General features: G+C 75.3%; 55 protein-coding genes (2 of these 55 running past the window's edge). 22 read left to right on the top strand and 33 right to left on the bottom strand.

The genetic code is table 11. From position 1 onward, the window contains the following. From ACI8AG_RS11320 to ACI8AG_RS11310, 3 genes are all read left to right on the top strand, one after another. Positions 1 to 247, top strand: the 3' portion of a protein-coding gene (locus ACI8AG_RS11320; protein WP_456589881.1) for a mycoredoxin. The gene continues 20 nt to the left of window position 1, outside the view; 247 of the gene's 267 nt are visible here — the last part of the coding sequence; its start codon lies off the left edge, out of view; it ends in the stop codon at positions 245 to 247. 144 nt (positions 248 to 391) lie between these two features. Further along, positions 392 to 907 (top strand): ANTAR domain-containing protein, encoded by a 516-nt coding sequence (locus ACI8AG_RS11315; protein ID WP_456597121.1) that lies wholly within the window; start codon positions 392 to 394, stop codon positions 905 to 907. Between the two features lie 95 nt (positions 908 to 1002). Further along, a complete protein-coding gene (locus ACI8AG_RS11310) occupies positions 1003 to 1557 on the top strand; it encodes a uridine kinase (RefSeq protein WP_456589883.1) in 555 nt (184 codons plus the stop codon). Here the strand turns inward: ACI8AG_RS11310 and nudC are convergent. From nudC to ACI8AG_RS11290, 4 genes are all read right to left on the bottom strand, one after another. Next, positions 1554 to 2441 (bottom strand): NAD(+) diphosphatase, encoded by an 888-nt coding sequence (nudC, locus tag ACI8AG_RS11305; protein WP_456589884.1) that lies wholly within the window; start codon positions 2439 to 2441, stop codon positions 1554 to 1556. The two genes, ACI8AG_RS11310 and nudC, sit on opposite strands and share 4 nt — an antisense overlap. Continuing rightward, a complete protein-coding gene (locus tag ACI8AG_RS11300) occupies positions 2438 to 3802 on the bottom strand; it encodes a M16 family metallopeptidase (RefSeq protein ID WP_456589885.1) in 1365 nt (454 codons plus the stop codon). The genes nudC and ACI8AG_RS11300 overlap by 4 nt, the downstream gene beginning before the upstream one ends. Next, positions 3799 to 5109 carry a M16 family metallopeptidase gene (locus ACI8AG_RS11295; RefSeq protein WP_456589886.1) on the bottom strand — a complete coding sequence of 437 codons (1311 nt, stop codon included), beginning with the start codon at positions 5107 to 5109 and terminating at the stop codon, positions 3799 to 3801. Before ACI8AG_RS11295 ends, ACI8AG_RS11300 begins: the two co-directional genes overlap by 4 nt. Positions 5110 to 5246: 137 nt before the next feature. Then, complete coding sequence (locus tag ACI8AG_RS11290) at positions 5247 to 6149, bottom strand: DUF2510 domain-containing protein (protein ID WP_456597120.1); 903 nt, start codon at positions 6147 to 6149, stop codon at positions 5247 to 5249. Positions 6150 to 6212: 63 nt separating this feature from the next. Between ACI8AG_RS11290 and ACI8AG_RS11285 the strand changes: the two genes are divergently transcribed. After that, positions 6213 to 7013, top strand: a complete 801-nt coding sequence (locus ACI8AG_RS11285) for a putative protein N(5)-glutamine methyltransferase (RefSeq protein WP_456597119.1) — start codon at positions 6213 to 6215, stop codon at positions 7011 to 7013. A gap of 30 nt (positions 7014 to 7043) precedes the next feature. Here ACI8AG_RS11285 and ACI8AG_RS11280 read toward each other — a convergent pair whose 3' ends face one another. Then, entirely contained in the window at positions 7044 to 8456 is a 1413-nt protein-coding gene (locus ACI8AG_RS11280; RefSeq protein ID WP_456597118.1) for a M20/M25/M40 family metallo-hydrolase, read from the bottom strand. Positions 8457 to 8511: 55 nt separating this feature from the next. On the opposite strand from ACI8AG_RS11280, the gene ACI8AG_RS11275 reads away from it, so the two are divergent. Both ACI8AG_RS11275 and ACI8AG_RS11270 read left to right on the top strand, forming a co-directional pair. Beyond that, positions 8512 to 9363 (top strand): alpha/beta fold hydrolase, encoded by an 852-nt coding sequence (locus ACI8AG_RS11275; protein WP_456597117.1) that lies wholly within the window; start codon positions 8512 to 8514, stop codon positions 9361 to 9363. A gap of 382 nt (positions 9364 to 9745) precedes the next feature. Next, entirely contained in the window at positions 9746 to 10756 is a 1011-nt protein-coding gene (locus tag ACI8AG_RS11270; protein ID WP_456597116.1) for a DUF4349 domain-containing protein, read from the top strand. Positions 10757 to 10785: 29 nt separating this feature from the next. Here ACI8AG_RS11270 and ACI8AG_RS11265 read toward each other — a convergent pair whose 3' ends face one another. The 9 genes from ACI8AG_RS11265 to ACI8AG_RS11225 all read right to left on the bottom strand — a co-directional run bounded on the left by ACI8AG_RS11265 (position 10786) and on the right by ACI8AG_RS11225 (position 22769). Then, on the bottom strand, positions 10786 to 14169 hold the full coding sequence (locus ACI8AG_RS11265; protein WP_456597115.1) for an ATP-dependent helicase: 3384 nt from the start codon (positions 14167 to 14169) through the stop codon (positions 10786 to 10788). Further along, positions 14166 to 17348 carry an ATP-dependent helicase gene (locus tag ACI8AG_RS11260; RefSeq protein ID WP_456597114.1) on the bottom strand — a complete coding sequence of 1061 codons (3183 nt, stop codon included), beginning with the start codon at positions 17346 to 17348 and terminating at the stop codon, positions 14166 to 14168. Before ACI8AG_RS11260 ends, ACI8AG_RS11265 begins: the two co-directional genes overlap by 4 nt. Before the next feature lie 63 nt (positions 17349 to 17411). Then, on the bottom strand, positions 17412 to 17573 hold the full coding sequence (locus ACI8AG_RS11255) for a hypothetical protein (protein ID WP_456589894.1): 162 nt from the start codon (positions 17571 to 17573) through the stop codon (positions 17412 to 17414). A gap of 36 nt (positions 17574 to 17609) precedes the next feature. Further along, positions 17610 to 18323 (bottom strand): transglycosylase domain-containing protein, encoded by a 714-nt coding sequence (locus tag ACI8AG_RS11250; protein ID WP_456597113.1) that lies wholly within the window; start codon positions 18321 to 18323, stop codon positions 17610 to 17612. 53 nt (positions 18324 to 18376) lie between these two features. Further along, positions 18377 to 18772 carry an MGMT family protein gene (locus ACI8AG_RS11245; RefSeq protein ID WP_456589896.1) on the bottom strand — a complete coding sequence of 132 codons (396 nt, stop codon included), beginning with the start codon at positions 18770 to 18772 and terminating at the stop codon, positions 18377 to 18379. Positions 18773 to 18801: 29 nt separating this feature from the next. Beyond that, positions 18802 to 19389, bottom strand: coding sequence for a TIGR03086 family metal-binding protein (locus ACI8AG_RS11240; protein WP_456597112.1), 588 nt, complete (start codon positions 19387 to 19389; stop codon positions 18802 to 18804). 138 nt (positions 19390 to 19527) lie between these two features. After that, positions 19528 to 20688: an adenylyltransferase/sulfurtransferase MoeZ gene (gene moeZ, locus ACI8AG_RS11235; protein WP_456589898.1), complete on the bottom strand. Its 1161-nt coding sequence runs from the start codon at positions 20686 to 20688 to the stop codon at positions 19528 to 19530. A 112-nt stretch (positions 20689 to 20800) separates the two neighbouring features. After that, positions 20801 to 21574, bottom strand: a complete 774-nt coding sequence (locus ACI8AG_RS11230) for a DUF3152 domain-containing protein (protein ID WP_456597111.1) — start codon at positions 21572 to 21574, stop codon at positions 20801 to 20803. 148 nt (positions 21575 to 21722) lie between these two features. Then, the gene (locus tag ACI8AG_RS11225) at positions 21723 to 22769 is read right to left on the bottom strand and encodes an alpha/beta fold hydrolase (protein WP_456597110.1); all 1047 of its coding nucleotides are present in this window, start codon (positions 22767 to 22769) and stop codon (positions 21723 to 21725) included. Positions 22770 to 22840: 71 nt separating this feature from the next. Between ACI8AG_RS11225 and ACI8AG_RS11220 the strand changes: the two genes are divergently transcribed. Both ACI8AG_RS11220 and ACI8AG_RS11215 read left to right on the top strand, forming a co-directional pair. Next, the gene (locus ACI8AG_RS11220) at positions 22841 to 23485 is read left to right on the top strand and encodes a TetR/AcrR family transcriptional regulator (protein ID WP_456589902.1); all 645 of its coding nucleotides are present in this window, start codon (positions 22841 to 22843) and stop codon (positions 23483 to 23485) included. A gap of 101 nt (positions 23486 to 23586) precedes the next feature. Further along, positions 23587 to 23829 carry a DUF3107 domain-containing protein gene (locus ACI8AG_RS11215; RefSeq protein WP_346619940.1) on the top strand — a complete coding sequence of 81 codons (243 nt, stop codon included), beginning with the start codon at positions 23587 to 23589 and terminating at the stop codon, positions 23827 to 23829. 186 nt (positions 23830 to 24015) lie between these two features. Here ACI8AG_RS11215 and ACI8AG_RS11210 read toward each other — a convergent pair whose 3' ends face one another. Further along, positions 24016 to 24666, bottom strand: a complete 651-nt coding sequence (locus tag ACI8AG_RS11210; protein ID WP_456597109.1) for a ferritin-like fold-containing protein — start codon at positions 24664 to 24666, stop codon at positions 24016 to 24018. 317 nt (positions 24667 to 24983) lie between these two features. Here ACI8AG_RS11210 and ACI8AG_RS11205 point away from each other — a divergent pair, with 317 nt between their 5' ends. From ACI8AG_RS11205 to ACI8AG_RS11190, 4 genes are read left to right on the top strand one after another with little or no spacing between them, the layout of a single operon-like run. Next, on the top strand, positions 24984 to 26681 hold the full coding sequence (locus ACI8AG_RS11205; RefSeq protein WP_456597108.1) for a DEAD/DEAH box helicase: 1698 nt from the start codon (positions 24984 to 24986) through the stop codon (positions 26679 to 26681). After that, positions 26681 to 27880, top strand: coding sequence for an outer membrane protein assembly factor BamB family protein (locus ACI8AG_RS11200; protein ID WP_456597107.1), 1200 nt, complete (start codon positions 26681 to 26683; stop codon positions 27878 to 27880). The genes ACI8AG_RS11205 and ACI8AG_RS11200 overlap by 1 nt, the downstream gene beginning before the upstream one ends. Positions 27881 to 27929: 49 nt before the next feature. After that, a complete protein-coding gene (locus tag ACI8AG_RS11195; RefSeq protein ID WP_456597106.1) occupies positions 27930 to 28850 on the top strand; it encodes an alpha/beta fold hydrolase in 921 nt (306 codons plus the stop codon). Beyond that, positions 28847 to 29722, top strand: coding sequence for an oxygenase MpaB family protein (locus tag ACI8AG_RS11190; RefSeq protein WP_456597105.1), 876 nt, complete (start codon positions 28847 to 28849; stop codon positions 29720 to 29722). Before ACI8AG_RS11195 ends, ACI8AG_RS11190 begins: the two co-directional genes overlap by 4 nt. Before the next feature lie 64 nt (positions 29723 to 29786). Here the strand turns inward: ACI8AG_RS11190 and ACI8AG_RS11185 are convergent, their stop codons facing one another. The 5 genes from ACI8AG_RS11185 to ACI8AG_RS11165 all read right to left on the bottom strand — a co-directional run bounded on the left by ACI8AG_RS11185 (position 29787) and on the right by ACI8AG_RS11165 (position 33180). Beyond that, positions 29787 to 30650: a RecB family exonuclease gene (locus tag ACI8AG_RS11185; protein ID WP_456597104.1), complete on the bottom strand. Its 864-nt coding sequence runs from the start codon at positions 30648 to 30650 to the stop codon at positions 29787 to 29789. Between the two features lie 37 nt (positions 30651 to 30687). Then, a complete protein-coding gene (locus ACI8AG_RS11180) occupies positions 30688 to 31545 on the bottom strand; it encodes a PHP domain-containing protein (protein WP_456597103.1) in 858 nt (285 codons plus the stop codon). A 50-nt stretch (positions 31546 to 31595) separates the two neighbouring features. Continuing rightward, on the bottom strand, positions 31596 to 32231 hold the full coding sequence (locus ACI8AG_RS11175; RefSeq protein ID WP_456597102.1) for a PH domain-containing protein: 636 nt from the start codon (positions 32229 to 32231) through the stop codon (positions 31596 to 31598). Between the two features lie 4 nt (positions 32232 to 32235). Further along, positions 32236 to 32394 carry a hypothetical protein gene (locus ACI8AG_RS11170; protein ID WP_456589911.1) on the bottom strand — a complete coding sequence of 53 codons (159 nt, stop codon included), beginning with the start codon at positions 32392 to 32394 and terminating at the stop codon, positions 32236 to 32238. A gap of 162 nt (positions 32395 to 32556) precedes the next feature. Then, complete coding sequence (locus ACI8AG_RS11165) at positions 32557 to 33180, bottom strand: DUF6758 family protein (RefSeq protein ID WP_456597101.1); 624 nt, start codon at positions 33178 to 33180, stop codon at positions 32557 to 32559. Positions 33181 to 33262: 82 nt separating this feature from the next. Between ACI8AG_RS11165 and ACI8AG_RS11160 the strand changes: the two genes are divergently transcribed. After that, positions 33263 to 33679, top strand: a complete 417-nt coding sequence (locus ACI8AG_RS11160) for an NUDIX hydrolase (protein WP_456597100.1) — start codon at positions 33263 to 33265, stop codon at positions 33677 to 33679. A 23-nt stretch (positions 33680 to 33702) separates the two neighbouring features. Here the strand turns inward: ACI8AG_RS11160 and ACI8AG_RS11155 are convergent, their stop codons facing one another. The 5 genes from ACI8AG_RS11155 to ACI8AG_RS11135 form a co-directional block, all read right to left on the bottom strand. Further along, on the bottom strand, positions 33703 to 34212 hold the full coding sequence (locus tag ACI8AG_RS11155) for a MaoC family dehydratase (protein ID WP_113798727.1): 510 nt from the start codon (positions 34210 to 34212) through the stop codon (positions 33703 to 33705). Positions 34213 to 34305: 93 nt separating this feature from the next. Beyond that, positions 34306 to 34818, bottom strand: coding sequence for a DUF6912 family protein (locus tag ACI8AG_RS11150; protein WP_456589914.1), 513 nt, complete (start codon positions 34816 to 34818; stop codon positions 34306 to 34308). 56 nt (positions 34819 to 34874) lie between these two features. After that, positions 34875 to 36254 carry a WS/DGAT/MGAT family O-acyltransferase gene (locus tag ACI8AG_RS11145; protein ID WP_456597099.1) on the bottom strand — a complete coding sequence of 460 codons (1380 nt, stop codon included), beginning with the start codon at positions 36252 to 36254 and terminating at the stop codon, positions 34875 to 34877. A gap of 62 nt (positions 36255 to 36316) precedes the next feature. After that, positions 36317 to 37612 (bottom strand): AAA family ATPase, encoded by a 1296-nt coding sequence (locus ACI8AG_RS11140; protein WP_456597098.1) that lies wholly within the window; start codon positions 37610 to 37612, stop codon positions 36317 to 36319. Further along, the gene (locus tag ACI8AG_RS11135) at positions 37612 to 38436 is read right to left on the bottom strand and encodes an SAF domain-containing protein (RefSeq protein WP_456597097.1); all 825 of its coding nucleotides are present in this window, start codon (positions 38434 to 38436) and stop codon (positions 37612 to 37614) included. Before ACI8AG_RS11135 ends, ACI8AG_RS11140 begins: the two co-directional genes overlap by 1 nt. Positions 38437 to 38637: 201 nt before the next feature. On the opposite strand from ACI8AG_RS11135, the gene ACI8AG_RS11130 reads away from it, so the two are divergent. Further along, positions 38638 to 38892, top strand: a complete 255-nt coding sequence (locus ACI8AG_RS11130; RefSeq protein WP_456597096.1) for a helix-turn-helix domain-containing protein — start codon at positions 38638 to 38640, stop codon at positions 38890 to 38892. A 4-nt stretch (positions 38893 to 38896) separates the two neighbouring features. Here ACI8AG_RS11130 and ACI8AG_RS11125 read toward each other — a convergent pair whose 3' ends face one another. Continuing rightward, complete coding sequence (locus ACI8AG_RS11125; RefSeq protein ID WP_456597095.1) at positions 38897 to 39466, bottom strand: hypothetical protein; 570 nt, start codon at positions 39464 to 39466, stop codon at positions 38897 to 38899. A gap of 96 nt (positions 39467 to 39562) precedes the next feature. Between ACI8AG_RS11125 and ACI8AG_RS11120 the strand changes: the two genes are divergently transcribed. Further along, the gene (locus tag ACI8AG_RS11120; protein WP_456597094.1) at positions 39563 to 40198 is read left to right on the top strand and encodes a hypothetical protein; all 636 of its coding nucleotides are present in this window, start codon (positions 39563 to 39565) and stop codon (positions 40196 to 40198) included. A 300-nt stretch (positions 40199 to 40498) separates the two neighbouring features. Further along, entirely contained in the window at positions 40499 to 40873 is a 375-nt protein-coding gene (locus ACI8AG_RS11115) for an Rv3235 family protein (RefSeq protein WP_456597093.1), read from the top strand. An 87-nt stretch (positions 40874 to 40960) separates the two neighbouring features. Here ACI8AG_RS11115 and secA read toward each other — a convergent pair whose 3' ends face one another. Continuing rightward, complete coding sequence (gene secA / locus ACI8AG_RS11110; RefSeq protein WP_456597092.1) at positions 40961 to 43993, bottom strand: preprotein translocase subunit SecA; 3033 nt, start codon at positions 43991 to 43993, stop codon at positions 40961 to 40963. Positions 43994 to 44076: 83 nt separating this feature from the next. On the opposite strand from secA, the gene ACI8AG_RS11105 reads away from it, so the two are divergent. Together ACI8AG_RS11105 and ACI8AG_RS11100 are read left to right on the top strand one after the other, a co-directional pair. Then, positions 44077 to 44469 (top strand): pyridoxamine 5'-phosphate oxidase family protein, encoded by a 393-nt coding sequence (locus ACI8AG_RS11105; protein ID WP_456589923.1) that lies wholly within the window; start codon positions 44077 to 44079, stop codon positions 44467 to 44469. A gap of 10 nt (positions 44470 to 44479) precedes the next feature. Beyond that, positions 44480 to 45037, top strand: coding sequence for a GNAT family N-acetyltransferase (locus ACI8AG_RS11100; RefSeq protein ID WP_456589924.1), 558 nt, complete (start codon positions 44480 to 44482; stop codon positions 45035 to 45037). Positions 45038 to 45071: 34 nt separating this feature from the next. On the opposite strand, the gene hpf is transcribed toward ACI8AG_RS11100, so the two are convergent. The 6 genes from hpf to ahcY all read right to left on the bottom strand — a co-directional run bounded on the left by hpf (position 45072) and on the right by ahcY (position 52590). Beyond that, the gene (gene hpf / locus ACI8AG_RS11095; RefSeq protein WP_456589925.1) at positions 45072 to 45755 is read right to left on the bottom strand and encodes a ribosome hibernation-promoting factor, HPF/YfiA family; all 684 of its coding nucleotides are present in this window, start codon (positions 45753 to 45755) and stop codon (positions 45072 to 45074) included. A gap of 40 nt (positions 45756 to 45795) precedes the next feature. Further along, positions 45796 to 46581 (bottom strand): ComF family protein, encoded by a 786-nt coding sequence (locus ACI8AG_RS11090; RefSeq protein WP_456597091.1) that lies wholly within the window; start codon positions 46579 to 46581, stop codon positions 45796 to 45798. Between the two features lie 85 nt (positions 46582 to 46666). After that, on the bottom strand, positions 46667 to 48370 hold the full coding sequence (locus ACI8AG_RS11085) for an LpqB family beta-propeller domain-containing protein (protein ID WP_456597090.1): 1704 nt from the start codon (positions 48368 to 48370) through the stop codon (positions 46667 to 46669). Positions 48371 to 48390: 20 nt separating this feature from the next. Further along, positions 48391 to 50118, bottom strand: coding sequence for an MtrAB system histidine kinase MtrB (mtrB, locus tag ACI8AG_RS11080; RefSeq protein ID WP_456597089.1), 1728 nt, complete (start codon positions 50116 to 50118; stop codon positions 48391 to 48393). A gap of 85 nt (positions 50119 to 50203) precedes the next feature. Next, positions 50204 to 50920 carry an MtrAB system response regulator MtrA gene (gene mtrA / locus ACI8AG_RS11075; RefSeq protein ID WP_456589929.1) on the bottom strand — a complete coding sequence of 239 codons (717 nt, stop codon included), beginning with the start codon at positions 50918 to 50920 and terminating at the stop codon, positions 50204 to 50206. 185 nt (positions 50921 to 51105) lie between these two features. Continuing rightward, positions 51106 to 52590, bottom strand: a complete 1485-nt coding sequence (ahcY, locus tag ACI8AG_RS11070; protein ID WP_456597088.1) for an adenosylhomocysteinase — start codon at positions 52588 to 52590, stop codon at positions 51106 to 51108. A 506-nt stretch (positions 52591 to 53096) separates the two neighbouring features. On the opposite strand from ahcY, the gene ACI8AG_RS11065 reads away from it, so the two are divergent. The 4 genes from ACI8AG_RS11065 to ACI8AG_RS11050 all read left to right on the top strand — a co-directional run. Beyond that, positions 53097 to 53840, top strand: a complete 744-nt coding sequence (locus ACI8AG_RS11065; protein ID WP_456597087.1) for an Atu4866 domain-containing protein — start codon at positions 53097 to 53099, stop codon at positions 53838 to 53840. After that, positions 53837 to 55228, top strand: coding sequence for an amidohydrolase family protein (locus ACI8AG_RS11060; protein ID WP_456597086.1), 1392 nt, complete (start codon positions 53837 to 53839; stop codon positions 55226 to 55228). Before ACI8AG_RS11065 ends, ACI8AG_RS11060 begins: the two co-directional genes overlap by 4 nt. Beyond that, positions 55225 to 55863 carry an Atu4866 domain-containing protein gene (locus tag ACI8AG_RS11055; protein ID WP_456597085.1) on the top strand — a complete coding sequence of 213 codons (639 nt, stop codon included), beginning with the start codon at positions 55225 to 55227 and terminating at the stop codon, positions 55861 to 55863. Before ACI8AG_RS11060 ends, ACI8AG_RS11055 begins: the two co-directional genes overlap by 4 nt. A 105-nt stretch (positions 55864 to 55968) precedes the next feature. Then, positions 55969 to 56562, top strand: partial view of a helix-turn-helix domain-containing protein gene (locus ACI8AG_RS11050; protein ID WP_456597084.1) — the 5' portion only. It continues 252 nt past the right edge of the window; the window shows 594 of its 846 coding nt (coding positions 1-594); it begins with the start codon at positions 55969 to 55971; the stop codon falls past the right edge of the window.

Genomic DNA, 56562 nt, shown 5'->3' with positions numbered 1-56562 from the left:
TGCCGTCACGATGTACACCACCACGTGGTGCGGCTACTGCGTGCGGTTGAAGAAGCTGATGCAGCGCGAGGGCATCGAGTTCGCCGAGGTGGACATCGAGACCGATCCCCAGGCGGCGGACCTGGTCATGCAGGCCAACGGCGGCAACCGGACGGTGCCCACGCTGGTCTTCTCCGACGGCACCGCGTTGACCAACCCGAGCATCGACGCGGTGAAGGCCCAGCTCGGACAGCTACCGGAGGCGTGAGCACCCGTGGTCCCCGGCCCCAGGCCCTCCGACGAACTCGACGGGCACGTGTCCCCCGATGCGCCGCCCCGCCCCGAGGTCTCGGCCGTCCCTGGGGCCGGTGACCGGCCGCGGGTCGCCCTGACCAGATCGGGGCGCGGGTGGGTGGTCGTCCCGCTCGACGGCGATCCGGTCGGCGGTGACCCCGTCGACGACCTCGTCGAGGGGATGACCCTGGCCGACCTGGTGGCCGACGAGATGGGCGGTCTGCCCGAGCCCGACCGCTCCGCCCGGCGCTCGGCCCGCGGCCCGGTGACGCCACCCGGTGACGCCGACCCGGTCGACGTGCGGATCGCTGCCCTGCAGCGCACCGTCGCCCAGCTCGAGCACGCGCTCGCCGCCCGGGTGTCCACGGAGCGGGCGATCGGGGTGCTGGCCGAACGGCAGGGCGCCAGCCCGCGGACGGTGTTCGAGGGGCTGCGCCGGGAGGCGCGCACGCAGGGCCGTCCCGTGGTCGAGCTCGCCCGCGAGGTCCTCGCGAGCCTGGCGCCCGATGCCGTCGCCCCCGCCGGTGGACCGGGAGGCACCGCGTCGTCCGCGCCTGCGCCGGTGCCCCCGCCGCCGCCGCGCGTCGAGCCGGTGCGGCCCGACGCCGTGAGCACCGCGGACGGCCGCTCCTGACCCGACCGGAGCCGCTGTCCCCCGGCGCCCTCGCCGACCGCCTGGCCGAGCTGCTGGCGGAGCTCCCCGCCGAGCCGGGCGCCACCGCGCTGCGCGTGGCCGTCGACGGCCCCGAGCTGGCGGAGCCGGAGGACCTGGCGCGCTCGATCGCCGATCGCCTGCCGACGCTGGGCCGGGCCGCCGTCGTCGTCCCCGCCACCGGGTTCTACCGGCCGGCGTCGCTGCGGCTGGAGCACGGGCGCACCGATCCCGACGCCCGCTACACCGACTGGCTGGACGCCGGCGCGCTCGCCCGCGAGGTGCTGGGACCGGTCGGGCCGGGGGGCTCCGGGGAGTACCTGCCGGTCCTGTGGGACCTGGAGCGCGACCGGGCCGCCCGGGCGCCGCGCCGTCCGGCACCCGCCGGCGGCGTGCTGCTGGTGGCGGGCGCCCTGCTGCAGGGGGTCGGCCTGGCCTTCGACGTCGTGGTGCACCTGCGGGTGACGCCCGCCGCGCGGCGACGCAGGACCCCGTCGGAGGCGGCCTGGGCGCTCCCGGCCTTCGACCGCTACGACGACGAGGTCGATCCCGTGGCGCTGGCCGACGCCGTGGTGCTGGCTGACCACGCCGACCGCCCCGCGCTCGTGCTCGGCGGTCGCTGGGGTGCCTAGAGCTCGCCGCGCAGCCAGCGGTCGAGGATGTGCCGGGCGATGGAGATCGACGGCGGCACCGCCAGCTGCCCGCCGGGCGCCCGGAGCTCGTCGCGGGTGAACCAGCGGGCCTCCTCGATCTCGTGCGGATCGAGCCGGAGGTCCTGGTCGCCGTCGGCGCGGGCCACGAACCCGAGCATGAGCGACTGCGGGAACGGCCAGGGCTGGCTGGCGACGTAGCGGACGTCGCTGACGCGGAGCCCGACCTCCTCCTCGACCTCGCGGGCGACGGCCGCCTCGGCGGACTCCCCCGGCTCGACGAAGCCGGCGAGGATGGAGAACCGGCCCGGCGGCCAGGTCGCCTGCCGGCCGAGCACCACGCGGTCGCCGCCGTCGTGGACGAGCATGATCACCGCGGGGTCGACCCGCGGGAAGAACTCGGTCCCGGTGGTGGGGTCGCGCTGCGTCCAGCCGGCCCGCTCGACCGTCGTCGGGGCGCCGGTGAGCGGGCTGAACCGGTGCCGTTCGTGCCACTCCAGGATGCCGACGGCCTCCGCCAGCAGGCCGGCGTCCAGGTCGCCGAGCTCCGCACCGACGTCGCGCAGCCCGGCCCAGCGGTCGACCGGCCGGCCGTTGACGGTCAGCGCCCGTTCCCCGCGCACCGCCGCGTACGGGACGCCGTCGGCCTCGCCGAGGAAGACCGCGCCCGCCGGCAGCTCCGGCCGCTCGTCCCAGACCAGGCGGGGGCCGTCGGGGCCTTCGGCCACCGGCACCGTCCGGGCGGCGTCGACGGTGAGCACCCGCACCGGCCGGCCGCCGGTGGGGTCGGGCAGCACCCGGGCGAGGTGCGCCCGGTCGTGCGCGACCCGGGACAGCAGGGGGCCGTCGCCGCCGCCGGCGGTCACGCCTGCTCGCCGCCCCCGGTGACGGTGACCGGCGCCAGGGCGCCCAGCTCGGCGGCCACGCGGTCCGCGTCGCCCACGACGACGGCGGTGAGCGCCTCGGGCGCCAGGTAGCGCGCGGCCGCGGCCTGCACCTGCTCCACGGTGACCTCGGTGAGGTCGCGCTGGTGGGTGCTCAGCCAGTCCGCCGGCAGCCCCACGCCGAGCAGCGCCGACAGCGTGCTGGCCAGGCCGGCGTGGGTGGAAGTGGACAGCGCCATGCTGCCGAGGACGTAGCGGCGGGCGGCGTCCAGCTCCGCCTCGGTCACCGGGGTCAGCGCCATCCGCCCGAGCTCGTAGAGCGTCTCGAGCAGGGCCGGCCCGGTCACCTCGGTGGCCACGTCGGCCTCGACCAGGAACGACGACGCCGCGCGCTGGTGGTCGATGGCGCTGCGCGGGCTGTAGCTGTAACCGCGCCGCTCGCGGATGTTCTCCACCAGCCGGGAGGAGAAGTACCCGCCGTAGACCATCGCCGCCAGCCGTGCCGCCGGGAGGTCGGGGTCGGTCCGGCTGGGGGCCGGGCCGCCCAGCCGCAGGTTCGACTGCACCGCGCCGGACCGGTGCACGAGCTGGATGCCGTGCGCCGGCTGCTCGGCGACCGGCGGGGTCTCCACCGCCTTGCCGCTGCCGGTCCACGCCTCGAGCGCCGCGGCGGCGGTGTCGGTCGCGGCCGCGGGGTCCAGGTCGCCGACGAGGACGAGGGTGCTGCCCGCGGGCAGGACCCGCTCGCGGTGCAGCCGCCGCAGCGCCGGGGCGCGGACGGCGGAGACCAGCTCGGCGTCGGGCAGCTGGATGGCGTACGGGTGGGTGCCGTACCGGCGGGCGGCCAGCGCCGAGCGGGCGATCATGCCCGGCTGCGTGCGGGCGATCGCGATCCGCTCGGCCAGCCGGTCCCGCTCGCCGTCCACCCGGCCGGCCGGGTAGCTGGCGCCGGTGAGCAGCTCGGCGAGCAGCTCGAGGACGGGGCCGAGACCGCCGGGCAGCAGGGTGGTGCCGAAGATGAGCCGGTCGGCGTCGGTGCTCACCGACAGCTCGGCGCCGTGGCTCTGCAGCAGCTGGGCGACCTCGGCCTGGTCGTGCCGCTGCGTCCCGAGCAGCACCGCCCCGGAGAGGACGGCGCCGCGCGCCGCGTGCACGCCGGCGTTGCGGGTGTTGGGCGCGGCGAACGGCACCCGCAGCCGGAGCTCGACCAGGGGCACCCCGGGGCGCGGGACCACGACGACCCGGAGCCCGTTGGGCAGCGTGGTCTCCTCGGCCACCGGCGCCGGCTGCGGGCGCGGCTCGCCCAGCGGCGGGATCAGCGAGACCTGCTCGGGTGCGGTCATCGGGTACCTCCAGCAGGTCGCAGCTCCAGCACCGCGGCGGTGCCCGGATCGAGCCCGCGGGCGGCTCCCTGCACCGCCTCGGGGGTCACCGCCGCGAGGCGGGCGGCGAGCTCGCCGGCGAGCTCCGCGCGCCCGTGGACGAGCTCGGCCGCGGCGAAGGCGAGGGTGCGCCCGAGCACCGAGTCGGCCTGCTGGAGCAGCTGCGCCTCGATGCGGGCCTGCACCCGGCGCAGCTCGTCCGCGTCGACGCCCTCGTCGGCGATGCGCGCCACCTCCTCGTGCACGGCGGCCATCACGCGCTCGGCCGGCACGGCGGCCGGGTGGTGCACCTGCGTGGTGAGCAGGGTCGCGTCGCGGACGTCGAAGGGGTCGCCGAACAGGCCCACGTAGCTGCTCTGCGCGATGGCGATCCGGTCGTCGTGGACCAGCCGGCGCTCCAGCCGGGAGGCGTCGCCCTCGCTGAGCACCTCGGCCAGCAGCACGCTGCCCAGGTAGGTGTCGAAGTCACCGACCGGGTCGGGCACCCGCCAGCCCAGGGCGAGCGCGGGCGCCGGCGCCAGGGGGTCCTCGATCACCGCGGAGCGCACCGTCGTGGGGGACGGCTCCCCGGTGGCCGGCAAGGGCGGGACGTGCCGGCCGGGGATGGGGCCGAACCAGCGGCGGACCAGCTCCTCGGTCGCGGCGACGTCGAGGTCGCCGCCGATGCACAGCACGGCGTTGCCCGGCGCGTAGTACTTCTCGAAGAAGTCGGTGGCGTCGGCGACCGTGGAGGACTCCAGGTCGACGAAGGAGCCATAGCCGTCATGGGTGTTGGCGAAGGTCTCGAAGGCGACCTGCGGCAGCTGCAGCCACGGGAAGGCGCCGTAGGGGCGGTTGAGCACGTTGACCCGGATCTCCTCCTTCACCACGTCGATCTGGTTCCGGAGGTTCTCCTCGGTGATCGCCGGCGCCGCCATGCGGTCGGCCTCGAGGAAGAGGGCGCGCTCGAGCGCCTCGGCGGGCAGCGCCTGGAAGTAGTTCGTGTAGTCCTGGTGGGTGGACCCGTTGAACGTGCCACCGGCGGCCTGCACCAGCCGCGCGTGCTCCATCTTCGCGACGTTGGCCGACCCCTGGAACATCATGTGCTCGAAGAGGTGGGCGAAGCCGGTGCGCCCCTCGGGTTCGTTGCGCATCCCGACGTCGTAGTAGACGCTCACCGCCACCACCGGCACGCTGCGGTCGGGGGCGAGGACCACCCGCAGGCCGTTGTCCAGCGTGAACCGTTCGATCGGGTGCCGCAGGGTCAGTTCGGTACCAGCCGCAGTCACGCGCCCGACCCTACGACGACGTCACCCTCCGGGTGACACCGCGGCCAGTTGCCGTCCCCATCCCTGGTGAGCCCCTGCTGCCGCGTCCCTCCTCCGGAACCCTCCGGGCTCCGCTCGTCGGTCGCCCGCTCAGCTCGTCACTCCAATACCTCGACGGCGCCGAGGACCCGGTCGATGACGCCGTACAGCTCGGCGTGGGTGTTGGGGATGGAGACGTAGAGCAGCGCCGGGGCCGGCCGGCCGACGTCGATCAGCAGCAGCGCTGCCCGCTCCCCCGAGGCGTCGTAGCCCTCGACGTCCCACGCCAGCTGGAACTCGACGAGGTGGGCGGCACGCCCGTCGACGGTCCGGGGCTCGTCGCGCCGGACCTCGATCGTGTTCGGCCACGGGTAGTAGTTGGCGCGGACGCTGGCGGCCAGCGTCGTCACCGTGCTCTGCAGGGTCGAGGGACCCGCCCACCCGTATCCGTCGGCCACTGGCCCGGAGGTGCACTGGGAGATGAAGATCCCGCCGTCGGGCGTGGCTTCCTGCGTCGTGAAGTACTGCCCGGCGGTCGTGGTCGTCTCCAGCTGCCGGCCCAGGTCGAACTCCCGCCAGCCCTCGCCCAGGTACGGGTAGGAGATGCCGGCGGCCTCGTCGATGATCCGTACCGTGCCCGGCGGGAACGCCTGGCCGGGTGCCGGCGCGGGGGCCGCACCGGGCTGCTGCGCGGGAGCGGCGGTGGTGCCGCCGTCCCCGCCCGAGCCCAGCGACAGCACGGTGACGACGGCGGCCACGAGGAGCACCAGGACGGCGGCCGCGGCGACCCATCGCCGGATCCGCGACCGGGCCCCGGCGGGGGCGACGGGCGCCGCAGGGGCCACCGGCTCCGGGGGCCGCGGAGCCGCGGTCCGCGCGGCGGCCCGGTGCACCTCGACCCCGGGGCCGGCGGGCATCATGACGTCGGACCACGCGCTGCCGCTCCACCAGCGCACCATGCCAGGGGCGCCACCCGGGTCCGGATACCAGCCCGGCGCCGCTTCCTGGCCCACTCCGGTCACGGGCTCAGCGTAAGGGCGTGGCCCGCGGCGGCACCGTCGCCCGCGCCGTCGAAGGAGGCCGCCGTGCACCCCGCCGGAGCCGCGCCCGACCCGGCGGTCGTGGCCCGGCTGCGGGCCGTCGGCTGCGTCTTCGCCGAGGAGGAGACGGCGCTGCTCGTGTCCGCGGCCGGCGACGCCGCCGACCTGGCGCGGCTGGTCGAGCGGCGGGTGGCGGGGACGCCCCTGGAGGTGCTGCTGGGCTGGGCGGAGTTCTGCGGGCTGCGGATCACCGTCGCGCCGGGGGTCTTCGTCCCGCGCCGCCGGACCGAGCTGGTGGTCCGCGCGGCCCTGCCGTTCGCCCGCCCGGGCGCCGTCGTCGTCGACCTGTGCTGCGGTACGGGAGCGGTCGGCGCCGCGCTCGCGGCGGCCGTGCCGGGCATCCAGCTGCACGCGGCCGACCTCGACCCCGCCGCCGCGGCCTGCGCCCGGGACAATCTTCCCGGGGTGCCCGTGCACGAAGGCGACCTGTTCGACGCGCTGCCGGCGGGGCTCCGCGGCCGGGTCGCCGTCCTCACCGCGAACGTGCCCTACGTGCCGACCGGCGCCCTCGCGCTCCTCCCGCCGGAGGCCCGCGACCACGAACCGCGGACCGCCCTCGACGGCGGCGCGGACGGGCTGGCGCTCGCCCGCCGGGTCGCGGCCCGGGCGGCGGAGTGGCTGGCGCCGGGTGGGGCGCTGCTGTTCGAGTGCGGCGAGGGGCAGGCGCAGGCGGCGGTCGACGTCGTCACCCGTGGCGGCCTGCTGCCCCGGCTGGTGACCGACGAGGACCTCGGCGCGACCGTCGTCGTCGGCACGCTCCCGGACGACCTCCCGGTAACGCGGTGACGGCGTTCCCGCGGGAATGCCGTCAGGTCCTCAGCGCCGCGGCGCCGCGGCCAGCTCCCGCCACAGGTGCGCCGCCGCCTCCGCGCCGCGGTACAGCATCGGCAGCAGCACCCGCTCGTTCGGCGAGTGGATGCGGTCGGTGGGCAGGCCCGCGCCGAGGAACAGCAGCGGCGCACCGAGCGCCTCGACGATCGCCGCCTCGGGGCCGCTGCCTCCCTCGCGGGTGAAGAGCACGTCGGCCGGATCGCGGTCGAAGGCCTGGCCGATGGCGGTCAGCAGCGCGTCCATGTACGGGGAGTCCAGGTCGCTCGCGCACGGGGCGACGCCGCCCGGCGGGGTGTGCACCTCGGCCTCGATGCCGGCCGGGACGTTGGCCGCCACCCAGGCGCGCAGCCGCGGGCCGACGTCCTCCGGCCGCTGGTCGGAGACGAGCCGGAAGGTCACCTTGGCGTGCGCCTCGGCCGGGATGATCGTCTTGTGGCCGGGCCCGGTGTACCCGCCCCACATGCCGTTGACCTCCGCGGTCGGGCGGGCGCCGGTGCGCTCCAGGGTGCTGAAGCCGGCCTCGCCGTAGGTCGCGCGCGAGGCAGCCGGACCGGCCAGCCAGGCCTGCTCGTCGAAGGGCACCCGGCCCATCAGCTCGCGCTCGCGGTCCGACAGCGGCCGCACCTCGTCGTAGAAGCCGGGGATGGTCACCCGGCCCTGGTCGTCGTGCAGCTTCGCGATCAGCTCGGCCATGGCGTGCAACGGGTTGGGGACGGCGCCGCCGAACGACCCGGAGTGCAGGTCCACTGCCGGGCCGCGCAGGGTGATCTCGGCGTCGGCCAGCCCGCGCATCGCGGTCACGGCGCTGGGCACGTCGGGTGCGGCCATGCCGGTGTCGCTGACGACGACGACGTCGCAGGCGAGCCGGTCGGCCTTCTCCCGGAGCAGGGCCTCGAAGTGCGGGGACCCGGACTCCTCCTCGCCCTCGATCAGCAGCTTCACCGTGACGGCGGGGGTGTCGCGGCCGGTCGCCGCCAAGTGGGCGCGGATGCCGAGCAGGTGGAAAGCGACGTTGCCCTTGTCGTCGATCGCGCCGCGGGCGTGCAGCTCGGGGCCGTCGGGGCCTTCGACCCGGGTGGGCTCGAACGGCGGGTGCTCCCAGAGCTCCAGCGGGTCGACCGGCTGCACGTCGTGGTGGCCGTAGACCAGGGCGACCGGCGCACCGGTGTCGGCGCTGGGCCACTCGGCGAAGACGGCCGGCGCGCCGGCGGTCGGCCAGATCTCGACGGTCGGGAAGCCGACCCGGCGCAGCGCGTCGGCCAGCCAGGTGGCGCTCGCGGCGACGTCGCGGGAGTGCGCGGGGTCGGCCGAGATGGACGGGATGCGCAGCCAGGCGTCGAGGTCTGCGTGCACGTCGTCGAGGTGGTCGAGGACGAAGTCACGTTCGGCGCTGGTCACGGCGTCGACGGTAGTGCCGCCAGCGCAGCGCTCTCCGCCCGGCTAGCGTCCGGGCATGCCCGGAGAGCTGCTGCGGACCGATGTCGGCGACCTGACCTTCGACGTGCGCGTCGACGGACCCGAGGACGGCCGGCCGGTGCTGCTCCTGCACGGCTTCCCGCAGACGTCGGCGTCCTGGGCCGCGGTGACGCCGCTGCTCACCCAGGCAGGTCTGCGCACCTACGCGCCGGACCAGCTGGGCTACTCCCCCGGCGCGCGGCCCGCCGAGGTGGGGGCCTACGCCATGCAGAATCTGGCGCAGGTGACGGCGGACCTCATGACGGCGCTGGAGATCCCGGTGGCCGACGTGGTGGGCCACGACTGGGGTGCCAACGTGGCGTGGACGCTGGCCGCGTGGCACAGCGACAGGGTGCGGTCGCTGACCGCCGTGTCGGTGCCGCACCCGGCGGCGTACACCGCGGCCTTCCGGATCGACCCGGAGCAGAAGGAGCGCTCGGCCTACATCCGGCTGTTCTGGCAGCCGGGCAAGGCGGAGGAGGTGCTGCTGGCCGACGACGCGCGGCGGCTGCGCCGGATGCTGCTGGGCGCCGACGGCGAGACCGGCGTCTCCCCCGAGGCCGCGGACGAGTACGTGGCGGCGCTGTCGGCGCCGGGCGCGCTGACCGCGGCGCTGAACTGGTACCGCGCGATGAGCTCGGACATCCGCGTGGACAAGGTCGAGGTGCCCACCACCTACGTGTGGAGCGACGCCGACGTCGCGATCGGCCGCACGGCCGCGCAGGCGTGCGAGGAGTTCGTGACCGGCGACTACCGGTTCGTCGAGCTGCCCGGGATCACGCACTGGGTCCCCGAGCAGGCGCCCGAGCAGCTGGCCGCGGCGATCCTGGACCGCGTCGCCTCGTCGTAAGCGCGCTGCCGGCTCGGGTGGCCGAGGACGCCGGCGCCCGATGCGACCTGTTCGACGACCCCGTGGTCATGCGGCTGTCCTGAGTGCGCTCGCCGGCGACATGTCGACTCGTCGACGAGCCGACGTGTCGGCACCGGCTGGACCCGCCGCTCGGGAGCCGACCGCCCGGCGGAGCTGCACCCGCACGTCGTCCGCTCTCCCGGCGCGGTCGAGCGCGGACCGGTCCGGGCGGAGACGGAGGGGCCGACGCCCGCGGGCGGCCTCGCCGTCACCGTGCGCCCGGCTGAGGTCCGGTGCCCCCGGCACGTTCCCGCGGGAACGTGCCGGGGGCGTCGTGCCGTCATCCCCCGGAAGGCACCACCGGGGAAAGGACCACACCGGCATGGTCGGGACACGCGCGAACCTCGCACCACCCCTCGGCATCACGACCGGGTGTCGACGCCGGTCGGCGGCGACCCAGCGGCCTCCGGTCCGCGCCGCGCGACGATTCCTCGGCACGGCAGCCGCGGCGCTGGCCCTGGCGCTGCTGGCCGGCTGCACGGGCTCGCCGGGCGCGGAGTCCGGTAGCGCAGACGGCGGTGCCGGCGGGGGCGCGGTCGCTCCCGTGCCCGCGATCCCGGGGGATCTCGGAAGTGCGCCGGACGACCCGTTCGAGACCGATGGCGACCGGCAGGTGGTGACCACTGCCAGCGCCTCCGTGGCGGTCGAGGACCCGGCCGAGGGTGCCCAGCAGGTGAGCGAGCTGGTCGAGTCCGTCGGCGGGCGGATCGAGGAGCGCACCGAGCAGACGGCGTCGGGGGACGGCACTCGAGGGGCCGTCGCCGAGCTCGTGGTGCGGGTGCCGGCGTTCGAGCTCACCGGTGTGCTGGCCGAGCTCGAGGACCTCGGCGACGTCGCGAACGTGTCGGTGTCCCACTCCGACGTCACGACGACGGTGGTCGACCTGGACGCGCGGATCGCGGCGCTGCGAACCTCCGTGGCGCGGCTGCAGGCGCTGATGGAGGGGGCGGCCGACACCGAGGCCCTGCTGGCCGCCGAGAAGGCTCTCTCCGAGCGGCAGGAGCAGCTGGAGTCGCTGCTGTCGCGGCGCGCGCTGCTGGCCGACCGGGTGGAGCTGTCGACGCTGCGCGTGCACCTGGAGCCGTTCGGCGTGGCGCCGCCCGGTGGGCCCGACGGCTTCCTCGGCGGGCTGGGCACTGGGTGGCGGGCCCTGGCGTCGACCGCCGGTTCGGTCGCCGTCGTCCTCGGGGTCGTCCTGCCGTGGGTGGCCGTCGCCGCGCTGGTGGCCGGTGCGGTCCTCGTGCCGGTCCGCCGAGCGCGGCGGCGAGCGCCCACGGTGGCCCCGCCCCCGGCGACGCCACCCCCGGCCCCGCCCACCACGCCGCAGGGCTGATGGGTTCTCCTGCCGAGAGGAAGGACGGGTCAGCCCGTTCCGGTGATCAGCGCGAGCAGCCCGGACTCGTCGAGCAGGTCGACAGGCCGGATCGTCTCCTTGGCGGCCACGTGGTGCAAGCCGGCGCTCACCCGTTCGACCGGCACCCCGGTCAGCCGCGACCAGCCCAGCCGGTAGGCGGCCAGCTGGACACCGGCGGCGGCCAGCTCGCCGCCCGAGGGCGGTGGACCGGTCTTCCAGTCGATGACCTCGTAGCCGCCGTCCTCGCGCTGGAACACCGCGTCGATCCGGCCCCGCAGCGTGATCGGCCCCAACGGCGTCTCGAACGGCACCTCCACCTCGACGGGCTGGCGATCGGCCCACTCGCTGGCGAGGAAGGCCTCGCGCAGCTCGTCCAGGGCGTCGTCGGGCGCGGCGAGCTCGTCGCCGGAGCCGGGCAGCTCGTCGAGGTCGACCAGCCGCGCGGCGCCGAACCGCTCCTCCAGCCAGGCGTGGAAGGCGGTGCCGCGGCGGGCCTGAGGAGCGGGCGCCGCCGGCATCGGGCGGCGCAGCCGGCGGGCCAGCTCGGCCGGGTTGCGGCGGAGGGTGACCAGCGCCGACACCGACAGGTGGGAGGGCAGCGGGACGTCGACGGTCGGGCTCTCCTGCTGCGCCCGCTCGCGCAGCAGCAGGTCGGCGTCGCGCACCCACTGCCCGACGAGCTCGTCCTCCCCGCCGAGCGACCGCTCGGGCTCCAGCGGGTGCGGCGCGGCGCCCTCGACCAGCTGCGCGGCGGCGGTGAGCGCCCGCCGGCGCGGCTCGGAGAGCGGGTCGACCGGCCAGACACCGACCGGCCACTCCTCCAGCGCGGGGTTGGTCGCGCCGTCCTCGGGCGCCGGGGCCCAGTGGACGACGGTGCCGGCGCCGGCCTCGCACGCCTCCTTCGCGGTGTGCAGCAGGGACGACGGCCCGCACGGCTTCACGCCGTCACGCCACCAGCTGCCCGAGCACAGCAGCAGCCGCTTCGCCCGGGTGACGGCGACGTAGCCGAGCCGGATCTCCTCGTCCCGGCCGAAGTCCTTCCAGTCCTGGACGTACTCCTCCAGGGCGTCCCGGACCACCGCCTGGTCACCGGAGCCGGGCACCGGCAGGCGCAGCCGGGGCAGCTCCTCCCGGTCGGTGAGCCGGAGGTCGACCGGGACCGCGCCCGGGTCCTTGATCCAGGAGTCGCTGGCGTTGGTGCGCGCCGGGAACTGGTCGGCGGTCATGCCGGGCACGGCGACGACGTCCCACTCCAGCCCCTTGGCCGAGTGCCCGGTGAGCAGCTGCACCGCCTCCGGGTTGACCGCCACCTCCCCGGGCTCCAGGCCGCGTTCCCGCTCCTCCGCGTCGCGCAGGTAGCCCAGGAACGCCGGCAGCGAGGGCAGCTCGGCCAGCTCGGTGAACTCCGCCGCGACACCGTGCAGCGCATCCAGGTGGGCGCGGGCCCCGGCGGGGCTGATCCCCGGCGCGCTGGCCAGCTCGGTCTCCAGGCCCAGGGTGCGGGCCACCTCGTCGACCAGGTCGGGCAGCGACTCCCCGATCCGGCCGCGCAGGTGGGCGAGCTCGGCACCCAGCCGGCGCAGCCGCCGGTAGCCCGCGGGCGAGTACTGCGCGGCGTCGCCGAGGTCGTCGAGCGCCTCGACGATGCTGCCGCGCTCCTGCGGCACCTCGACCGCCCCGGCCTCCGCGCCCTCCGCCGGGCGGGCCGGCCGGCGCGCGTGCACGAGCGCGCGGGCGCGGGCCTCGAGGGCGGCGAGGTCGCGGGGGCCGATCCGCCAGCGGGCACCGGTGAGCAGCCGGCCCATCGCGTCACCCGCCGTCGGGTCGACCAACACGGTGAGGGTGGCGACGACGTCGGATACCTCCGGCACCTCCAGCAGGCCGCCCAGCCCCACGACCTCGACCGGCAGTCCGCGCTCGCGCAGGGCCGCCGCGATGCCGGGCAGCTGCTTGCGGGTGCGCACCAGCACGGCCATCGACGGCGGGCGGTGCTGCCCGTCCTTCGCCGGGACGGCGGGGTCCGCGCCGTCCCAGCAGGCGGCCAGCCGGTCGGCCAGGGCCGCGGTCTCCTCGGCGACGGTCTCGTACAGCCCGACGGTGACCGAGCCGCGGCCGGCGGTGGGCGCCGGGGCGAGGTCGGGCAGCGGCTGGGCCGGCTCGGGCAGCATCGCCGAGACGGCGTTGGCCACCGCCAGCACCGCCTCGTCGTTGCGCCAGCTGGTGGCCAGCGTCAACCGCTGCGCGGCGCGGCCCGGACGCCCGGGGAAGGTGCGGGCGAAGCGCTCGATGGTGCCGGCCGAGGCCCCGCGCCACCCGTAGATGGACTGCCGGGGATCACCGACGGCGAGCACCGGGTGGCCGCTCGCCCCGCCGAAGAGCGCCTCCAGCATGCGCAGCTGCCCGACGCTGGTGTCCTGGTACTCGTCGAGGAGCACCACCTTCCAGCGGGCGCGCTCGCGCCGGCCGACCTCGGGCGCGGCGACGGCGATGCGCGCGGCGTGGGCCACCTGGTCGGCGTAGTCGATGGAGCCCAGGGCACGCTTGCGCGCCTCGAACGCCTCGACCAGCGGCAGCAGCGCCACGCGGGCCTTCTGCCGGGCGAGCATCTCGGCGACCGCGGCGTAGGGCCCCTTCTTCCTCGGGGCGTCCGCGTAGCCGGCGATCTGCGCCTCCAGCCGCGCCGTCCAGGTGCGCAGGGCCGCGGGGGTCACGTCGTGCTCGCCCATCTCCGCGGCCAGCGCCAGCACGTCCTCGACGGTGGTGAGCAGGGTGAGCGGGACGTCGGCCATGTCGCCGGTCCAGGCCGCGACGACGGTCGCCGCCTGCCCCCAGCACATCGCCGGGCCGAGCACCCCGGCGCCGGGCTCCACCCCGATCCGCAGGCCGTGCTCGGCGACCAGCGCGGCGGCGTAACCGTGGTAGGTCGAGACCGTGGGCTGCGCGATCGCCAGCCGTTCGCGCAGGTCGTCCTCGGTCTCCGGGTGGCGGGCGAGGGCCCCGAGCCGCAGCCGGATGCGCTCGTTGAGCTCGCTGGCGGCCTTGCGCGTGAAGGTCAGCCCGAGGATCGCCTCGGGCTCGACGATCCGGTTGGCCACCAGGTAGGAGACCCGGGCGGCCATGGTTTCGGTCTTGCCCGACCCGGCCCCGGCGACGACCACCAGCGGCCGGTCCGCGGGTGCGGAGACGACGCCGGCCTGCTCGTCGGACGGGGCGTAGGACAGCCCGCACCGCGCCGCGACCTCGGCGGGCGTGAGCAGCCGGCGGGGCTCAGGTTCCGCTGCGGGGACCTCCGCCAGCAGGTCCTCGAAGGACAGTTGAAGGACCCCGTCCTCCTCCCCGCTCGCAGGCTCGCGGCGAGCCTCTGGACGGGGCCGCTCACGCCTCGGGGTCACCCGGTCACCTGCCGGCCGGGCTCCTGCAGCGGGCAGCTGCGCCGCGCCGGGCAGCGCGAGCAATGCGAACCGGTGCGCACCTCGAAGGTCGCCGCGCCCATGCCGGTGCCCACCTCCGCGACGAGCTCCCCGGCCCACGTGCCCTCGAGGGGCACGTCGGCAGGCAGCGGCTCCTGGTGCTGTTCCTTGGCCTTGACGCCGGTGCCGACCTGCAGCAGCGCGGCCCCTCCGGGGGCGGTGCCGTGCTCCTCGAAGGCCCCGGCCGCGACCGCCACCTGGTAGGCCGCGAGCTGTCCGTGCTCCTCGGTGTTCTTCGCCGCGCTCTTCCCGGTCTTCAGGTCCACGACCACGAGCCGCCCCTCGGCGTCGCGCTCGAGCCGGTCGACCTGACCGCGGATGCGGGCCCGCCCCACGACCACGTCGAAGTCGACCTCCGCGCCGACCAGCTCCCGCGGGTTGGCGGCGTGCCAGCGCAGGAAGCGGTCGAGCATGTCGTGGGCGTGCACCCGCTGCCGCTGGTCGGCCCAGCCGGGCCCCAGGTCGAGCTGGTCGAGCTCGGCGTCGAGCACGGTGCGCGCGTCGGGCGCGGACAGCCCCTCGGCCACCTGCTGCGCGACGGCGTGGACGGCCGAACCCACGGTGCGGGTGGCGTCGGGCGAGGCCTCGGCGCCGACCGCGCCGAGCACCCACCGCAGGGGGCAGCGCTGGAAGGTCTCGATCGCCGACGGGCGCACCCGCACCGGCAGCTCCTCGTCGACCAGCGGCGCGTCGTCGGAGAGCGGTGCGAGCCCCCACCAGCGGGCTGGTGCCGCACCGGGCACGCCCTCGTCGGCGAGCCGGCGCAGCAGCGCCGCGGCGGCGGAGCGCCGGGCCGGCGGGGTGTGCGGGTCGGTGACCGCCCGGCGCAGCTCGGCGACGAGCGCGGGCAGGGTGAGCGCCCGGGGCAGCTCGGTGAGCGGACGCCCGTCGGGCGGCGGCGGGGACACCAGGTCGAGGAACCGGGACGCCGACGCACCGGCGTCGGCCCCGTCGAGGGCGCCTTCGACGGCGGTCACCACCAGCCGTCGCCGGGCCCGGGTGCAGGCGACATAGAACAGCCGCCGCTCCTCGGCCAGGGCCAGGGCGCGCCGGTCGGTCGAGGCGCCGTCGATGCCGGCCGCCATCTCCACCAGCAGCTCGGCGCCCAGCAGCGACGCGCGCTCCCGCAGGTCCGGCCACAGTCCCTCCTGCACCCCCGATACGCAGACCAGGTCCCACTCCAGGCCCTTGGCGGCGTGGGCGGTGAGCAGCCGGACCGTCTCGCCGGCGACCGCCCGCGCGGCGCCGGTGTCGCCGGGGAGCTCCTGCGCGGAGAGGTGCTCGACGAACGCCCGCACGTCGGCGGACGGCAGCCGGTCGACGAAGCCGGCGGCGGCGTCGAACAGGGCCACGACCGCGTCGAGGTCGCGGTCGGCCACCGCCCCCGACGGGCCGCCGGCGGCGCTGGCCCGTGCCCAGCGCGTGGCCAGGCCGCTGCGCTGCCACATGGCCCACAGCACGTCCTCCGCGGTGCCGTCCTGGGCGAGCGCGAACCGGCCGGCGTCCAGCACGGCCGCCACCCGGATCGCCGGACGGGCGACGTGCTCGGGCAGCGCCTCCAGCAGCGCCGCGTCGGTGAGCGCGGCAGCGAGCGGGGCGCCGCGCTCCGCGGCGTCCAGCCCCTGCTTGGCCAGCGCGGCGCGCACGGCCCGGCGGAGCCGCCGCAGGTCCAGCACGGTGGCCCCGCCCAGGGGCGAGGACAGCAGCGCCTCGGCGCCCGGTTCGTCCAGACCGGCGGGCTCCCCGTCCGGGCCGGGCAGCAGCGCCGCCAGCACCCGCAGGAACGGGGCGACGGCGGGCTGGGCGGCCAGCGGGAGCTCGTCGGTGGAGACGGCGACCGGCACCCCGGCCGAGGCCAGGGCGCGCCGGAACGGCCCGAGCACCGCCGCGGTGCGCACGACGACGGCCATCTCCGACCACGGGACGCCGTCGAGCAGGTGCGCGCGGCGCAGCACGTCGGAGACGTAGGCGGCCTCGACCGCGGCCGAACCGAAGACGTGCACCTCCGCCTCGCCCGGCGGGATCCCCTCCCCCGCCGCCAGCCGGCGGTGCTCCCAGGGACCGGGCAGCCCCTCCGCCACCTGGCGGCTGATCCGCAGCAGCTCCGCGCCCGATCGGCGACACACCCCCAGCGACACCCGCCCGGCGGCGCGCCCGCCGGTGTGCCGGAACCGCTCGGGGAACTCGACGATGCCCCGCGGCTCGGCGCCGCGGAACGCGTAGATGGACTGGTCGGGGTCACCGACGGCGACCAGGTTCCCCCCGCCCCCGGCCAGCAGCTCCAGTAGCTCGACCTGCGCCGGGTCGGTGTCCTGGTACTCGTCGACGAACAGCCAGCGGGCGCGCTCGCGCTCCTGGCGGAGCAGCTCGGGGTCACCGGTCAGCTCGAGGATCGCCTGCCGGACCAGCTCCGCGGGGTCGTAGCCGGAGGCGTCGCCCCGGGACGCCACCCAGAAGTCGCTGACGTTCTCGTACTGCTGCTGGAACGCGGCCGCGTGCACCCAGTGCTCGCGACCGGTCTCCCGGCCCCAGGCGGCCAGGCGCTCGGCGTCGACCCCCCGCTCGGTCGCCCGCAGCAGCAGCTCCCGCAACTCCGACCGGAAGCCCTCGGTGCCCAGCGCGGGGGCGAGGTCGTCGGGCCACCGGACGGTGCCCTCACCCTCGGCGTCACCCCGCAGCAGCTCGGCGACGACGGCGTCCTGCTCGGCGGAGGTGAGCAGCCGGGGCGGCGGATCCCCCCGCAGCACGGCGGCGCGCCGGAGCACGCCGTAGGCGTAGGAGTGGAAGGTGCGCGCCAGCGGCTCGCGGATGGTGCGGGCGACCCGGGACGTGATCCGGGTGCGCAGCTCGGCGGCGGCCTTGCGGCTGAAGGTCAGGACGAGGATCTGCTCGGGGTCGACGCCGGCGTCGATGCGCGTCGCGACGGCCTCGACGATCGTCGTCGTCTTGCCCGTGCCGGGGCCGGCGAGCACCAGCAGCGGCCCGCCCGGGTGGTCGACGACCGCCTGCTGGGTGGGATCGAGCAGCGGCGCGGTGGAGCGCGGCGGCTCCCCCGGCAGCAACCGGTAGACCGGACCGCCCTCACCCCCGCGCTGTGCCACTCCTCGATGGAAGCACGGGGGTACGACGATCCGGGGACGGGCGGGGTGGATGGAGCGGGTGGGTCAGGCCAGGGAGTCCAGCAACGACTGCTCGAGCATCAGGTCGGCCGCGGTGGTCAACCAGCCGGCCACCAGGAGCAGCGGGAATGCCTGCTCCCGGTCCAGCGACGCGGTTCCGGCGACCAATCCGGCCTGGGCCACTGCCCTGCACGCCATGGTGTTCATGCCCATGTCGTCGGCAGCCGGGGACCGGAACTGGAGTCATCCGCCGGTGAGGTTCCACGGTTCGGCGGCGATCCGGTCGGCCTCCGACCGGGAGAGGGTCTCCGCGGCCACCAGCCGGTCGAGCACGTGGGCCTGCCGGGCGGCCGCGCGCTCGGGGTACACGAAGGGGTCGTAGGCGCTGGGACCCTGCACCAGCCCGACGAGCACGGTGGCCTGCGCCCAGTCGAGCTCGTCGGGGGCCAGCCCGAAGTAGCCCTCGGCCGCCGCCTGCACCCCGTAGAACCCGTGGCCGAAGTACACGGCGTCCAGGTACATGCGGAGGATCTGGTCGTCGGTCCAGGTCTGGTCGATCTTGACGGCCAGCACCAGCGATCGCGCCCTGGCCGGCGTGTCCGTGGCGCCGTCCTCGTAGAGCACCCGGGCCAGCTGGTGCTGCAGGGTCGAGCCGCCCAGGTCGCGCCCGACGACCAGCCCGAGCGGCGCCCGCAGCGCGCCGCGCCAGTCGATCCCGGGGTGCGAGCCGAACCGGCTGTCCTCGGTGGCCAGCAGCGCCGCGGCGATGCGCGGTGGCACCTCCCCGGTCGTCGGAGTGCCGCCGTGCTCCGCCAGCCGTTCGGCCACCCGCTCCTGGGCGTCGACCACGTCGGGGGTCACCGCCCAGCCGACGGCGAACGCCGCGCAGAGCAGGACGAGCACGCCGGCCACCAGGCGGACGCAGGCCCGCCGGATGCGGGCGCCGCGGGACCGCACGGGTCGGGACCGCGCCGGAGCGTGAGGAAGGGGCTGCTGCCGGGCCGGGGACGTCACCGGGTCAGCTCACCGTGCGGCCCGGTCGGCGCGCATCGCCCCGGAGGGCGATCCGGCACCGGTCCGCGATCATCCCGAGGGAGGACACCGCCGGCTCCCCGGTCGGGCCAGCCGACGGCCGCCAGGTCCACCTTCCCGTTGCGCACCGGAACCCCCTCGCCGGCCAGCAGCTCCAGCTGGCGGGCGCGCACCGGCTCGGCGGCCGAGCCGTCGGCGCGCACCACGCGGTACCAAGGCACTGCGCCCCCGCCGGAGCTCAGCGCCCGCGCCACCCTGCGCGGCCCGACGCCCACCAGCCGGCCGATGGCGCCGTAGGTGCTCACCCGCCCGGGCGGGATCCGCTCCACCTCGTCGAAGACGGCCTCGTCGACGTCGAGCGCGGCATCGGTCACGCGCCCATCGTGGTACGCCGGGCGGCGGGTCAGAAGTCCTTTCGCCCGAAGCGGGCCAGCAGCCTGGTCTGCGGCGGCGCCGCCGGGGAGACGTCCAGCGACGGGTCGAACAGCCCGGGCACCCCGTCCTCGGGGAGACGTTCGGCGTAGACCAGCGCGGCGGTCACCAGCTCGCCGTCCAGCTCGGTGTCGCCGCCCGTGGCCCGGGCGAGGTCCCAGGCGTGCACGGTCAGATCGGTGGTCATCTCGAAGATGTACTCGGTGGTCGGCGTCGGGCCCCGCGACAGGTGCACGGTGCGGACGAGGCCCTCGTCCTCGGCGAACGCCGACAGCGCGCCGTCGGCCGCGGACTCCCAGCCCAGCAGCGGATCGTCGCCCAGGAGGTCGGTGGTGTCGTCGGGGAACCGGCCCTCGATCACGTCGTAGGGCTCACCGGCGAGCAGCGGGGGCACCCACAGCGCCTCGTTCACCAGGTGCGCCACCAGGTCGGCGACCGTCCACCCGGGCAGCGACTCGTCCTCCCACTGGTCCGGCGCCACGGCGTCGACCCGGTCGGTGAACTGGTTCTGGGCGCGTTGGAAGAGCTCCAGGAGCTCCACGGGCGAGAAGTCGGCCATGGCGCCAGTCCAACATGCCGAGGGCCCGGCCCGCCTCCCCTGGTGGGAAGCGGACCGGGCCCCGGTGAGCTGCTGGAACGGCCCTGTCCCAAGGTCCCGCGGCGCGCGAAGCGTGTCGCGGGGAGGGACAGGGTCCTCTCAGTAGGTGGGCAGCGCCTTGTCGATGCGGGTGGCCCACGCCGTCACGCCGCCCTGGACGTGCACGGCGTCCTTGAAGCCGGCGTTCTTGACCGCGGCGAGCGCCTCGGCCGAGCGCACGCCGGTCTTGCAGTGCAGCACGATCGGCTTGTCCTGCGGCAGCTGCGCCAGGGCACGGCCGGAGAGGATCTCGTCCTTGGGGATCAGCGTGGCGCCGGGGATCGAGACGATCTCGTACTCGTTGGGCTCCCGGACGTCGATCAGCTCGAACTCCTTGCCGGCGTCCATCATGTCCTTGAGCTCGTCGACGGTGATCGTCGAACCCGCGGCAGCCTCCTGGGCCTCCTCGGAGACGACGCCGCAGAACGCCTCGTAGTCGATGAGCTCCGTGATCGGCTCGCCCTCGGGGTCCTTGCGGACCTTGATCTCGCGGAAGGTCATCTCCAGGGCGTCGTAGACCATGAGCCGGCCGAGCAGCGTCTCGCCGATGCCGGTGATGAGCTTGACCGCCTCGGTCGCCTGGATCGCGCCGATGGTCGCGCACAGCACGCCGAGCACGCCACCCTCGGCGCAGCTGGGGACCATGCCGGGCGGCGGCGGCACGGGGTAGAGGTCGCGGTAGTTGGGGCCGTGCTCGTTCCAGAAGACCGAGACCTGGCCGTCGAACCGGTAGATCGAGCCCCACACGTAGGGCTTGTTCAGCAGCACGCACGCGTCGTTGACCAGGTAGCGCGTGGCGAAGTTGTCGGTGCCGTCGACGATCAGGTCGTACTGGCCGAAGATGTCGAGGACGTTGTCGCTGTCCAGCCGCGTCTCGTGCAGCCGGACGTCGATCAGCGGGTTGATCTCCTTGATGGAGTCCCGCGCGCTCTCGGCCTTCGACCGCCCGACGTCGGACTGCCCGTGGATGATCTGACGCTGCAGGTTGGACTCGTCGACGGTGTCGAACTCGACGATGCCGAGCGTGCCGACCCCGGCCGCGGCCAGGTACATCAGCACCGGCGAGCCCAGACCCCCGGCACCCACGGCCAGGACCTTGGCGTTCTTCAGGCGCTTCTGACCGTCCATGCCGACGTCGGGGATGATCAGGTGGCGGCTGTAGCGGCGGACCTCGTCGATCGACAGGTCGGCGGCCGGCTCCACCAGCGGTGGCAGGGACACGCTTGCTCCTTCACGTCGCGGACACGGCCCCACGGGCCGGTAGTCGTTGGCGACAACAGCGTGGCATGCCCGCCTAATCCCGCCGGCCCCGGAGGTCGGCGATCCCGGCATCTCAGGGGAAGGGCCAGGCGTTCGGGACGCACCCCTGCAGCCCGAGGGTCTGCTGCTGCATGACCGGGGCGAGCTGCCCGGGCCCGGGGCACTGCACGTGCCCGTTCCCGAGGACGTGCCCGACCTCGTGGTTGACCACGTACCGCCGGTAGGTGGCGATGTCGTCCCCGTAGTGCGGGACGGCGGTCGCCCACCGGGCGAGGTTGATCACCGCGCGGTCGCCGTACCGGCAGGAGGTGTAACCGCCGGTGCCCACGCCCGGGCAGTAGGTCTCCATGCTGCCGGGGCTGACCAGGCTCACCCGGAAGTCGAACGCCGCGCCCTCGCCCACCCGCTGGAAGGAGTAGCGCCCACCGTTGCCCCAGGACCGCGGGTCGCCGAGCGTCTCCGTGACGGCGTCCGCGAACGCCGCGCCGTCCACGCCGATGCCGTCCTCAACCTCGACGATGAACCGCTGCAGCGGACCGGTGCCGTACACCTCCGAGCCGCCGCCGACCAGCGAGAGGCTGCCCGCCCCCTGCTGCACGTACTCCTCCGCCACCGCTTCCGGCGGGGCGGTCTCCGACGGGCCGGCATCCCCCTCGGCGGGGGCCACCGGCTCGGCCGGTGGAGAGGGCGCCGGGGCGGAGGTCTCGACCGCCGGGGCCGAGGTGGTCACCGCGGCGGGGGCGGCGGGCGTCGCGCCCGGAGGGCGCAGCGCGAGGTCGACGAGGACGGCGACCGTGGCGAGCGCCAGGAAGGGGATCGCGTAGGCCCGCCAGCCGTGGCGCCGCACGAACCGGCGCAGCCGACCCCGGGGGCCGGCGGTCGGCCTCGGCCGACCGCGGGCGGGGGGCGGGCCGGGGCGGGCCACGGGTCGGCCGTCGGTCAGACGTCCTCCCACCGGTCGCCTCCCCGCTCGCTCGCTCCGTCCCCCGGTGCGTTCAGCGTCTCACGCTACGTGGCGCGTCGGCGACAGCCGGCGGGTCCGCCACGCCCGGCCCCGCGGTTCGGCCCTCCACCATCCCGAGCACCGCTCGCGCCGTCGGCTCCGCGGCCTCCAGCATGGCCACGTGCCCGACGTCGTCGAGGAGCAGGAGCCGACCGTCCGGCACGGTCGCGGCCAGGCGCGGCGCGAGGGCGGGATCGACCAGCCGGTCGCGCCCGCCCCAGATCACCAGGACCGGCATCCGCAGCCCCCGGGCCGCCCGCCAGGCGTTGGCCGGGCCGAGCCTCAGGTAGGAGGTGATCAGCCCGCGCATGCTCCGGGCCAGGGCCCGGTCCGCCCAGGGCTGCTGGGCCCGTTCGTGCATCTCCTGGACCGCCTGCTCCACGCGCTCGGGCGGCACGGCATGCGGGTTCCCGAAGCACATCCGCACCATCGACCGGACGCTCTCCTCCGGGGAGACAGCGGCCAGCCGGCGCTCCGCGAGGGTCGGCACGCCGGGGACGAGCAGGAGCAGCAGCGCCCGGCTGAACGCCGGCGGCACCCGGTAGACGGGCATGGCCGGGGAGACCAGCGTCAGCGTCGCCACGAGGTCGGGGCGCAGCGCCGCGACGAGCAAGCTCACCAGGCCGCCGAGGGAGTTGCCCACCAGGTGCACCGGATCCCCGGCGCCCGCGCCCGGCTGGGCCGCGACGTGCTCGAGGACGTCGACGACGGCGCGCACGTGGCTGCGGATGGAGTACCGCCCGCGCGCCGGGGGCCGTGACCGGCCGAACCCGGGCAGGTCCACCGCCCAGCCGTCGAACCGCACCGCGAGCAGGGCCGCGAGGTCGGTCCAGTTCGTGGAGGCGCCGCCCAGACCGTGGACGTACAGCGCCCGCTCCCCGGGCGCGCCCGCCGGCGGCCCGTCCCCGACGGGACCCCGCCACGGCGTGCGCCGCACGAACACCGCCCCGCCGCGTACCGGCACCTCCTCGCCCAGCCACGGCGGCACCGCGACCTCCAGCGCCGGTAGCGGGGTGGTGGAGAGCGGGGCCTCGGACATCACCGGCGACGGTAACGCTGAGTGCCGTCGGTCGATCACTCCGGCAGCCCGCCGGTACCATCCCCCTCGCCATGCAGCCCTCACGCCCCGCCGCGGCCAACCGGCGCACGTCCCGACTGCCGCGCGGCGCGCGCCGTCTCCAGCTGCTGCGCGCGGCCCAGGAGGTCTTCGTCGCCCACGGCTTCCACGCGGCGGCCATGGACGACATCGCCGTCCGGGCCGGAGTCAGCAAGCCGGTGCTCTACCAGCACTTCCCGGGCAAGCGGGAGCTCTACCTGGCGCTGCTGGAGGAGCACGTCTCCGAGCTGGCCGACCGCGTGGGCGAGGCGATGGGCCGCACCGCCGACAACCGGGCCCGGGTCGACGCCGCCGTCGGCGCCTACTTCGACTTCATCGACGCCGACGGCGAGGCCTTCCGCCTGGTCTTCGAGTCCGACCTGCGCAACGACGACGACGTCCGCGCCGTCGTCGACCGCGGTACGGCGGTGTGCGTCGAGGCCATCGCGGGCGTCATCGCCGCCGACACCGGAGCCGACCCGGAGCGTGCGCTGCTGCTGGCCTCGGGGCTGTCGGGGCTGGCCGAGAGCAGCGCCCGCTGGTGGCTACCGCGGAAGGGCACCGTCTCCCGCGACGAGGCGGTCTCGCTGATGTCCGCGCTGGCCTGGCGGGGCATCTCCGGCTTCCCCCGCGTCGACGGCGAGCCGGCCCAGGGCTGAGCGGCGGCGTTCGCTGACGGCGCACGGGTTCGGACGGTGCCCGCGACGACGGCTGGACTAGCGTTGGCCTCAGTCGCGCGAACCGAGGAGGCATCGCCCACGTGGAAGTCAAGATCGGCGTCCAGCACTCGCCCCGGGAGCTGGTCATCGACAGCCCCAAGACCCCTGATGAGATCGCGGCCGAGGTGGCCAAGGCCATGTCGGGCTCGACGAAGGACGGCCTGCTCACCCTGGTCGACGAGCGGGGGCGCCAGGTCCTGGTCCCCGTCGACCGGATCGCCTACGTGGAGATCGCGCAGGCCGACCAGCGCCGCGTGGGCTTCATCGCCGGCACCGGCAGCTGACCGCAGCCGGCCACGAGCAGCACCTGAGCGAAGGGGGCGTCTCCGCTGCGGCGGAGCCGCCCCCTTCTGCATGGTCGTGCCGAGTGGGGCCCGGAGGGTCCCGCGCAGGCCCGATGGACGCGCTCGGCGCACCAGGGGGACGGCACGTGGCCGCGGTGTCGGCCGGAGGCCGACGATGTCATCGCCTCAGGGGTTCAGGCCGAGGGTCTTCATCCGGGCCGTGTGCGCGCTGGTGATGCGCTCGATGAGCCGGCCGATCCCCGACAGATCGCCGGTGCCGGAGACGATCAGCTCGGCGAGCGGGTCGTGCTCGGCGATCACCGCCTGCGACCGGGTCATCGCCTCCCCCACCAGGCGGCGGCCCCACAGCGCCAGCCGGCCGGCGACCGCGCGGTCGGCGGCGATCGCCGCGCGCACCTCGCGGACGGCGAAGTCCGCGTAGCCGGTGTCGGCGAGCACGTCGAGCACCAGCCCCCGGTCGGGCTCGGACAGGAAGCCGGCGATCTCGCGGTAGAAGTCGGCGGCCAGCCCGTCGCCGACGTAGGCCTTCACCAGCCCCTCGAGCCACGTGCTGGGCCGGGTGCTCTCGTGGAAGGTGTCCAGCGCCGAGACGAACGGCGCCATCGCCGTCGCGGGGTCGACGCCAAGCTCCTCCAGCCGCGCGGTGAGCCGGAAGTGGTGCGCGATCTCGGCGGCGGCCATCCGGGCGAGCGCAGCCCGGCCGGTGAGCGACGGCGCCATCCGGGCGTCCTCGGCCAGCCGGTCGAACGCGGTCAGCTCGGCGTAGGCGAGCACCCCCAGCAGGTCGGCGACCGCCGTGTTCTGGACCGGTGGCACGGCAACTCCTGGGCTCGGCAGCGGTGGCGCCGCGTGCCCCGGAGGGGTGACGCACCCGACACCGGGCAGCGCGGCGCCGAGAGGCTAACCGGTGCTCGCGCTAGCATGGGAATCGGCGAGCCTCCGGGCGCGCTCGAACATCTGTGCGCTGACGATCGCTGGACGACGCCCCCCGGGCTGTCTCCCGGGCCGTGGCGAGGTCCGGTTCCGCTGGCCGCGTCGGCGCAGGAACCGATCCCGCGACAACCGACCCGGGACGGGCGCGAGGCGGCGACACCGCTGCCGCAGCCGGTCCCCAGCAGACCAGAGGCGAGAGTTTGACCTCCACCGAGAAGACCTCCACCGAGACCACCGCCCCCGAGCTGGAGCACGCCGAGACCGGCGCGCCCGCTCCCGAGGAGCTCGCGCAGACCGTCGAGGAGCTCGGCGGCGCCCCCGTCGCCGCCGACAGCCCGCTGTTCAGCGACTTCGACGTGCACCCCGACATCGTCGCCGCACTGGCCGACGTGGGCATCCACCGCACCTTCGCCATCCAGGAGCTCACCCTCCCGCTGGCGCTCGCCGGCAACGACCTCATCGGCCAGGCGCGCACCGGCACCGGCAAGACCCTGGGCTTCGGCGTCCCGCTCCTGCAGCGCGTCGTCCCGCCGGCCGAGGGCGGTGACGGGGTGCCGCAGGCACTGGTCGTCGTCCCCACTCGCGAGCTGTGCGTGCAGGTCGCCCGCGACCTGGGCGCCGCCGGCGCCAAGCGCGGCATCCGCGTGGAGGCGATCTACGGCGGCCGCGCCTTCGAGCCGCAGATCGAGTCGCTCCGCAAGGGTGTCGAGGTCGTCGTCGGCACGCCGGGTCGACTCCTCGACCTGGCCCAGCGGGGCGACCTGATCCTGGGCAAGGTCAAGGCGCTCGTCCTCGACGAGGCCGACGAGATGCTCGACCTCGGCTTCCTGCCCGACATCGAGCGGATCCTCGCGATGGTTCCGGAGAAGCGGCAGACGATGCTCTTCTCGGCCACGATGCCCGGCCCGATCGTGACCCTGTCGCGGACCTTCATGACCCAGCCGACGCACATCCGTGCCCACGGCAACGACGAGGGCTCGACGGTTCCGCAGACCACCCAGTTCATCTACCGGGCGCACAACCTGGACAAGCCCGAGCTGCTCTCCCGCGTGCTGCAGGCCCGCGACCGCGGCCTGGTCATGGTCTTCTGCCGCACCAAGCGCACCGCGCAGAAGGTCGCCGACGAGCTCGTCGACCGCGGCTTCGCCGCCGCGGCCGTGCACGGCGACCTGGGTCAGGGCGCCCGGGAGCAGGCGCTGCGGGCCTTCCGCAGCGGCAAGGTGGACGTGCTGGTGGCCACGGACGTCGCCGCCCGCGGCATCGACGTCACCGGCGTCAGCCACGTCGTGAACTACCAGTGCCCGGAGGACGAGAAGACCTACGTGCACCGCATCGGCCGCACCGGCCGCGCAGGGTCGACCGGTGTCGCGGTCACCCTGGTCGACTGGGACGACATCCCCCGGTGGCAGCTGATCAACAAGGCGCTGGACCTGGACTTCGCCGACCCGCCGGAGACCTACTCGACCTCCCCGTGGGTCTACACCGACCTCGACGTCCCCGAAGGCGCCAAGGGCCGGCTGCCGCGCTCGCAGCGGACCCGTGAGGGACTGGACGCGGAGGTGCTCGAGGACCTCGGCGAGACCGGCAAGCGGAACCGCCCCGCGGGTCGCGGCGACTCGCGCGGCCCGGCGCAGCGCCAGGAGCCCGGCGACGAGCAGTCCGCGGGCGGCGGCAAGAGCCGTCCGCGGCGGCGGACCCGCCGCAGCGGGGAGTCGGCGGCCGCTGCCGACGCCCCGGCGGCAGAGGGCGCCGCACCGGCCGGAACGACCCCGGCGGCCTCCGCCGAGGGTGGGAGCGCCAGGCCGCGCCGCCGGCGCCGGCGTGGCGGTGCCGGACGCGGCGGCTCGGGCGCGGGTGGCGCCGGCGCGGAGAGTTCGGGCGCCGGCTCCGAGGGCTGATGACGGAGCACCTCCCGGGGGCCCATGCCTCGCACGCTCGGCGCGGGCCCCTGGCGGGTGGCCGGCCCACCACCGTCGGCGTGCCGCCGCTGCGGGTGTGGGTCTGGACGGCGGCCACGGTCGCACTGGTCGTCGTCGCCGCGCTGCTGTGGCGGGGCTCGGACGCGGCCGCCACGTCGAGCAGCACCGCGCCTCCGGCCGATCCCCCTGCGGGGGCGCGGGCCGGCACCGTCGCCGAGGCGTGGTCCACCGAGGGCGACCCCGTGCCCGGGGACGTCGTCGAGGAGGGGCGCGTGCTGGTCGGCTCGCCGCACGGGGTGCGCGGGCTGGACCCGGCGACCGGCGAGGAGGCCTGGCACTACACGCGGGCCAACGCCCGGCTCTGCGGGCTTACGGCGACCGACGGCGTCGCGGTGGCGGTCTTCCGGACCGAGGACCGGTGCGACGAGGCGGTCGCCCTGGACGCCGGCACCGGCGTCCGCGCGTGGACCCGGAACGTCGACTTCCGCGCGGACGCGACCCTCTCCTCCACCGACCGCATCGTGCTGGCCCACAGCCCCACCGGGATCGTCACGCTCGACCCCACCGCCGGCGGCATCCGCTGGCGGTACGCCCCTCCGGAAGGCTGCCGGTTGCTGCGGTCCGCGGCCGGCGACGCAGGCGTGGCGGTGCTGCAGCAGTGCGCCGGCTCCGACACCGCGCAGCTCGAGCTGCTGGACGGGTTCGACGGCGACCCGCACTGGACCCGTGACCTGCCGAGATCCGACGGTGGGACCACCGAGCTGGTGGGCGCGGACCAGCTCGTCACGGTGCGCCTGGGCGACGAGGTGCAGCTGCTCTCCGCCGCCGACGGCTCGCTGCTCACCACCCTGGCCGCCGGCCCCGGGTCCGCGGTGCGGGCGTCGGCCACCGAGACCGCGGTGCTGGTCTCCGCCGGGGGCACGCTCACCGCGCTCGACCCGGAGTCCGCCCGACCGTTGTGGACGGCTCCCACCACCGGTGTACCCGGGGAGGCGACCGCGGACGGCACCACGACGCTGCCCGTCCCGACGTCCGACGGGATCGTCCACCTCGACGCCGGCACCGGCGACGAGCTGGGCCGGTCGGGAGCGAGCGACCTGCCCGAGGGTGCGGTGGCCACCGTCGTCGGCCCTGCGGTCGTCCTCGCGCTGCCCGGCGAGGTCCGCGTCTACCGCTGAGGCCGCCCCGCCCCGGCGCGCCCGCTGCGTTCGGGGTTCACTGGGGGCCATGGTCCTGCCCGGCGGCCCCGATGCCCGACCCGTGTCCCTCGCCATCGCGCCCGACGACCTCCGCCAGCTCGCGCGGCACGACGCGGTCGCACGCACCTTTCCCGGTGGCGCCGGGCCGCTCGCCGCACTGGACACCGGGGGAAGCGCCGCCCGCGGCACCGTGCTGATGGTGGCCGGCTACACGGGCAGCAAGGAGGACTTCGCCCCGCTGCTGAGCCCGCTCGCCGCCACCGGGTACCGGGTGGTCGCGCTGGACCAGCGGGGGCAGTACGAGTCACCGGGCCCCGACGAGCCGGCCCAGTACTCGGTGGCGGCCCTCGGCGCCGACGTCGTCGCGGTGGCGCAGGTGCTGCGGGAGGAGTCCGGTGCGCCCCTCCACCTGGTGGGGCACAGCTTCGGAGGGCTGGTCACCCGGGCCGCGGTCCTGGCCGAACCTGGCCTGTTCACCACCTTCACGCTGCTCGGGTCGGGGCCCTCCCGGCTCACCGGACGCCGCGCCGAGCTGCTGGACCACCTGGGCCCCCTGCTGGACGCCGGAGGCGTGCCGCTGGTCCACGAGACGCTGGAGCAGCTCGCGATGACCGATCCCAAGGCGCAGGCCGTACCGGCGCCGACCCGGGAGTTCTACTCGCGCCGCTTCCTGCGCAACTCCGCCGCCGGGCTGCGGGGCATGGCCGACGCCATGCTGGCCGAACCCGACCGGGTGGCCGAGCTGAAGGAGGCCGGTGTGCCGGTCCTGGTGGCGCACGGGGAGGCCGACGACGCCTGGCTGCCGCACGTGCAGGCCGACATGGCCCGCCGGCTGGGCGCCCGGCACGAGGTGATCGACAACGCGATCCACTCCCCCGCCGTCGAGAACCCGCCGCGCACCCTCGAGGTGCTCTGCGACTTCTGGTCGAGCGCCGAGGAGCGGTCGTGAGCCGGCTGGCACCGCTGCCCTCGCCCGACGACTGGACCGAGGAGGAGGACCGCCTGGGCTTCTTCGGCCCGGGGAGCGTGACCTGGCGGATCCACGGCGACCCCGCGTACCACGTCGGCGCGATGGGGGCGCTGATGCTCCAGGCCCTGCACCCGGTGGCCATGGACGGCGTCGCGCGCAACTCCGCCGGCTTCAAGGACGACTGGTGGATGCGCATGACCCGCACCGGCCAGTACATGGAGACGGTCGTCTTCGGGCGGCGGACCGAGGCGCGCCGGATGGCCGCCCGGGTGCGGGGCTACCACCGGAAGCTCTCCGGCGTCGAGGAGACGACCGGCCGCGCCTACCGGGTCGACGACCCGGACCTGCTCCTGTGGGTGCACGCCTGCGCCGTCGCGTCGATCCTGACGACGGCCCGCCGGGCGGGGGTGGCGCTGTCGGACGACGAGGCCGACCGCTACGTGGACGAGCAGGTGGCCTTCGCGCACCTCGTGGGGGTGCCGCTGGCGACGGTGCCGAGGTCGGTGGCCGAGCTCGACGCGTACTTCGAGGGCATGCGGCCCTCGCTGGCGGCCACCCCGGCGGCCGTGAAGGGTGTCCGGGACCTCTTCCTGCCGCCGATGCCCGGGTGGCTGCAGGTGCTGACGCCGGCGAGGCCGGTGTGGGGCACCCTGGCGGCGCTCTGCTTCGCGCTGCTGCCCGCCTGGGCCCGGAGGATGTACTCCCTGCCGGGGCTGGCGCTGACCGACGCCGCGGCGACCGCCGGGCTCCGGGCGTTCCGGGCCGCGTTCCTGGCGCTGCCCGACCGGGCGTACCGGTCACCGATCGTGCGCGCCGGGCTCGTCCGCGCGGCCGTGGCGCCGGCCGCCTGAGAGAGGACCACGCTGCCCCACCCCTTGCGAGCTCGGGGCGGGACCCTGCAACGTGGCCGTTCCATCAGGTGGCCGTGTCGTCCTCGGGGAGGAAGCTCCACGGCTCCCGGGCGGGGCCGGCGGCCTGCCCCGCCGGGCAGCTGGGCCGGAAGTCGCACCACCCGCACTGCTTGCCCGGGACCGCCGGGAAGGCGGCGTCGGGGTCCTGCCCGGCGGCCACCGCCTCGCTCGCCGCCTGGATGTCGATGGCGACGTCCTCGGCCCGCCGGGCGTGGTTGGCCAGCGACCGCTCGGTGTGCTCGAAGGCGGCCACCGTGCCGGAGGGCACGTGGTGCAGCTCGACCCGGGTGCACGGCCGGCGGAGCGTGCGGCGGACGGCGAGGACGTAGAGCGCCAGCGCCTGGGAGCCGCGCGCCTCGTCGTCGGTGCTCGGTGCACGGCCGGTCTTGTAGTCGACGACGACGAGCTCCTCGCCGCGTTCGTCGATGCGGTCCACCCGGCCCGAGAGCGTCATCCGCTCGGTCATCGTGCTGACGGTCCGCTCCCGGGCGCGGGGCTCCTCGGTCGGGTCGACGCCGGCGAGGTAGTCGGTGAGCCAGCCGGCCGCCCGGGCCCGCCAGCGGTCGGACTGCTCGTCGTCGCGGAACCCCGCGGGGCTCCAGGCCGCGACGAGCAGCTGCCGCGCGGCCCCGGGCGTGCGGCGCTCGACGGGCAGGTCCCACCACGAGGAGAGCACCTGGTGCAGCGCCGTGCCGACGGTGTGGTGGGCGAACCGCGGGCCGCGCGGCGGGCTCGGCCGGTCCACGTTGGCGAACCGGTAGCGCCGGGGGCAGTCGGAGAAGTCGGCCAGCGACTTCGGGCTCGCGCGCAGCAGCCGCCGGGGCATGCCGGGCAGGACGCCCTGCCCGCCGTCCGTGGGGTTGCGCATACCGGTCACGGTAGCCGCGGGGGGCGACGCTTCCGGATCAGTCGCGCCACGGCGCGGTGCCGGTGCCTGCCGCCAGCAGCCGCTCGAACTGCGCCGGGTCCGTCGTGCACGCGCCGAGCGGCGTCGCCTTGTTGGTGCCGTGGTGGTCGCTGGAGCCGGTGGCGATCAGGTCGAGCTCGGCGGCCAGCCCGCGCAGGTGGGCGCGCTGCTCGGCGGTGTGGTCGGGGTGGTCGACCTCCAGGCCGAGCAGCCCGGCCGCGGCCATGGCGGCGATCGCGTCGTCCCCGACCACCCGGCCGCGCGCAGTGGCCAGCCCGTGGGCGAACACCGGCACGCCGCCGGCCGCCCGCACGAGAGCGATCCCCTCGCGGACGTCGGTGTCGGCCTTGCTGACGTAGTACGGGCTGCGGTGGTGCAGCAGCCCGGCGAACGCCTCCGCGACGGTGCCGACGACGCCGGCACGGATCAGCGCCTGCGCCACGTGCGGTCGGCCGATCACCCCGCCGCCGGCGTGGGCGACGATCTCCGCCCAGACCACCGGGTACCCGTCGGCGGCCAGCGCCGCCACGATCCGTTCGGCGCGACCGAGGCGCTCGTCCCGCAGCCGGGCCCGCTCCGCCGCGAACACCGGGTGCAGCGGGTCGAAGAGGTAGCCGAGCAGGTGCACGCTGATCGGCGGCTGGTCGGAGGGGAACCAGCGGCAGGACATCTCCATGCCGGGGACGACGGTCAGCCCGGCCGGACGGCTCTCCACCGCCGCAGCCCAGCCGGCCGTCGTGTCGTGGTCGGTGAGCGCCACGACGTCGAGGCCCGCGGCCCGCGCGGCGGCCAGCAGCGCGGCGGGGTCGTCGGTCCCGTCGGACACCGAGGAGTGGGTGTGCAGGTCGATCCGCATCACCGGTCAGCCTGCCGCACGCGGGCATGCACCACCCGGGGAGCGGCCGGTCACGGCTCTCGCGGCGGGAGCGGCGGGATGGGTTCGGTGTCCCGCCGTCCGCCGGTGGCGACCGGCCCGGCCGGTGCCGGCGACTCGGGGTTGCCCTCGTCGTCCCCGGCGCCGGCGCTGCCCCAGTCGCTGCCGAACAGCAGGCCGCTGACCTCGCGGTAGAGGTCGCCGGCGCGCGGCAGGAAGGTGATCTCCGACAGCCCCTGCTGCTGCCCGGCGGACTCGAACCGGAAGGTGCCGTAGCCCAGCAGCTGGCCGAAGAAGGTCTCCTTCCACGTCAGGTCGGTGATCCGGCGCAGCGGCAGCAGCGTGACCGTCCGGACGATCACGCCCGAGGTCAGCAGCACCCGCCGCCGGCTGACGATGAAGTGCCGCATCCACCACTCACCGACCCGCATCGCGTAGGTGGCCAGCGCGACCAGGACCACGAGCATCCCGACGGTGCTGGTGACCCGGTTCTCCGGGTCCAGCACGAGCAGCCAGCCGCCGACGAGCAGGACCGGCAGGAACTTGAGGGTGGGGACGACGAGCACCGCCCAGTGCCGGCGGGTGACCACCACCGCGTCCTCGTCGTCGAGCAGGTACTTCCGGACGTCCTTGGCGGCCCTGGTCGGGAGCCCGACAGCATCGGCCACCGGCTCAGACCAGGGAGCCGACGAACTGCGCGAGCGACGACGCCGCCTCGCCGAGCGCCTCGCCGGCGCTGCGGACGATCTCCGCCGAGGACTCCGGCGCCTGGATCACGTAGAAGAGCACGAAGGCGACGACCACCCAGGTGAGGACCTTCTTGAGGTTCACCGCCACCTCCGTGGTGTGGGACGAGGCAGCCCGGGCGTCCGGGCCGGCAGGAGGGTCCGCCGGGTGCGGCGGACGCGTTCGTCCCATGAGTAACACAGGCCCCACGGCGCACCACACCGACGCGCCGGTCACGAGCGGCCCGGTCGGTTCCGCGACCGGGGATCAGCGGCCGGGCAGCAGGTGCTCCCCCACCGGCCCCAGCGGCAGGTCGGGGTAGATCCGTTCCCGCAGGTCGAGCAGCCGCAGCTCCTCGACCAGCAGCCAGGCGGCGCTCATCGGCCACATCACCAGCCACAGCCAGACCCCGTAGGCCTCCCCCACGAACGCCGCACGGTCCTGGCTCGTCGGCACCGCCCACAGCGGGGCGTGCTGGCCGGCGGCCTCGACGTCGACCGAGCTCGGCCCGGAGATCACGTCCCCCGGGTCGAGCCCCGGGAGACCGGCGTAGCCGCAGCCGACGCCGGTACCGGGTTCCTCGGCCACCAGCACGAGCTCGGCGGCGCCCCCGAGCGGGGCCGGTCCGGCACAGTCGACGACGATCGCCCGGGCGCCCGGCTCACCACCCCAGGCCAGCCCGGTCACCGCCCAGCCCGGGGGCACCGGGTCCGGCACCCACGCCGGCACCCGCGCGTCGGCGGTGACGGCGGCGATCGCGTCGTGGGCGACCAGGGCGGTGTGGTGCAGCGGCGTGACCGCGCCGTGCCGGTGGCACCAGGCGTGCGCCTCGGATCCGTGGCGGACGGCCACTGGCTCACCGCAGCGCGGGCAGACCGGTGACGCACTCATCGGGGAACACGGTCGCGGGAGCGGCCCCGATCGTCAAGCGCAGCGGTGCGGGGCCGCGGCCGGCGTGCGTAGCCTCCCGGGTGTGACCGCCGCCGAGCCTCCCGCGGTGCCGTGCGTCGGCGCCGTCGTGCACGACGCGGAGCGCCGCCTGCTGCTGGTGCGCCGGGGCAACGAGCCGGGGCGGGGCCTGTGGTCGCTCCCCGGCGGCCGGGTCGAGCCGGGCGAGACCGTCGGCCAGGCCGTCGAGCGGGAGGTCCGCGAGGAGACCGGGCTGCGGGTCCGCGCGGGGGCGGAGGTGGGCCGGATCCGCATCGACGGCGGTGCGGTCGTCTACGACGTCGTCGACCTCGCGTGCGCCCTGCTGGAGCCCGGGGCGCAGCCGGTCGCCGGGGACGACGCGCTCGACGTCGTCTTCGCGGACGCGGCGACGATCGCCGCCCTGCGGTGCACGCCGCGACTCGTGGAGACCCTGCGGGAGTGGGGCGTGCTGCCGGGCTGACCCGATCGCACGCCCCGCCGTCGTCAGCCGCGGGGGGTGGGCTCCGGGCGGCCGGGCTGCTCGCCGCCGCGGGCCTCCCCGTACGAGCGCTTGGGCACCATGACCTTGCGCCGGAAGATGCAGACGACGGTGCCGTCCTGCTTGTAGCCGATGGTCTCCACGTACACCACGCCGCGGTCGTCCTTCGACTTCGACGGCGTCTTGTCCAGCACCGTCGTCTCGCCGTAGATCGTGTCGCCGTGGAAGGTCGGGGCGACGTGCCGCAGCGACTCGATCTCCAGGTTCGCGATCGCCTTGCCCGAGACGTCGGGGACGCTCATGCCGAGCAGCAGCGAGTAGATGTAGTTCCCGACGACGACGTTCTTCCCGAAGTCGGTGGTCTTCTCCGCGTAGTTGACGTCCATGTGCAGCGGGTGGTGGTTCATCGTCAGCAGGCAGAACAGGTGGTCGTCGTACTCGGTGACGGTCTTCCCGGGCCAGTGCTTGTAGACAGCCCCGACCTCGAACTCCTCGTAGTACCGACCGAACTGCATCTCGCTGGCTCCCGACGTCGACGCTGACAGACGGCTGGTGATCCTACGGACGCGGCACGGGCCGGCACCCGCGGGCGCCCGCGGGCCCCGGCGTCAGAGCAGTTCCAGGACCGGTCCGAGCTCCTGCCTGGCGTACCAGCCGAGCTCGTGCCCCTCCGCCTGGTCGACGACGAACTGCGCGTCCTCGCTGCCGAGGTCGGCCTCCAGGACGACGCCCACCGCCCGGCGGACGTCCTCCTCGGCCTCGGCGTCGTCGATGTGCGCGCTCACCACCTCGGGCAGCCGCACCTCGTGGGCCAGCCGGGCCGCGCCGCGCTCCACGTGCGGGTCGTCCATCGGGGTCACCGCGTCATCCGGCACGTCGGCGGCGAGCACGACCCGGCGGCGGGCCGCCAGGGGGTCGAGGTCGAGCAGCCGCAGGCTCGCCCGCGCCGCGGCCAGGAGCGCGGCGTACTCCAGCTCCTCGGTGTCGGCCTCCGCGTCGCTGAGCGCATAGAACTCGCGCAGCTGCGGGGTGACCGCGAAGACGGTCTGCGGAGCGGGCAGGTGCCCCTCCTCGACCAGGGTGCGGAGCACGTTCGTCGTCGCCGGCAGGTACACGCGCACCCGGCTGACCCCCTTCGTCGGTGGAAGGACGACCGTAGCCGCCGCCGGACGGCGGGTCAGGACGAGGTCTCGACCAGCCCGGCGACCTCCTGCTCGATGAGGTCGGCGAGCACGTCGACGTCACCCATGCTGTCCCGGTCGGCGTTGAGGCCGAAGAACACCGTGCCGTCGTAGGAGGTCATGCCGATCGACAGCCCCTGCCCGCGGGCCAGCGGCACCACCGGGAACACCTCCAGCACCCGGCCACCGGCGGCGTACAGCGGCACCTGGGGGCCCGGCACGTTGGTCACCACGAGGTTGAACAGCCGCCGGGAGAGCCCCCGGGCCGCCCGGGCGCCCAGCGCGTGCAGCGTCGACGGGGCGAACCCGCTGAGCGCGATCAGGCTGTCCGCCCCGACCGACTGCCCGTGCTGGGTGAGCCCGCGCATGGCGTAGGTCAGCCGGGCGAGCCGGACCCTCGGATTGGGCTCCCCCACCGGCAGGTCCACCAGGTGGGAGGTGACCTGGTTGCCCGCGGAGCCGTCCTCGTCCTGCACCGACACCGGCACCAGGGCCCGCACCGACGTGCCGCCGACGAGCGGCTCACCGCGCGAGAGCAGCCACTCCCGGAGCGCACCGGCGACGACGGTGAGCAGCACGTCGTTCACCGTCCCCCCGTGCGCCTTCCGCACCCGCTTCAGGTCGTCGAGGTCGGCGCAGGCCACTGCCACCCGGCGCTGCCGCCCGACCGGGGTGTTGAGCGGGCTGTGCGGCGCGGGCAGGATCGCCGAGCGCGCGGTGCGGAGCAGGCCGCCGGTCACCCCGCCGATCCGCACGGCGGTGGCGCGCGCGTCGGTCGCCGCGGAGCGCGCCAGCCCGACCAGCGACGACGGGCGCTGCCGGTAGTCCTCGAGGGCCGACCACACGAGCTCGACGCCCGAGGGCGGCCGGCGGGGCCGCCACTCCGCCGGTTCCGGTGCCGGCGCGTCCGGCGAGACGTCGAGCAGGACCTGCCCGATGTCGACGGCGCTGAGCCCGTCCACGAGCGCGGGGTGCGTCTTGGTCACCACCGCCACCCGGTTCCCGCCGAGGCCCTCGACGAGGTACGCCTCCCACAGCGGGCGCCGCCGGTCCAGCGGGCGGGACATCAGCCGGGACACCAGGTCGAGCAGCTGCTGCTCCGTGCCCGGCCGCGGCAGCCCCGACCGGCGCAGGTGGTAGGTGATGTCGAAGTCGGGGTCGTCGACCCACACGGGGTTGGCCAGGTGCCCCGGCACCTCGGCGACCCGCTGCCGGTACCGCGGCACCAGCGACAGCCGCGCCTCGACCAGCGCGGCGAGCGCGTCGAGGCCACCGGGGGGCGTCTCGAGGATCAGCACCCCGCCGACGTGCATGGGGACGCCCGGCTCCTCCAGGTAGAGGAACGAGGCCTCCAGGGTGCCCAACCGCTCGACCATCGTGCTCCTCCCGACCGGGCCCTCACGCTACGACGGCGACGCGGTTCCGGACAGCCCGGCGCTCAGCCCGCCCGCCGGCCGCGCACCGCCCCGCGTCGGCCGGCCACGGGGACGGGGACCCCCGCGAGCTGGGCGGCCAGGGCGCGCACCTCCGTGCGCAGCGCCGAGCCCGCCGCCGCCTCGGCCAGGGTGCGGCCGGCCGCGAGCGCGGCATCGGTCGCGCGCCGGTCGGCCGGGAGGAAGAACCGGGGCCGCCGGCCGGTGAAGCGCTCCAGGGCCTCCCCGATCTCCCGGCGCGGCTCACCCGGGACCGGTCCGCGGCGCAGCTGGTTCACGACCAGCAGCGGCTCGACGTCGGGCAGCACGTCGCGCAGCTGCTCCAGCGCCCGCACGCACCGCTGGAGGGCGACGGGGTCGGCCCCGGTCACGCACAGCACCGTGTCCGCGTGCTCCAGGACGGCCAGTGTGGCGCCGTTCCGGCGCGGCGCCACGGTGTCGAAGGAGAGCTCCTCGTCGTCCTCCACGGCGAAGGCGCAGTCGACGACGGTCAGCCGCGCGAGGAGGCGCGCCTGCTCGAGGACCGCGGTGACCGCGGCCGGCCGGAGCTCCGGCCAGCGGTCGGCGCGGGCCAGGCCGGTGAGGACGCGCAGGTGGGGGCGGACCGCCCACGCCAGCGCGGCCAGCGCCGCGCCGTCCAGTGATCCGAGGCCGGCCTGCCGGGCCGCGCCGGCGAGCCCGGGCGACTCGTCGAGAAGCCCGAGGACCTGCGCCACCACCCCGCCGTGGACGTCGGCGTCCACGAGCAGGGTGGGAACGTCCAGCCGAGCGGACTCGTCGGCCACGCCGACCGCGACCGTCGTCCGGCCGGGGGCCCCGGTCGGTCCCCAGACCGCCACCACCCGGCCCCGTTCTCCCGGCGGCCGCGCCGGCTCGACGGGGGCACCGGGCCCGGGGAGCGCCGCGCGCAGGTCGGCGACGTCGTGGCCGGACGCCGGTGCGCCCGTGACCGCCTCCCGCAGCGCCCGGGCGATCAGCTCCGGATCGGCATCGGCCGGCAGCACCTGGGCGACCCCGAGCCGGCGCAGCCGCTGCGCCGCGGCGTCGTCGCCGGGCTCCACCAGCCCGACGACCGCGACGCCGGCCGCGTGCAACCGGGCCACCGTGTCGCCGTCGAGGCGGCGCAGCTCCGCCGACAGCAGGGCCGCTTGACCGGTGCCGGTGGCGGCGGCGGCCAGCAGGTCGGAGACGTCGACGCAGCGCCGGACGACGGTCACCCCGTGGTCGTCGCGGTCGAGGGCGCCGACGAGCTCGGACTCCCAGCCGGCCCCGGTCACGGCGGTGAAGACCTGCAGTGCCATCAGCCGGTCGGTCCCGCCGGTGCGGGCGCTCCCTCGGTGGCCGCGGCCGGCCCCGGAGCAGGGCCGGCCGCGGACGACGGTGCGGGCGTGGCGCGCGCCGCGCTCGACGGCGCCGGGATGCCGGTCCGCTGCACCGCGGTCGCCCCGGCCGGGTGGGCGACGACCACGAGCGGGCGCCCGGCGATGGCCGCCAACACGTCGGCGGCGTCGTCGGCCGCGACGCTCACCACGACCTGCACCGTGGTGGTCGGCGTGGAGAGCATGCCCGAGGAGCTGCCCGACAGCGCCTGCACCGGCGCAGCGCCGACGACGAGGTCCACGCTGCCGACGGCCGGCCCGGTGGCCCCGGCCGCCGGGTCGGCGACGGCGTACACGTCGACCAGCTGCCCCCGGCGCAGGCCCGGCGGCACGTAGCCGGCCTGGACCGGGAGCGCCAGCTGCACCAGGTCCGACGGCTCCTCGAGGGCCGAGCGGGGCACGAGCTCCCCGGCCCGGACCCCGCGGGCGAGGGTGCTGCCGTCCGGACGGGTGCTGCCCGCCAGGTACCGGTCCGCGGCGTCGTCGAGCCGGACGTCGACCACCACGAGGTCGTCCGCGGTCAGCACCGTCCCGGCCGCGAGGTCGTCGGCGGCGCTCCAGACCGGCACGGTGGCGTCCGCGGCGCTGACCACCCGCGCGCCGAGCAGGACCGAGGCGAGGACGAGCAGCACCCCCAGCACCAGCCGGAGGTCCAGCCACCCCGGCGCCCGGACGCGCCGCGGGGTGGGCCCCGCCGGCAGCTCGGGGGCGTCCGGGACGGCGCCCGGGGTGCGCACGACGGTCACACGACCTTCTCTCTGCCGGCAGGCCACCGGCCCGGTCGGGCGCGTCGGCTCGCGGGAACGGGCCGATGGCGGCAATGGGGTGCCGATGATGCGGCACGCGTGCGTACTCGTGCATCCACCGTCCACACGTTCGGGTGTGGACGGGCGCCACGGACCACCGGCACGGCTGACAGACTGGACGGCGACCGGATGGAGACGCCGATGCCCACACCTCGCTTCCTGACCCTCGACGACGTCGCCGAGATCCTCAACGTCTCGTGGTCGCAGGCCTATGCGCTGGTGCGCCGCAAGGAGCTGATCGCCATCCAGATCGGTGGCCGCGGCCAGTGGCGCGTCGAGGTGGACGAGCTGGAGCGGTTCATCCAGCAGAAGTACGCCGAGGCCCGCGCGGGCACGGTGCCCGCCGAGCCGGCTCCGGGTGCCGACGCGGAGGAGGCTGCCGACCAGCGGGCCTGACGCCTCAGTCCCAGCCGGGCACCAGGGTGCGCACCATGGCTACCGCGTCCACGACCACGGCCGACACCCGCCGCACCGCGTGCGGGCGACGCGGCTGGTCCGCCGCGTGCTCGGCCACCTCCAGGTAGTCGGCGCCCACCCGGTCGATCGTCCCGGTCAGCTGCGTGCCGTCGTCCAGCACGAGCTGGACGGCGCTCCGGTCCCGCGCGAGCCCGCGCAGCGCCCGCCGCAGGTCCAGCCGCACCCGCACCGGGCCCGCCTCCTCCGCCGGCGCGGTCCACCGGCCCAGCCCGTCGACGGCCCGCACCGCGGCGACCGCCACGAGCTGGTCGCGTCCCCGCTCGTCGGTGAGCAGCAGCCAGTCGCTCCCCCGGTCGGCGAGCACCCCCCGGACCCGTCCCGCGCCGCGGCAGGTCACCACGAGCTCCGCGCCGAGCGCGCCCCCGATGCGGTCGGCCAGCCGGACGGCACCGATCTCCGCGCGGGCACGCGACGCCCACTCGGCCCGCTCCTCCGCGTCCTCCGCCGCCTCGAACTGCGCCTGCAGGTCGGCGAACAGCTGTTGCCACCGCATCTCCCACCTCCACCGACAGCCTAGATCGTGCGAATACTTGCGTTTGCTTGCGTTTGATTGCTTTAGTGACGCAACGTCAACACGGAGGAGGCGCGGATGTCGGCGCGACGACTGCTCGGCACGGGCCTCGGCATGGCCGCGATCGCCGTCCTGCTGGGGCTGCTGACACCCGCCGTCCCTGCCTCCCTCGCCGCGCTCGGCGCCGCGCAGCGCACGGCCGACACGGCGGGCGCCGACGTCCTCGTCCTCCACCTGGTGGGGCTGCTCGCCTGGGCGGTGTGGGGCTGGGGCGCGCTCGGCCTCGCGCTCACCGCGTGCTCGGCCCTGCCCGGCGCGGCCGGAGCCCTCGCCGACGGCGCACTCCGCGGGCTGCTCCCCCGATCCGCACGCCGGGCCGCCTCCCTCGCCCTGGGCGTCGGCCTGGGCATCGCCCCACCGCTGCTGGTGACCGCCGCGCCCGGGCTGCCGGCCGCGGCCGCGGCGGAGGAGGTCCCGGCCCGGCCCGGTCCGGGAGCGGGGAGCGCCGTCCCCGACTGGCCGGCCCCGGCACCGCCTGCCGCGCCGATGCCGGACGACGGTGCGCGGGCCGATGCGCCGCCCGACTGGCCGCCGGCCCCCTCCGCCGACGAGCACGTCGTCGTGCGCGGCGACTGCCTCTGGCGCATCGCCGAGGACACCTGGCGCGCACCACGGGGCGCGCGCCCGCCACCGCCGAGGTGGCCACCGCCGTGACGGCCTGGTGGCGCGCCAACGCCGAGGTGATCGGCCCCGACCCCGACCTGCTGCTACCCGGCCAGGTGCTGCGCCCGCCCGCCCTGCCGTGACCCGCCCGTCCGCCACCGACCGCCACTCCCGGGAGCCCCGATGACCGCGCCGTCCCGCCCCGCCCCGCCCACCGCACGCCCGGCCCTGCGCCTGACCGTCGTCCCCACACCGCAGCCGCCGGCCGACCCGTTGCCGGCTCTGCGGCTGGTGCACCCGGGACGGCCGCTCCCCCGGCCCGTCCCACGCCCGGGCCCACGGCCGAGCGTTGTGGCCCCCGCCGCCGCGTGCGACGAGTTCGGCCCCGTCCTCACGGGGCGGGACGAACTCCCGCCGGTCGGCGCGGCGGCCCGGCGGCTGGTGACCACGGCGCTGGAGGCGCTGGCCGGGCGGCGACCACTCGCCCAGGTGCGGCCCCTGGCCTCGCCCGGCGTCTACGCGGCGCTGTCGGCCGGCCGCCGCCCGCGGTGGTGCGCCGAGGGCAGCGCGCCGGTGGTGATCGGCCGGGTGCGCGTCTGCGAGCCGGTGGACGGGGTCGCGGAGGTCAGCGCCGTCGCGCACCGGGGCGGCCGCGCGCACGCCGTGGCGGCTCGACTGGAGGGCATGGACGGCCACTGGCGCTGCACGGTGCTGCAGATCGGCTGAGCCCCGCGGGCCGCCCCTGCACGACGACGCCCCGCCGACCGTGTGCCGGTCGGCGGGGCGTCGTGGCGTCCGGACGGGGTCCTTCTGCTAGTTGCCGGCCGCCCCGTGGCACTGCTTGTACTTCCGGCCCGACCCGCACGGGCAGGGCGCGTTGCGCGGGGTCTCCTTGGTGCCGGAGACCGTCGCCGTCTTGGCGGCCTTGGCCTTTCCACCCTCGGCCGGGGATGCGTCCAGGCTGGGCGCGGAGTAGGTGAGGTTCTCCGGCGCACGGCGCGGCTCGTCGAGACCCTTGACCGCCAGCACCGGCCCGGTGCCGGCCGTGGCCGCCTCCTCGGCTGCCTCGGCAGCCGGTGCGGGAGCTGCCGGAGCAGGGACCTCCGACGGGGGCGCCGGAGCAGGGGCATCCGCGACAGCGGCCGCCGGATCAGGGGCCTCCACCAGCGGGGCGTTCGGTGCCGCGGGCGCCGACGAGCGGCGCGCCGTCGCGGCCGCAGCGCCACCGGCGGCCGCCTTCGCCGCCGCGGCCTGCCGGGCCAGCAGCTTCGCCGTGCCGGCCTGGGCAGCCGCCAGCGCCTTGGCCTCCGCCTCGGCCTGCTTGGCCTTCGCCTCGGCCTCCTGCTCGTCCTTGGTCTTCACCTCGAGGTTGAACAGGAAGCCGACCGACTCCTCCTTGATGCCGTCGAGCATCGCCACGAACATGTCGTAGCCCTCGCGCTGGTACTCCACGACCGGGTCGCGGTTGGCCATCGCGCGCAGGTGGATGCCGGCCCGCAGGTAGTCCATCTCGTAGAGGTGCTCGCGCCACTTGCGGTCGAGCACGCTGAGCAGCACCCGCCGCTCCAGCTCGCGCATGACCTCCGCGCCGAGGGCGGCCTCCCGCTCCTCGTAGGCGCGGTGGACGTCGTCGAGCAGCGCGGCCTTGAGGTCCTCGGCGGAGAGGTCGGACTGCTCCCCGCCGGCCTTCTGCGCGACGAGCTCGTCGACGGTGACCCCGACCGGGTACAGCGCCTTGAGACCGCTCCACAGCTGGTCGAGGTCCCAGTCCTCGGCGTACCCGGTCTCGGTGGCGCCGTCGACGTAGGCGGAAACCACGTCGTCGACCATCGACCGCACCTGCTCGTGCAGATCGGCCCCCTCGAGCACCTTGCGCCGCTCGTCGTAGATGACGGTGCGCTGGCGGTTGAGGACCTCGTCGTACTTGAGGACGTTCTTGCGGACCTCGAAGTTCTGCTGCTCGACCTGGGTCTGCGCCGAGAGGATCGCCCGGCTGACCATCTTCGACTCGATGGGCTGGTCGTCGGGCACCCGGAGGGTGTTCATCATCGACTCGAGCATCGGGCCGTTGAACCGGCGCATCAGGTCGTCACCCAGGGAGAGGTAGAACCGCGACTCCCCCGGGTCGCCCTGCCGGCCGGAACGCCCGCGCAGCTGGTTGTCGATCCGGCGGCTCTCGTGCCGCTCGGTGCCCAGGACGTACAGCCCGCCGGCCTCCGCGACCGCCTCGTGCTCGGCCTTCACCTGGGCCTTCGCCGCCTCGAGGGCCTCGTCCCAGGCGGCCTCGTACTCCTCCGGGGTCTCCGTCGGCGACAGCCCGCGGGCGCGCAGCGCCTCGTCGGCGATGAACTCGGCGTTGCCGCCGAGCTGGATGTCGGTACCGCGCCCGGCCATGTTGGTGGCCACGGTCACCGCGCCCGGCCGCCCGGCCAGCGCGATGATCGACGCCTCCCGGGCATGGTTCTTCGCGTTCAGCACCTCGTGCGGGATCCCGCGCCGGAGCAGGTACTTCGACAGCACCTCGGACTTCTCGACGCTGGCGGTGCCCACGAGCACCGGCTGGCCGGCCTCGTGCCGCTCGGCGATGTCGTCGACGACGGCGTCGAACTTCGCCTTCTCCGTCTTGTAGATGACGTCGGAGCGGTCCTGCCGCACCATCGGCCGGTTCGTCGGGATCGGTACGACCCCCAGCTTGTAGGTCTGGTGCAGCTCGGCGGCCTCGGTCTGGGCCGTGCCGGTCATGCCCGAGAGCTTCTCGTAGAGCCGGAAGTAGTTCTGCAGGGTGATCGTGGCGAGCGTCTGGTTCTCGTCCTTGATCTTCACCCGCTCCTTGGCCTCGATGGCCTGGTGCATGCCCTCGTTGTAGCGGCGCCCGGCCAGCACGCGGCCGGTGAACTCGTCGACGATGAGGACCTCGCCGTTGCTGACGATGTACTGCTGGTCCTTCTTGAACAGCTCCTTGGCCTTGAGGGCGTTGTTCAGGTAGCCGATCAGCGGGGTGTTGACGGCCTCGTAGAGGTTGTCGATGCCGAGCTGGTCCTCGACGAACTCCACGCCCTCCTCGGTGACGGCGACGGTGCGCTTGTCCTCCTCCACCTCGTAGTGGACGTCGCGCTTCATCAGCGGCACGATCCGCGCGAACTCCTGGTACCACTTGCCGGCGGTCTCGGCGGGGCCGCTGATGATCAGCGGGGTGCGGGCCTCGTCGATGAGGATGGAGTCGACCTCGTCGACGATCGCGTAGTGGTGCCCGCGCTGCACCAGGTCGGCCTTGCTCCAAGCCATGTTGTCGCGCAGGTAGTCGAAGCCGAACTCGTTGTTCGTGCCGTAAGTGATGTCGCAGGCGTACAGCTCGCGCCGTTGCGCGGGGGTCTGGCCGGACAGGATGCTGCCGACCGACAGCCCCAGGAAGCGGTGCACGCGGCCCATCCACTCGGCGTCGCGCTTGGCCAGGTAGTCGTTGACCGTGACCACGTGGACGCCCTTGCCGGAGAGCGCGTTGAGGTAGGCGGGGAGGACCCCGGTGAGCGTCTTGCCCTCACCGGTGCGCATCTCGGCGATGTTGCCCAGGTGCAGCGCCGCACCGCCCATGAGCTGCACCCGGAAGTGCCGCTGCCCCAGGGTGCGGGTGGCCGCCTCGCGCACGACCGCGAACGCCTCGGGCAGCAGCGCGTCGAGGGACTCGCCGTCGGCGTGGCGCGCCTTGAACTCGTCGGTCTTCGCCCGGAGCTCCGCATCGGAGAGGTCGGTGTAGTCGTCGGCGAGCGACTCCACGGCGTCGGCGATTCTGCCGAGGCGTCGGACCAGCTTGCCCTCACCGGCACGGAGGATCTTCGAGAACAGCACGCCCCCAGCGTAGGCGGCCCGGCCGCGGCTGCGGTCGCGGCGACCGCCCCGGGCACCACGCGTCCCATCCGTACGCTGCAGCGATGGCACGCGATCCGTCCGACCCCGGCCCCGGGCTGCTGGAGTTCCTCACCGAGCGGCACCTCGCGACGCTGACCACCCTGCGCCCCGACGGCAGCCCGCACGTGGTCCCCGTCGGCGTCACCTACGACGCGGCCACCCGGACCGCCCGGGTGATCACCTCCGGCACCTCCGTCAAGGCGCGGCACGTCCGTGACGGGCGGTCCCGGGTCGCCGTCTGCCAGGTCGACGGGCGCCGCTGGGCCACCCTGGAGGGCACCGCCGTGGTCCGCGACGACGCCGCGTCGGTGGCCGACGCGGTCGAGCGGTACGCGCGGCGGTACAAGCAGCCGCGGGAGAACCCGGCCCGGGTCGTCATCGAGATCTCGGTGGACCGCATCCTCGGCAACCAGTGAGGATCGGGCGGTGAGCCTCGATCTCTCCGCCGTCGACCTGCCCACCGAGACGCTGCGGACCGAGCGGCTCGTGCTGCGCCCGTTCCGGACCAGCGACACCGACGCGGTGCACCGGGCGTCCCAGGACGCGGACACCCAGCGCTGGATCCCGACGATTCCGGTGCCGTACACCCCCGCGGACGCCCGCCGCTTCGTCGAGGACGTGGCCATACGGGAGCGCAGCGAGGGCACCGGGCTGTCCGTCGTGATCGAGGCCGACGGGCGCCTGGCCGGAACCGGCGGGCTGCACTTCCGTCCTGGGCGGCTCGGCCCGGAGATCGGCTACACGGTCGCCCCCTGGGCGCGCGGCAACGGCTACGCCGCGGAGGCCGCGCACGCCCTCGCCGACTGGGCGCTGGGCCTCGGCGCCCCGCGGGTGCACCTGTTCGTCGACGTGGCGAACGCCGCGTCGCAGGTGGTGGCCCGGCGTGCCGGCTTCCGCCAGGAAGGTGTGGTGCGCGCCTGCCTGGACCAGCGCGACGGCACGTGGGCCGACGCCGTCCTCTTCGGCCGGCTCGCTGGCGACTGAGCGGGGCACGGCCGGCGGCCGTGCCCCGTTCAGGTCAGGCGCTCGCCGTTTGCTTCACCGCGGACGCCGGCGCGGCGCCGTCCGAGGCCACGGGGGCCAGGCGGATGAGGCCGTAGTCGTACGCGTGCCGGCGGTAGACGACCGTCGGCTGGCCCGTGTCGGCGCACTGGAACAGGAAGAAGTCGTGGCCGACCAGCTCCATCTCGTGGAGGGCCTGGTCGACGGTCATCGGTGTCGCGGGGTGGTGCTTCTCCCGCACGATCTGGCCGGGCAGGTGCTCGTCGAGGTCGGTGACGTGGGTGCCGGAGGCCAGTTCGCGGTCGAGCTGGAGCTGCTGCTCGATGGTCAGCTCGGGATTGCCGGCGTCCAGCGCGGCACCGTTGAGGCGCACGCTGTCGGGGGTCCGCCGACCGTGGTGCACCCGGCGACGGTCGGCCGCCCGACGCAGCCGGTTGTCCAGCTTGCCCGAGGCCAGGTCGAGCGCAGCGTAGAAGTCCGGGCCCGCTGCCTCGGCGCGGATCACCGGCCCCTTGCCGCGCAGGGTGATCTCCACCCGCTGGCAGCTGGCCGACTGGCGCGGGTTCTTCTCGTGGAAGAGCTCGACGTCGATGCGGGACAGCTTGGCGTCGAACCGCTCGAGCTGGCCGACCTTGTCCTCGACGTGCTGGCGGTAGTGCTCGGGGACCTCGACGTTGCGACCACGGACCACGATCTCCATGGGACCTCCCGGTTGGGGACGGGCGTTGGTCGCTTCGACGCTAGTCCCTCCCCCTGGACCGCGACAGTCGATCGAGGTCGTGGTGGAGGACCGTCCCGGTCCGGTACGCGGGGCTCCCCGCGGCACCCCGCGCCGGGCCTGCCGGCGTCCGAGGGGTGGCCGCGACGACCGCCGCGACCACCCCGCCCGCAGCCCCCCGGGCGGCTCCCAGCGCCCGCGCCGCCTCCGTCAGCGTGGCGCCCGTGGTCACCACGTCGTCGACCAGCACCAGCAGCGCACCGGGCGTCGGCGGCGGGCCGGTGACCTCGAAGGTGCCGGCCAGGTTGGCCCGCCGCTCGGCGGTGGACAACCCCGACGAGTCCCGGACGCGGCCGCGCCGGCGCAGCAGCCGGCACTCCTGCGCCGACACCCCGGCCGCGCGCAGCTCGAGCACCGCCCGCCCGGTCAGCTCGCGCACGTGGTCGCGGCCCCGGGCCCGGAGGGCCGCCCGCGACGCGGGTACCGGCACCAGCAGCAGCGGCGGCTCCCCGGCCACCCCGATCCGGGCCCCGGCGACCGCCAGGGCGAGCGCGGTGCCCAGCGGCGCGGCCAGCTCCGCACGGCCGTGCTCCTTGAACGCGTTGACCACCGGGCGCACCGGTCCCGCGTAGACCGCGGCGGCGACCGTCGGCGGGAAGCCCGCGGGGAACCGCCGGGGCGAGGCGAGGTGCGGTACGGCCAGCAGCCGCGCGCAGCGGGTGCAGAGCACGGCGCCGGGCAGCCCGCACCCCGCGCAGGTGCGGGGCAGCACCAGGTCGGCCAGCGCCGACAGCACCCCGGAGCCCACCGGGCCAGCCTGCCGGGTGGCGCGGGCACGAGGTGGACGCCGCTTCCGGGTTGTGGACGGCGGTGCACCTCAGGACGGGTGCACCTCAGGACGGGTAGAAGGGCGCCGTCCCCGGCAGCGGCTCCTCCCCGCGGACCAGGGTCACCCACCTCCCGCCGGACAGCTGCCAGATGTCGGAGCCGGTGCTCACCAGCGGCTGGCGCGACGGGGCGGCCGCCAGCGCGGTGGGCTGTCTGGGCAGCCCCGAGGTCGGCACCGGGCTCAGGCCCCAGCCGTCCACACCCACCGAGTACGGGACGATGCGGTCCTGACCCTCGTCGCCGGCCAGCACCAGCAGCTCGCTGCTGTCCCGCCAGCCGACGTCGACGACGCCGGACAGGGTCGGCGCCACGGCGCGCAGGTCGCGGAGCACGACGGCGCCGTCCGCGTCCGAGCGGACGACGGTGCCGACGTGGAGCCGGCGCCCCTGGCTGCCCTCCACCACCACGGCGGCCCGGACGCCGTCGGGCGAGAGCTGCAGCACGTCGGCCCGCCCGAGGCCGGGGAGGGTGGGAGCGGCGACCGGCTGCGGCGGCCCTCCGGCGGGAACGCGGACCAGCTCCGCGCCGTCCCGCACCACCCAGGCCTCCGTGCGGGTCGCGGCGACCGTGGGTGCGCTGAGCGTGCGGCCGTCGAGCACCGGCGCCAGCTCGCCGCCGTAGGGGCCGGCGAGCAGCGTGGCGCCCGTGCCGTCGGCGCGGACACCGGTGAGGAAGTTCAGCTCACCGCCGGCCGCCGCGACGGCGGCGCTCTCCAGCGCGTAGACGCCCTCTCCGGCCGGTCCGGGAACCGGGTCGCCCCGTGGGACCGTGCGGACGGCCCCCGCATCGATGTAGTGGCCGACCCCGTCGACGGGTACGGCGTCCGGGTCGAAGGACGCCCAGTCCTCGGCGGTCTGCCGCTGCGGCACCCCGTCGGGGGCGATCGGTTCCCCGTCGAGCAGGACGACGACGTTGACGATCCGCGGCCGGACCAGCTGCTGCAGGCTCCACACCAGCTGCGCGCAGATCTCGGCGAGGAGCGGCGCCGGCTCGGCCGGCAGACCCGTGAGCTCCACGGTGGCCGTCTGCCCCTCGACGGTCACCGACCGCTCCAGTTCCACGCCGCTCAGCGGGTTGAGGACGCCGGCGGCCAGCGCCGGCGACGGGCCGGCGATCAGCCGTTCCACCATCACCGTGGGCTGGGACTCGCCGCGGATGAGGTAGCGCGGGTCGGGGACCACGCGCGACCCGGTGGGGTCGAGGAAGTAGGCGGCGACCTCGTCGTACAGCCGCCGGAAGTCCGGCTCGAGCATGATCAGCCCGTCCGGCGGGTTGCTGATCCGCCACTCGCCGTCGACTCGCTCCAGGGTGAAGTCCCGGGTGAAGACGCCCCGCTCGGCCACGGTGAACACGCCGCGGGGATCGACCGTGCCGATCAGGTTGGCGGTCACGGTGACCGCGCCCTCGTCGGTCGTCACGACCGCGTAGTCGCTGCCGATGATGCTGATGCCGCTCGTGTCGTCCCAGGACTCCCGCGCCGCCGGGGTCAGGTACTCCCGGGCCACGGGGTGACGGCGCACGGTGCTGGCCGCCGCGTCGATGAACTGGCGGACGATCTCCTCGGTGCTGGCCCCGGGGGCCGGCGCGATCGGTTCGATGCCGACCGCCTCCGGCACCCGGGCCGGCGCCTGGGTGATCAGCACCGTCGGTGAGTCGGTGGGCACCGTCGAACACGCGACCAGCGTCAGCAGCGCCGTCAGCAACGCCACGGCGACCGACGCACGCCGCCTCACCGCGCCGCGCCTGGTCGCTGGGGCCTCACCGGACGCAGCGGCAGGGGCGAGCTGGTCAGATCCCCGCCGGCCACCAGCGGCAGGGTGAGCCGGAACTGGGCGCCGGCGCCGGGCTGCCCCCACACCTGCAGCCAACCGCCGTGCAGACGGGCGTCCTCCAGGCTGATCGACAGCCCGAGGCCGCTGCCGCCGACCGTGCGCACCCGGGAGGGGTCGGCGCGCCAGAACCGGTCGAACACGTGCTGCGCCTCGCCGGAGCTGAGCCCGACCCCGTGGTCGCGCACGGTCACCGCGGCCGCCGACCGGTTGGCGGCCAGCGTGATCTCCACCGGGCGCCCGGCACCGTGCTCGATGGCGTTGCCGACGAGGTTGCGCAGGATGCGCTCGACCCGGCGGACGTCCACCTCGGCCAGGACCGCCTCGGCCGGCCGGGTGACCCGCAGCTCGCAGCCGTGACGCTCGGCGAGCGAGCTCATCCCGTCGACGACCCGGCCGACCAGCGCACCCATGTCGGTCGGGGTCGAGTCGAGCACGGCCGCGCCGGCGTCGTAGCGGCTGATCTCCAGCAGGTCGGTGAGCAGCGCCTCGAACCGGTCGAGCTCGGCGCGCAGCAGCTCGGCCGAGCGGGCGACGTGCGCCGGGAAGTCCTCCCGGGCCTCGTGCAGGATCTCCGCCGCCATCTGCACGGTGGTCAGCGGGGTGCGCAGCTCGTGGGACACGTCCGAGGTGAACCGCTGCTGCAGCTGGGACAACCCCTCCAGCTGCGTGATCTGCCGCTGCAGGCTGTCGGCCATCGCGTTGAAGCTGGTCGCCAGCCGGGCGAGGTCGTCCTCGCCCCGCACCTCCATCCGCTCCTCGAGCTGACCTTCGGCCAGCCGCTGGGCGGTGCCGGCGGCCTGCCGCACCGGGTCGACCACCAGCCGGGTGACCAGGACGCCGATGCCGACCACGAGCAGCGTGAGCGCCACCCCGCTGATGACCACCGTGCTCCGGATCAGCTGGAGGCTCTCCTGCTCCTGCTGCAGCGGGAAGACGTAGTACAGCTCGATCCGGTCGGGCCCCTGCGCGTCGCCGCTGACCGGCGCCCCCACCAGCAGGCCGGGCCGGGGGTCACCGGACTCGCCGGGCACCCGGTGGTACTTCGACGCCTGGTTGCCGGCGTCGACCGCCGACCGCAGCTCGGGGGGCAGCGCGGCGTACAGGGGCCGGCGGTTGGTGGCCGGGACCTCTGCCCCGCCGCTCGGCCGGTAGATCATGACGACGTCGAAGTCGCCGGCCGCGCCACCGCGGTCCAGCAGCCGGTTCACCGTGCGCTCGAGGGTGGCGCGGACGCTGGCGGCGTCCCCGGTGGCGATGCCGGCCAGCTCGCTCTGGGCGTACACGACGCCCGCCTGTACCTGGTCGACCGCCGCGTCGCGCTTCACCCGCAGCAGCTGGTCGCGGATCTGGCTGAACAGCACCATGCTCACGATCAGCACGACCGTGCCGGCGAGGAGCATGGTGATCGCGCCGATCCGCACCTGCAGCGACGACCGCCAGGCCTGCGCCGCCCGCGAGCCGAGAGCACCGGCGGTGCGCCGCACGCGGCGGCGCACCTGCCCGGCGCGGCGGCGCAGCCCGCGCCCTACCCGGAGGAGCTCCTCGCGCGCCCCTGGGCCGCGCCCGGGATCCGGTGAGTACTGCCCGGACCCGGCGCCCGTCTCGGGGGTCCGGGTGGCGGTCACCGCCCCAGTGTCCCTCAGCCGGCTGCCGATCCCGGGACTCCGCGCCCAGCGGGCACCGCTCCGCTCACGGTGCATCCGGATCCGCTCACGGAGGCCCGGCCTTGTAGCCCACCCCGCGCACGGTCAGCACGACCTCGGGCTTCTCCGGATCGCGCTCGACCTTCGCCCGCAGCCGCTGCACGTGCACGTTGACCAGGCGGGTGTCCGCCGCGTGCCGGTAGCCCCACACCTGCTCCAGCAGGAGCTCCCGGGTGAACACCTGACGCGGCTTGCGCGCCAGCGCCACCAGCAGGTCGAACTCCAGCGGGGTGAGCGCGATGGGGACGCCGTCCCGGGTGACCTGGTGCGCGGGGACGTCGATCTGCACGTCGCCGATGCTCAGGTTCTCCGCCTGCCCGGTCTCCCCCCGGCGCAGCTGCGCACGCACGCGGGCCACCAGCTCGACGGGCTTGAACGGCTTGGTGACGTAGTCGTCGGCGCCGGCCTCCAGCCCCTGGACGACGTCGATCGTGTCGCCCTTCGCGGTGAGCATGACGATGGGCACCGTCGACTGGGTCCGGATGTCCTGACAGATCTGCAGACCGTTGCGGCCGGGCAGCATCAGGTCCAGCAGCACGAGGTCGGGCCTGGTCTGCTGGAAGACGCCGACAGCGCGGTTGCCGTCGGAGACGAAGGCCGGCTCGTACCCCTCGCGCCGCAGCACGATGCCGAGCATCTCGGCGAGGGCGGCGTCGTCGTCGACGACCAGGACACGGCCACGGCTGGGTCCGTTCTGCGGAGCAGTGGGGGGCACGGCGCCCATTCTGCGTGACGCACCCCCGAAAACGCTCTGCCCCGCCCGGAGAAGATCCCCCGGGCGGGGCGGAACAGGCTGATCAGGGCCGCAGATCGCCGCGCTGGGTCACGAGCGGCCGGCCCCTGTCAGGGACTGGAACGGCCCCCTCGCAGGGTCCCGCCGCGAGCGGTGGGGGGCGAGGGGGTCCTTCCTCAGTAGCGGTAGTGGTCGCTCTTGTAGGGCCCCTCCACCGGGACGCCGATGTAGTCGGCCTGCACCTTGGTGAGCTGGGTGAGCTTCACGCCCAGCGCGTCGAGGTGCAGCCGGGCCACGTGCTCGTCGAGCTTCTTGGGCAGCACCGTGACGCCGGGGGTCTGCCCCTCGTAGGCGGCCCGGTTGTTCCACAGCTCGATCTGCGCCAGCACCTGGTTGGAGAACGACGCGCTCATCACGAAGCTGGGGTGCCCGGTGGCGTTGCCCAGGTTCAGCAGCCGGCCCTCGGAGAGCACGATGATCGTGTGGCCGTCGGCGAACCGCCACTCGTCCACCTGCGGCTTGATGGTGGTCCGCTCGATCCCCGGCGTGCGCGCCAGGCCGGCCATGTCGATCTCGTTGTCGAAGTGCCCGATGTTGCCGATGATCGCCTGGTGCTTGGTCCGGCTCAGCTGGTCGGCCGAGATGATGTCCTTGTTGCCGGTGGCCGTGATGATGATGTCGGCCTTGCCGATGACCTCGTCCAGCGTGGTCACCTCGTAGCCGTGCATCGCCGCCTGGAGGGCGTTGATCGGGTCGATCTCGGTGACGATGACCCGCGCACCCTGGCCGCGCAGCGACTCCGCGCAGCCCTTCCCGACGTCGCCGTAGCCGCAGACGACGGCGACCTTGCCGCCGATCATCACGTCGGTCGCGCGGTTGATGCCGTCGATCAGCGAGTGCCGGCAGCCGTAGAGGTTGTCGAACTTGCTCTTGGTCACCGAGTCGTTGACGTTGATCGCCGGGAAGAGCAGCCGGCCTTCGCGGGCGAGCTCGTACAGGCGCATGACGCCGGTGGTGGTCTCCTCGGTGACGCCGGTGATGCCCTGGCCGATGCGGGTCCAGTACTGGCCGTCCTCGGCGAGCGTGCCGCGCAGCACGTCGAGGATCACGCCGTACTCCTCGGAGTCGGCCTCGGTGGTGTCGGGGACGACGCCGTCGGCCTCGAAGCGGGTGCCCAGGTGGATCAGCAGGGTGGCGTCACCGCCGTCGTCGAGGAGCATGTTGGGGCCGACGACGTCGCCGTTCTCGTCGCGGAACTCGAACAGCCGCTGCGTGCACCACCAGTACTCCTCGAGCGTCTCGCCCTTCCAGGCGAAGACGGGCACGCCGGCCGGCTGCTCGGGGGTGCCGTCGCCGACGACGATCGCCGCCGCGGCGTGGTCCTGGGTGGAGAAGATGTTGCAGCTCACCCAGCGGACGTCGGCGCCCAGCGCCGTCAGCGTCTCGATGAGGACGGCGGTCTGCACGGTCATGTGCAGCGACCCGGCGATGCGGGCACCGGCCAGGGGCTGGGCGTCGCCGTACTCGGCGCGCAGCGCCATCAGGCCGGGCATCTCGTGCTCGGCGAGCTGGATCTCCTTGCGGCCGAACGGCGCCAGGGAGAGGTCGGCGACCTTGAAGTCGCCGTCGGTCAGCGTGCGGGTGCCAGTGCTGGCGGTCATGTCGCTCCAGTGTCCGCGCCCGGGCCGTGGCCCGCGGGGCGCTACGGGGTGGTCTGAGAGAGCGAGCATGCCGAGGCTTCGGCGGGGCTCGTGCCGGCGTCCAGCTTAGACGCGCGGCCCGCGACGGGCGCCCGTCCCTGCTCACGCATGTCGGTTGTGCACCGCCTGCATCGGCTGGGCCGGCCGGCCCCCTGAAGGCGGCACTCACCCCTTCGCCCGAGAACCACACCGCGCACCCCGCCGGTCGGTGGATCGAGGCCACCGCCGGGCGATGTCGCCCCATGGTGATCGGGGCCTGATGCGGGGCTCGTCCCGGCGCTTCCACCGCAGACCCGCCCGCCCGTCGAGGTCACCCGCTCTCTCCCCCGGCAGCTCCAGGCCGTCCGTCGGCCGGTTGCCTCGGGGATCGCGCGCCGTAGAAGAGGCAGTTCCCCTTGCCGAGGTGCGGCACTCCCTGGGTGCATCGCGGCCTTCTCCGCCGTGTCGGGCCGCACGAGGGTGAAGCCATGCCCACCACCTTCCCCGCTTTCACGGCCGCCGGACTGGCCGCCGTCCGCGCCGGCGCCGATCGGCCGCTGCTGCTGACCAACGCGACGATCCACACCCTCGACCCGCTGATCGGGACCATGCACGACGCCGACGTGCTCCTCGGCGGCACGCTGGTCGTCGGCGTCGGGCCCGGCATCGTCACCGCGGCCGAGGACGACGGCGCCGTGGTCATCGACGCCACCGGCACCACCGTGCTCCCCGCCCGCCTCGACGCGACCACCACCCTCGGCGCCGCCGCGCGCGGCACCGGCCCCGGGACGCTCGCACCCGGCGCGGACGCCGACCTCGCCGTCGTGCCCGACGAGCACGCCCCGGACCTGGCCACGGCACTGCACACCGCGTTCACGCGACCCGACCTACTGCTCGCAGTCCTGCAAGAGGGACGCCCCGTCCACTGGGCCGGCGACCCCCTCGGTTCCGTGCCGCCCCGCACCCGACTGCAGCCCGACCGGCTCGCGGTCGACCCGGGCCGCGTAGGCGTGTGGGTCGACACCGGCGACTTCCTGCACCAGGAACTGACCGCCGACGGCCGCTACGACGAGACCCGCGGGGGCCGCCTGCACGCCTTCGCGGGCCGCTACTGGGTCGACGGTGACCGCATCGACTACCTCGACGACCTCGGCTTCTGGGCCTTCGGCCGGTTCGCCGACGACACCTTGCACCACGCCGGCTACACCATGCACCGGAAGGACGCCCGATGAGCACCGACCCCGTCCTGGACGCACTGAACCGCTCCGCCACCGATCCCGACCGCCTCGTCCTGCTGCGCGGCGCGACCGTCGTGACGATGGATCCTGCGCTGGGAACCATCGACACCGGTGACGTCCTGGTGCGCGGGGCGCGCATCGTCGACGTCGGCCGCGACCTTCCGGACGCCGGGGCGATCGCCGTCGACGTGACCGGCAGCATCGTCGCCCCGGGCATGGTGGACACCCACCGGCACGCCTGGCAGGCACAGATGCGCCGCACCATCCCCGACGTCGACGACCTCGCCGGATACCTGCAGTCCACGCTCATGCACGTGGCGCCGACCTACGCCCCCGACGACGTGTACCTCGGCACACGCCTGGCCGCGCTGACCGCACTGGACGGCGGCATCACCACGATGCTCGACTTCTCGCACAACTCGCGCACCACCGCCCACTCGGACGCGGCGATCACCGCGCTGATCGACTCCGGCATCCGCGGTGTGCACGCCTCCATGGCCCCGCACTTCGGCGACTGGGACGGCCAGTGGCCCGCGGACCTGACCCGGCTGCGTTCGACCTACGTCCCCACCGACGACCAGCTGGTCACGCTGCGCGTGGCGGCGCTGGCCACCGGAGACATCGCCGGGCACCTCGCCTACGGTCCCGACCTGGCTCGGGTCGCAGCCGACCTCGACATCGGCGTGAGCCTGGACGTCATGTTCGGTCAGGCCGCCTCCCGCGCCATCCTGGACTGGCAGGGGCAAGGGCTGCTCGGCCCGCACCTGGAGTCGATCCACTCCACGGCGCTGTCCGCGGACGCCTGGGCGGCGATGCGCGACCACGGCGTCACCGTCTCGCTGGCCCCCACCTCCGACGCCCAGATCGGGCTGGAGGACGCCGTCCCGCCGGTCGACGAGGCGCTCGCCCACGGGATCCGGCCCGGGCTGTCGGTGGACGTGGAGGTCGCGCTGGCCTCCGACATGTTCACCCAGATGCGGTCGCTGCTGACGATCCAACGCATGCGCGCGGTCAACGCCGCCTACGGCACCGGGCAGGCGCCCAGCCGCATCACCACCCGCGACGTGCTCGACTTCGCGACCCTGTCCGGGGCGCGCACGCTGCGGCTCGACGACCGCACCGGTTCCATCACCCCGGGAAAGCAGGCCGACCTCGTCATCGTGGACGCCGAGGCGATCAACACCATGCCGCTGCACGACGCCGTCGGAACCCTCGTGCTGGGCGCCGACCGCTCGAACATCACCTCGGTGTGGGTGGCCGGCCAGGTGCGCAAGTGGGACGGCGCCCTCGTCGGGGTGGACGTCGACGCCCTGCGCACCCAGGTGCACGACTCGGTCGCCGCGATCACCGAGCGTCTCGCCACCACCGGAGCCGGCCGGTGACCCCGCCCAACGCCGACACGTTCGTCGTCACGCGTGCGCACGTCAGGACCGGGTCCGGCACCGTGGCGCCCGGCGATCTGCACGTGGTCGGGGAGCGTCTGGCCGCGGGGCCGGCCGACCCCGGGGTGGAGGTGATCGACGCCGACGGCGCCTACGCCGTCCCGCTGCTGGTGGACAGCGCCGTGGCGCAGCTGCCGCCGGCCCGGCGCGGCGGGTACAACCTCGTGCCCGGCAACCCGGCCACCTTCGCCGTCCTGCGCCGCCCGGTCAGCGAGGCGCAGGTGCACAGCATGCTGGTCGTCGACCCGCAGGACCTGCTGGCGGTGTGGGTCGCCGGACACCTCGAGGCCTGGGACGGCGAGCCGACCCGGCCCGCGGGACAGGACGTCGCGGACCCGGCCGTCCGAGAGACGTGGGTGGGCACCTGGCACGACCCTGACCGCGGCCTGCTGCAGCACCTGCGACCAGACGGCCGCTACTCCGAGACCCGGGGCGGGCGCGCCGACGCGTACACCGGCCGCTACTGGCTGCACGAGGACCGGGTCACCTACCTGGACGACTCCGGCTTCTGGGCGTTCGGCCAGCTGCTGGACGGCGTCCTTCACCACGCCGGGTTCGTGATGACCCGACGCTGAGCAGGCGGCGCGCCGGGCCGCGGGGGCCCCGGCGCGCCGCGGCCGCCGGCTGCCAGGGAGCACCAGGTCCTGGTTGCCGAGGTGAGCGGCCCCTACGGTCGGAACGTGAGCACCGCAGATCTCGGCCCGTTCCTCAAGACCCGCCGCGGCCACCTCCAGCCCGACGACGTCGGGCTGACCGGGCACACCACCCGCCGCGTGCCCGGGCTGCGTCGCGAGGAGGTGGCGATGCTGGCCGGCGTCAGCGTGGACTACTACGCCCGCCTGGAGCAGGGCCGCGAACGCAACCCGTCACCGTCCGTGCTCAACGCGATCGCCAGCGCCCTGTGCCTCGACCCCGACCAGCGCGAGCACCTCTTCCGCCTGGCCCACCTGGCGCCCACCACCCTGGCGCCCACCACCCCGGCGCCGCCGCAGTCACTGCTGGACCTGCTCGAGGCGTGGCCGCACACCCCCGCGGTGATCATCAACCGGCAGCTCGACGTGCTGGCGCACAACGCCCTGGCCGGCGCCCTGTACTCGGACTTCGACCGGATCGACAACGTCGCCCGCATGACGTTCCTCGACCCGGTCGGCTCCAGCTTCTACGCCCACTGGGACCGAGCCGCGGAGTCCTGCGTGGCCAACCTGCGCCTGGCCCTGGGACACGTGGACTCCGCCGATGCCGTGCGCCGGCTGGTGGTCGAGCTCTCCACGGCC

It is taken from the genome of Blastococcus sp. SYSU DS0552, assembly GCF_054050815.1.
Note: the sequence above shows the minus strand (reverse complement) of the source record. Positions and strands in the feature narration are given on the sequence as shown.

Excerpts from the sequence above, each read along its gene's own strand:
- ACI8AG_RS11060 (WP_456597086.1), top strand. The coding sequence starts at position 53,837 with ATGAGCACCGACCCCGTCCTGGACGCACTGAACCGCTCCGCCACCGAT.
- ACI8AG_RS11065 (WP_456597087.1), top strand. The coding sequence starts at position 53,097 with ATGCCCACCACCTTCCCCGCTTTCACGGCCGCCGGACTGGCCGCCGTC.
- ACI8AG_RS11180 (WP_456597103.1), bottom strand. The coding sequence starts at position 31,545 with ATGCGGATCGACCTGCACACCCACTCCTCGGTGTCCGACGGGACCGAC.
- ACI8AG_RS11155 (WP_113798727.1), bottom strand. The coding sequence starts at position 34,212 with ATGCAGTTCGGTCGGTACTACGAGGAGTTCGAGGTCGGGGCTGTCTAC.
- ACI8AG_RS11200 (WP_456597107.1), top strand. The coding sequence starts at position 26,681 with ATGACGGAGCACCTCCCGGGGGCCCATGCCTCGCACGCTCGGCGCGGG.
- ACI8AG_RS11145 (WP_456597099.1), bottom strand. The coding sequence starts at position 36,254 with ATGGTCGAGCGGTTGGGCACCCTGGAGGCCTCGTTCCTCTACCTGGAG.
- mtrA (WP_456589929.1), bottom strand. The coding sequence starts at position 50,920 with ATGGGCGCCGTGCCCCCCACTGCTCCGCAGAACGGACCCAGCCGTGGC.
- ACI8AG_RS11195 (WP_456597106.1), top strand. The coding sequence starts at position 27,930 with ATGGTCCTGCCCGGCGGCCCCGATGCCCGACCCGTGTCCCTCGCCATC.
- ahcY (WP_456597088.1), bottom strand. The coding sequence starts at position 52,590 with ATGACCGCCAGCACTGGCACCCGCACGCTGACCGACGGCGACTTCAAG.
- ACI8AG_RS11125 (WP_456597095.1), bottom strand. The coding sequence starts at position 39,466 with ATGCGGTGGCAACAGCTGTTCGCCGACCTGCAGGCGCAGTTCGAGGCG.
- ACI8AG_RS11225 (WP_456597110.1), bottom strand. The coding sequence starts at position 22,769 with ATGTCCGAGGCCCCGCTCTCCACCACCCCGCTACCGGCGCTGGAGGTC.
- ACI8AG_RS11140 (WP_456597098.1), bottom strand. The coding sequence starts at position 37,612 with ATGGCACTGCAGGTCTTCACCGCCGTGACCGGGGCCGGCTGGGAGTCC.
- ACI8AG_RS11275 (WP_456597117.1), top strand. The coding sequence starts at position 8,512 with ATGCCCGGAGAGCTGCTGCGGACCGATGTCGGCGACCTGACCTTCGAC.
- ACI8AG_RS11220 (WP_456589902.1), top strand. The coding sequence starts at position 22,841 with ATGCAGCCCTCACGCCCCGCCGCGGCCAACCGGCGCACGTCCCGACTG.
- ACI8AG_RS11300 (WP_456589885.1), bottom strand. The coding sequence starts at position 3,802 with ATGACCGCACCCGAGCAGGTCTCGCTGATCCCGCCGCTGGGCGAGCCG.
- ACI8AG_RS11185 (WP_456597104.1), bottom strand. The coding sequence starts at position 30,650 with ATGCGCAACCCCACGGACGGCGGGCAGGGCGTCCTGCCCGGCATGCCC.
- ACI8AG_RS11105 (WP_456589923.1), top strand. The coding sequence starts at position 44,077 with ATGGCACGCGATCCGTCCGACCCCGGCCCCGGGCTGCTGGAGTTCCTC.
- ACI8AG_RS11165 (WP_456597101.1), bottom strand. The coding sequence starts at position 33,180 with ATGAGTGCGTCACCGGTCTGCCCGCGCTGCGGTGAGCCAGTGGCCGTC.
- ACI8AG_RS11130 (WP_456597096.1), top strand. The coding sequence starts at position 38,638 with ATGCCCACACCTCGCTTCCTGACCCTCGACGACGTCGCCGAGATCCTC.
- hpf (WP_456589925.1), bottom strand. The coding sequence starts at position 45,755 with ATGGAGATCGTGGTCCGTGGTCGCAACGTCGAGGTCCCCGAGCACTAC.
- ACI8AG_RS11270 (WP_456597116.1), top strand. The coding sequence starts at position 9,746 with ATGGTCGGGACACGCGCGAACCTCGCACCACCCCTCGGCATCACGACC.
- ACI8AG_RS11120 (WP_456597094.1), top strand. The coding sequence starts at position 39,563 with ATGTCGGCGCGACGACTGCTCGGCACGGGCCTCGGCATGGCCGCGATC.
- ACI8AG_RS11255 (WP_456589894.1), bottom strand. The coding sequence starts at position 17,573 with ATGAACACCATGGCGTGCAGGGCAGTGGCCCAGGCCGGATTGGTCGCC.
- ACI8AG_RS11240 (WP_456597112.1), bottom strand. The coding sequence starts at position 19,389 with ATGGCCGACTTCTCGCCCGTGGAGCTCCTGGAGCTCTTCCAACGCGCC.